This is a genomic window from Sinobaca sp. TMA16-18, assembly GCF_059510535.1.
On sequence record NZ_JCAKFM010000003.1, the window covers coordinates 285425 to 343095 of the forward strand.

The window sequence follows — 57671 nt, forward strand, 5'->3', positions numbered from 1 at the left end:
CGGCTGACTTGGGGTCAACGTGCACGTGTTTTGGATTGGTCATATACTTTTTCAAAAATGGCTGCAGCGACTCTGGAATGGTAGCGGAAAAGACCATCATCTGCAGGCTGTCCGGCATTAATGCGGCGACTGGATCGATGTCTTCAATAAATCCCATATCAAGCATTTGGTCCGCTTCATCAATAACGAGCATCTTTACGCGGTGAATATCGATGGACTGGGTTTTCACCATATCCCGTAACCGTCCCGGAGAAGCGACGATAATATGAGGAGTATTCTGGAGCTTTTCGATATCACGTTTACGATCGGACCCTCCAACGACACGCTGGGAAGTAATCATTCGGTCTTCCGGCTGTTCGGCAAGCAGTCCTTTTAGAACTTTATTAATCTGTTCCACCAGCTCTCTGGTTGGGGCAGTAATAACGGCCTGGACTTCTTTTACTTCCGGCTCTATTCTTGCTATGATGGGGAGCAGAAATGCCAGGGTTTTCCCGGATCCCGTCTGGGACTGCCCAATGACATCCTTACCATTTATAACAGCTGGAATCAGCCTTTCCTGAATGTCTGTAGGAGAATTTAATTTCTGTTTCTCCAGTGCCTCTATTAGAAAAGCAGGCAGTTTGTATTGCTCAAAAGCTTTCATATTCATGTTTGTTCCTCCGTCTTTGATTACCCTGTGGGTATCCTATTGAACCGACCCCTATTTTATCACAAACTGCGCTTCTTCACAGGGTTCCTGTCCATATTCTCCACTTCGTCCTGCTTTTCATTTTATAAGGAAGCTAGTATACTATAAGGGACATGCTAAATGCATGCAGAACCCGTCCCGGTATAACAGCCGGGACAGGATAACGGAAGTATGTTTCAGAGGAGGCAGTTATGGAAGTATTAAAAATTTCACCCCGCGGTTATTGCTACGGAGTGGTTGACGCGATGGTAATGGCACGACAGGCTGCAAGCAACCTGGACCTGCCGCGCCCCATCTATATCCTGGGAATGATCGTTCACAACAAGCACGTTACAGATGCATTTGAAGAAGATGGTATCATTTCACTCGACGGAGAAAACCGTGTGGACATTCTAAAGCAGGTAGATCACGGTACCGTCATTTTCACAGCTCACGGCGTCTCACCTGAAGTACGCCAAATTGCACAGGAAAGAGGGCTTACAACTGTCGATGCCACCTGCCCTGATGTTACAAGAACGCATGACTTAATTCGTGCCAAGCGCGATGAAGGCTTCGATATTATCTATGTAGGCAAAAAGGGGCACCCCGAGCCTGAAGGAGCCATCGGCGTGGCACCTGACGTCGTTCACCTTGTGGAGACGCTTGATGATGTAGAAAATCTCAACATCCAATCAGATAAAATCATTATTACCAATCAGACGACGATGAGTCAGTGGGACGTTTCCGACATTATGAATCGTGCGATGGAAAAGTATCCAAAAGCTTCGATTCACAATGAAATCTGCATGGCAACGCAGGTCCGTCAGGAAGCCGTTGCTGAACAGGCCAGCCAGACGGAACTTGTGCTCGTAGTCGGAGACCCGAAAAGTAACAACTCCAACCGTCTTGCCCAGGTTTCCGAACAGATTGCCAATACCCCGGCTCATCGTATTTCTGACATCAGCGAACTGCAGCTGAGCTGGCTTCACGGCATTAAAAAGATCGGTGTTACATCCGGTGCATCCACCCCTACACCTATTACGAAAGAAGTAATTACCTTCTTACAGCAGTACGACGAAAACGATCCAACTACTTGGAAAACAGAGAAAAAAGTAGAAGGATCAAAAATCCTTCCTAAAGTGAAAGCGAAAAAATAAAGAGGCCATGCCGGCCTCTTTTTTTATATGAATAAAAACGGCTCCGTCGATGCTTCGGAAGCTATCCATTCAACACCCTCTATACGATTATCGTCTAACTTCTCCATATAACGCTTTGTACCGGTTTTCATGATTTTTTCGACATTGTGTCCCGGATCTATCATACTGAGCCCGTCTAACATCGCGTCCTGGGCGGTATGATAATAAATATCCCCGGTTAAATAAATATCGGCGTTCTTAAGAAGAGCCTGCTTCCAGTACTTATTTCCGTCCCCGCCCAGAAGTGCCACTCTCCGGACTTTTTTATTCCGGTCTCCTACTACACGCACTGCCGGCACCTCAAACTGCTGCTTTACATAGTCAGCAAAAGTTCCTATGGTCATCTCTTCCTGCAGTAGACCTACTCTGCCCAGCCCCAGTTCCCTGCCTTTTACATCTAACGAATAAACGTCATAGGCCGGCTCTTCATAAGGGTGGGCATCAAGCATAGCCTGCTTGACCCGGCTTAATTTCCCTTCAGGTACGATCGTTTCGATCCGCATTTCTTTTACATATTCCTGACGGCCGGACTCTCCAATAAATGGATCTGCATCAGCTGCCGGCATGAACGTCCCTGTGCCTTCCACAAAAAAGCTGCAGTGGCTGTATTCTCCCAAACTGCCGGCTCCCGCATCGCCGATGGCTTTACGAACAACGTCCGTATGGGACTCAGGAGAAAACACGACAATTTTTTTCATTTTTTCCGTCTGGGTTGGCGCCAGCACTTCCACACTTTGGAGACCCAAAGCATCTGCCATCATATCGTTTACTCCTCCAGGCGCAATATCCAGATTCGTGTGTGCGGCGTATACAGCAATATTGTTCTTTATACATTTTTCAATCAGCGGTCCCTGACCATAATCCGTATCAATTTCTGTAAGGGGACGAAATATGAGGGGATGATGCGCAATAATCAGCTCTGCTCCTGCAGAGATAGCTTCTTCGATCACCTCATTTGTGACGTCCAATGCAACCAGCACCCTGCTTACCGGTTTATGAAGCGTACCGAGCATCAGCCCCACCCGATCTCCTTCGACCGCATAAGCACGCGGGGACCATTCTTCAAATACATCAATAATTGTGCGGCCATTTACTTCTTGTGTCATGAAAATACCTCCTTATACCAATCCTGTTTTTCCTGCAGGAGTTTCTTTTTACTTTGAACATGTTCTTTGCTTTCAGCTTTATCTATCTGCCTGCTGATAGATTCCCAATTTTCTTTTTCCCTTTTCCACTGGTTTATAAAAGCCGTTTCTTTTTTTTCAGCAAGAAATGGGCCGAACAACAACGCCGCTCCCCGGCTTATACCTGCCTGCCTGTATGGCTTTTCGGGGTCTCCCTTTTTAGCAGCAAGAATTTCATAGTACTGATTTTCTTCTTCAATCATGCATTCATCCGTAAGCTCCCAGTTGTTGGCCAAAAGCCACTTCCGGACTTCCACAGCTGCTACATTCGGCTGAAGCACAAGCTGGGAAGGCAGTTCATTTATCAGCTCTCTGCCCTCTTCGAGAATGGAAACAATTAACGGGCCTCCCATTCCGGCTATCATGATCGTATCGATGTTGTCCTCTTTTTCCAGCACGGAAACGCCGCTTCCCATGCGAAGTTCAATTTGGTCTTCCATCTCATACTTTTGAATATTTGTTCTGGCTGCTGCAAGCGGCCCTTCACGCAGATCAGCAGCAACGGCTTTTCTGGATTTGTTCTGCCGGCATAAATAAATCGGCAGGATACCGTGATCGGTTCCGATATCTGCTACGTCAGCGTCCTGTTCTACCAATGCCGCAATCGCAGCAAGCCTTTTAGAGATTGTTATATTTATCATATCGGCTTTCCTTTCTATGTATAGGTCCTTCGTTATCGTACCATATCCGCCTCTTTTCTCCGCACAAAAAAACAAAAAGAAGGCTTCCCCTCTTTTTGTTTTATTCTTCTAGCGACATTAAGTACTCTGCTATTGCATCGCCTTCTTCGGCATTGGCTGCAATTCCGCCGGGCATGCTTCCGATGCCTTCCTGGGCAATAGTAGAAAGCTCTTCAGCTGAAAAATTGGACCCTGCATCATTGATAGCCGGGTACTCTCCCTGGCCTTCCAAGTTCTCGCCATGGCAGGAGATACAGTTTTCAGCGACCAGCTCTTCACCGTAAGCTACTGGATCTTCATCAATGGAAGCTTCTCCCGTTTCTTCTGCTTCTCTTTCTGCCTGCTGGTTCAATCCAATAAAAGATAGACCCAGTGTTAAAAGGAGACCAACAACAGCGATTAATAAAAATGGAATAAGCGGTTTTCTTTTCACACACTCTCCCCCTCTTCACTATGTATCAAATCATGTATACGTATTCTTTTTTATTTTACTTTATATTGAACAATTAAAAAAGGCTAAAACCAATATTTATGAGAGCGAATACATAAAGAAGGGAGAGGCTGCTGAAAAAGCAGCCCCTCTTTCAAAAAAACCTCACTGTCCTATTTGACTTATTCTTCAGTTTCCAGCCATTCATCGACTGTATCACGGTTTTCATCAATCCATTTTTGGGAGGCTTCTTCGGCTTCCATATCATTTTGCGCCACATCGAGCATTACCTGGTTCATATCTTCGGCTGTCCAATAGAAGTTATCAAGAATTTGATAGGCTTCCGGATTGTCTTCTTCCAACCCTTCTCTGACCATCGTCCGTATTTCACCGTCTGCTTCAAATACGCCTTCAGGATCTTCCAGGAATTTCAAATCGTACGTATTAAATTTCCAATGCGGCTGCCAGGCTGTTACGATTACCGGCTCTTCGTTATTGATCTTACCACCCAGTTCAGATGTCATGGCTGCGTCCGTACTCGCTAACAGCTCAATATCGAGGTCGTATACTTCCAGTGCCTCTTCTGTTGCCAGCATAATGCCCGCGCCGGCATCAATTCCGGTAATATGTTCTGCTGTGTCTGCTGTTATGTCTTCAATACTATCAATGTCCATGTATTCAGGTACGGCAAGCCCTGTTTTGTTTCCTTCCAGATTTGGTCCAAGATCCACCATCTCATCTCCGTAACGCTCGTACTCTGCGTCCATATCCGTTGGAAGCCAGGCTGCTACAAAACCATCGGCATCTCCATTAGCAACACTGCTCCACATTGGCGATTGGTCTACCTGTGTTAACGTTACGTCCTGACCGGCTTCTTCCAACACAAGTTTAATTACATTGGATGAAGCAATCTCTGATTCCCATGCCACGTAGGTTAAATTGACTTCACCGCCGCCTTCTTCTGACCCCTCTGACTCTTCACTTCCTCCGCCGCAGGCGGCCAGGCCTATTGTTAATCCACCTGCTATTGATAACCCGGCTGTTTTTTTCCACATGCTGTTCATCTAAATCCCCCTTTATTAAATTCAATAAATTAAAAATAAATTTAATTTTTAATGCAAAAATAAAAGCAAGAACCGTTATGCTTTCCCCTTTTTTCTCTGCAATAAAGTAATTGTCTCTTTTATCATACGTGATTTAGTCGAAAAGTCAAAAAAATATATAAGTTTTCATTAAAAAAAGCCGCCGGATCGGCGGCTTTACAGATATTTATTTAATCAAGAAAATCTTTCAAACGCTTACTCCGACTTGGGTGGCGGAGCTTCCGAAGAGCTTTTGCTTCAATTTGGCGGATTCTTTCTCTCGTTACACCAAATACTTTACCCACTTCTTCAAGCGTTCTTGTACGCCCATCATCCAGTCCAAAACGTAGACGAAGAACGTTTTCTTCACGATCTGTCAGCGTATCAAGTACATCTTCAAGCTGTTCTTTGAGAAGTTCATATGCTGCAGCATCAGATGGAGCCAATGCTTCCTGATCTTCAATAAAGTCGCCGAGATGGGAATCGTCTTCTTCACCAATTGGTGTTTCAAGAGAAACCGGCTCCTGGGCAATCTTTAAAATTTCTCTTACCTTATCCGGTGTTAAGTCCATTTCTTTGGATACTTCCTCCGGAGAAGGCTCGCGTCCAAGGTCTTGTAGAAGCTGACGCTGGACACGGATCAGTTTATTGATCGTTTCCACCATATGCACAGGAATCCGAATCGTTCTCGCCTGGTCGGCAATCGCGCGTGTAATAGCCTGTCTGATCCACCATGTAGCATAGGTACTGAATTTATACCCTTTGTTGTAGTCAAACTTTTCAACGGCTTTGATCAGCCCCATATTGCCTTCCTGAATTAAATCGAGAAAGAGCATGCCGCGTCCAACATAACGCTTGGCAATAGAAACAACAAGACGGAGGTTTGCTTCTGCAAGTCTGCGCTTGGCTTCCTCGTCTCCTTCTTCAATAAGCTTCGCCAGGGACACTTCTTCTTTCGCAGAAAGCAGGTGCACGCGTCCTATTTCTTTTAAATACATACGAACGGGATCATTAATCTTAATGCCCGGAGGAACGCTCAGGTCATTGAGGTCGAGTTCTTCCTCTTTAGCTACACGATCCATGCTTGGAACAACTTCTTCCCCTTCGTTGAGAATATCTACTCCCTGCTCGCCGAGGTATTCAAAAAATTCATCCATTTGCTCTGAATCCTGCTCATAAGGGGCAAGCTTCTCAGAAATTTCCGCATAGGATAAATTTCCACGTTTTTTACCTGCTTCTAGTAATTGTTCTTTTACTTGATCGATGGACATATCGCCTTCCGCCAATGGGCGGATCGGTTTCTCAGCCATTCGATCCCCTCCTTCCGTTCATCTCATTAATTCCATTATTTATCTCTATTGTTCATTATTCTAATGCAGTTAGAATTTGATTCTAGCATATCTCTGCCAGTGGATTCCAATAAACTGCCTGCAAAAAAATAGGGCTATTTTCCTTTATGGAGAGAGAGGAATAGCCTGGAAGAACCGCTGTTATAATCCTGATGATTTACGAAGCTCCAACAGCTCCATAGCAAGCCTGAGGGCAGTTTCATAATCTTTTCTTTGTTCTGCTTCTTTGATCTTTCGTTCTTTCTCTTTAACCAATACCCTTTCCGGGTATCTCTTAATCTGATAGACATAGTCAGACATTTCATTTTCCGATAAATCAGCCTGAATGTCAAGCAATGATATCTCCGATACAATATTTCTAAGTTCCCCGTCTTCTAAATAGGATAAAAATTCACCGGCATCCGGGTCATTTCCTTCAGCATAATAAGCATAGAGGTGGGCCGCTATTGCCATATGAGCATCAAAGTTAAATTCTCCCCCAAGTACTTCCTGCACCCGAAACGCGGTGTTCTGATCCTGCAGCATATGGGCGATTAACTGCTTTTCTGCGTTCATATAGGCCGGAAGCAGCTGATTCTTCTTATAAGAGTTGGGTTCCGGCATCGGCGCCGGCGGCGGTTCTTCCATATACGAAGATGGAGGCCGGTTTGGTTCCCGGCGAACCTTGGTGAGCCGGTCTTTTTCTTCATTCAGTGCATCGAGAGATAAAGAAAATTCTTCTGCCAGCTGCCTCAAATAAATATCCTGCTCTACAGCACCAGGCAGTTTTACTATTTCCTTAATTACGGTTTCGACGTAAGCCAGTTTATCTCCTTCATTATTAAGGTTTTTATTTTTACGCAGGTATTTCATCTTAAAAGAAGTAATCGATACAGAAGAAGATAAGATATCCTTTTTAAATTTTTCGCTTCCGTGTTGTCTAATATAATCATCCGGGTCTACTTTATCAGGCAGCAGAGCTACCTGTACATTCACTTTTTCTTTTTCAAACAAAGCCGCTGCTTTCCAGGCCGCTTTCTGTCCGGCTTCATCTCCGTCATAGCATAAAAGAACCTGGTCTGTATTTCTTCTGATCCACTGTACCTGTCTTTCAGATAAAGAAGTCCCCAGTGCGGCCACGCCGTTGGTTATTCCTGCACCCGCTGCTGCAATAACATCTGCATAGCCTTCAAAAAGAACAGCCTGGTTTTTTTTACGTATTGGACCACGGGCCAAATGAATACCATAGAGTGATTCATGTTTTAAAAAGATGGAGGTTTCCGGTGAATTTAAATATTTCGGTTCCTGTTCGCCAAGGGACCTGCCCCCGAACGCCTTCACTTTTCCTTTGGCGTTATGAATAGGAAACATAATCCGGTGCCGGAAACGATCATATACATCCCAGCTTGCTTCTCTTCTGAATAGAAGTCCCCCGTTCACCATTTCCTCTATATCAAACTCTCTTTTTTCAAGGAGCTCCTTGAGCATTCTCGGTTGATTGGGAGAATAGCCCAGCCGGAAGGTTTCCATCTGTTCCACCGTAACGCCTCTGTTCAGCAGGTATTCATATGCTTCTTTTCCCTGTTCGGTATTCATTAAAAGATGATGGTAATACCTTGCGGCAAGTTCATGCGCTTCCCACAGCGGACTGGCCTCTTCTTCTTTCTGATAAGCCGTCCCCGCCTGTTCCGGAAGCGGAATATTTGCTTTTCCGGCCAGTTTTTCAACTGCTTCTACAAAAGGGAGGTTTTCTTTTTCCATTACAAACGTAATGGCATTTCCTCCGGCCCCACAGCCAAAGCAGTGGTACAGTTGTTTATCTGATGATACCGTAAATGATGGGGTTTTCTCATTATGAAAAGGGCACAGCCCTGAATAGTGCTTACCTTGTTTTTTCAGGGAGACATAGTCACTGACTACATCAACTATATCCAGGGAGTCCCGGATTTCATTAATTGTTTGTTCAGGGATACGTTGTGCCATTTTCTATCCTCTTCCTTTACAAGCAGCCTATTGGGACATACCGCTGTGCCTTGCCTCCAGAAATGAGGCAAGTGACTCTTTAAACTGTTTTTTATCCGCTGCTTTTAACGGCGGCGGGCCCTTTTTCTTAAGCTTTCCCTGCTTAATCAGAAGGCCTTCATATCTTCCGGCAAGAAGCGTATCTATTTCTTCCTTTCGGAATACTCGTCCTTTCGGGGAAAGAACGGCCGCTCCTTTTTGCAGAAGCAGCGCAGCGAGGCCGTGATCCTGCGTGATCGCAATATCTTCTTTTTTCATATGGTTCATTATATACATGTCGACCGCTTCCGGGCCGCTGTCCACCATAACTGCTTTGGAATAATACGGTTTGGAGGAAACATGGTCGTAGCTGTGCACGAATAATGAAGGGATCTGCCGGGCTTGTGCAAGTGCATCAATTTCTTCTTTGACAGGGCAGGCATCTGCATCCGTATAAATTATAATAGGTACCGCCTCCGCTGTGAATGTGAAACAACTGCCGGCGTCTGATAGTACGGCAGCAGTTGTTTATTATTTTTGAAACATATTGGAAATTAAATTAGCAGTTTCTTCTACTGCTTTATTGGATACGTCGATCACTGTACAGCCGATTTTGTCCATTATTTTCTCTGAGTAAACAAGTTCCTGATTAATACGGTCCAGGCTTGCATAGCTTGCTTCCGGTCGAAGACCAAGTGCTTTCAATCGTTCGGCCCGGATATTGTTAAGCTTTTCCGGACTGATTCGCAGGCCGATACATTTTTCCGCCGGAATCTTATAAAGCTCTTCCGGAGGCTCAACTTCAGGGACTAAAGGCACATTTGCCACCTTAAGCCTTTTGTGGGCCAGATACTGCGACAGTGGGGTTTTTGAAGTTCGGGATACACCTACAAGCACAATATCGGCTTTCATGATGCCGCGTGGATCTCTTCCATCATCATATTTCACTGCAAATTCGATCGCTTCCACTTTGCGGAAATAATCTTCATCCAGGCGGTAAACCAGCCCCGGTTCATACTTTGGCTGCGTATTTGTCATGTTCACCATTTTATCGAGCATCGGGCCGATAATATCCACTGTCTCTACTCCGGCTTCTGCAGCGCGCTCCAGTAAGTATTGATTTTTATCGGGAATCACTAAAGTGAACGCAATCATCGCATGTGCTTCTCTTGCCAGTTCAATTACTTCATCAATAGTGCCCTCATCTTCTACGTAGGGAATCCGGCGTATTTCCATTCCTTTTTCCCCAAATTGGCTGGCTGCAGCCTTTACTACAAGCTCAGCCGTTTCTCCAACGGAATCAGACACTACATAAACGATTGGTCTTGGTTTTGTTTTTACCATAGTTCCTCCCTTTCCAGATGCCTCCGTACGTTCGTCACATGTCGTCATGGGCCAGATCAACAAGAAGTTTTGTAATGTTTGTTTTTGTTACTCTTCCTGTCACTTCCATTTCCCCATTTTTCTGGTCCTTTACAACAGGAAGTGCATCAATTTGTTTTTCGATCAGCTTGCTGGCTACTTCTATAATTAAATCATCTTTGCTGCAGACCGTTATATTAGGCATTCTTGTCATAATAATGCTTACCGGCATTGCTTCGAGCTCCTGCTTGCCGATACTGGCACGCAGCAGATCTTTTCTGGAGAGCACCCCGACTAAAGAGGACTTCCCATTAACAACAAAGAGCGTTCCCACATCTTCAAGAAACATGGTTACGATCGCATCATACACAGAGCTTGCATCGTTTACGACAACGGGTATGGATTGATATTCGTTTACCGTAATCTGCCTGATTTTTTCATTAAGCAGCTGCGTGCCTGTTTTCCCTGTATAAAAATAGCCGACTCTCGGCCTAGCATCGAGATACCCGGACATTGTAAGAATCGCCAGATCGGGCCGGAGAGTTGCTCTCGTAAGAGAGAGCTTGTCTGCAATATGCTCTCCGGTAATGGGCCCTTCTGCTTTTACAATATCTACTATAAATTCTTGTCTTTTTGTTAATTGAATGGTCAACACCGCCTTCATAACATACGACATGCTATGTTAGTCTATCTTTTATTATATCTTATCGGACCGGCGCTGACTATGCAGACTTCTTAGCGTGCCGCCTCGGTAAACACAAGAAATCTGAAATCTGCAAAGGTCTGGATGAGCCCGGCAATCTGCACCATCTGTGCAAGACGGTTCTGTTTAACTGCCTCGTCTTCGCTCATTACCATAACGTGCTCAAAATAATCATTTATGGCAGGGGAAAGCTTTTCCAGCTCCTGCAGTGCGGCTTCCATTTGGTTTTCCTGCAGCAGGGACGGAAGAGTAGACGCCAGTTCTTCATGGGCTTTCATCAGCTGTTTTTCCTGGTCGTTTTCCATTAAGTCTCTTTGCACCGAAACCGCTTCTGTAGACGCCTTTTTTGAAATGTTCGTTATACGGCTTAATGCTTCCACCGTTTCTTTAAAGGACGCTTTATTTTTCTGCGCCTGCAGGAACTCCGCTTTGTTTACTAAAATATACATATAGCCTATGTCTCCCTGTAGAAGAGCATCGCAGACATCATGGCTGATCGAACGATCCAGCAGAAGGTTACGGATCCGCTGTTTGAAGAACTCCTGAAGTTCCACAGCAAGCTCCTCTTCCGGACGCTTCAGTACGCCTGCTTTTGCAGCCAGTTCCATCGTCTGCTGAATCATCCCCTCTATCGTAACCGGAAGCTCCTGAGCCAGCATAATCGCAACGGCTCCTGCCGCCTGTCTTCTAATACCATTGGGATCCTGCGACCCTGAAGGGACCGCTCCAATACCAAACGCTGTGACGACCGTATCCATTTTATCAGCGAGTCCAATCACCGCCGCCTCTTTTGAGGAAGGTGTCATATCTCCTGCAAAACGCGGCAGATAGTGCTCTCTTATCGCGCCTGCCACGGTTTCATTCTCTCCAGCAAGCAGCGCATACTTTTCGCCGACAATACCTTGAAGCTCTGTAAACTCATCCACCATAAGGGTGACCAGATCAAACTTGGATAACAACGCTCCACGTTTAATGTTTTCCTGTGCTTCATCCGACAGGCTGATCTTTTTTGCCACAGCCAGGCTCAGTCCTTGAATGCGTCGTACTTTATCCCCTATCGTACCAAGATTTTCCTGATATACAATATTGTCGAGCTTTGCCGCTGCCTGCTCGGGAGGAAGTTTCTGATCTTCTTCGTAGAAGAATCTGCCGTCGGCAAGCCGGGCCCGCAGCACTTTCTCATTTCCTTTTCGAACGTTTTCAATATGCTCTGTATTTCCATTACGTACGGTTACAAAATTAGGAAGCAGCTGGGCATTTTCGTCCTCTACCGGAAAGTAGCGCTGGTGCTCTCTCATAGAAGTAATCAGTACTTCCTGGGGAAGCTCCAGGTAGGAGGCATCAAATGCGCCCGACAAAGCGGTCGGATACTCCACCAGGTTGTTTATTTCTTCAAGCAGGTCTTCGTTTATAGGTACAAGCCAGTTTTCTTTTTCTTCAATCTCGGCAATCTGCTTACGGATCATTTCTTTTCGTTCGGACGGTTCTGCGACGACCCATTCTTTTTCAAGGACAGCTTCATACGCAGCCGGGCTTTCAATCACTGCATTAGCTCCAAGAAAACGATGGCCTCTCGTTTCACGGCCTGCCTGAACTCCTGCCATCTCCACAGGAATCACATCTGTACCGTACAAAGAAACAATCCACTGTACCGGCCGTACGTAGCGCATGGAGTGGCTTCCCCACTTCATGCTTTTTGGAAATGTCATCTTGGATGCTTCTGTCCCGAGTTCCGGAAGAAGTTCAGCCGTTGGTCGTCCCCTTTCTTCTTTTTTAGCAAATACATACTCTACATCTTTAACGGATTCGATATACAAATCATCTTCAGACAGGCCCTGGCCTCTCGCAAAACCGACAGCCGCCTTCGTCCAGGATCCATCCTCTGCCTGGGCAATCCGGCGTGCGGGCCCTTTTTTCGTTTCTACAATATCTTCCTGTGAATCTGCTGCCCCTTCAATACGGACCGCAAGCCTTCTTGGGGTGGAAAATACGGCAATAGCTTGATAGGCAATTCTTTTTTCCTTCAGCCATGCCGCTGTTCTGCTTTCCAGCTGCAGCATAGCATCTGTTACAAAGCGGGCCGGCATTTCTTCGAGGCCGATTTCCAGTAAATAGTCTTTATTCGCCATGGGAAGACTCCTCCTTTTCGTTAAGCAGCGGAAACTGCAGACGCTCTCTTTCCTGATAATAAGATGTGGCACATTTTCTGGCCAGACGCCTGACCCGACCGATATAGCCGGCTCTTTCCGTTACGCTGATGGCGCCTCCTGCATCGAGCAGGTTAAAGGTATGGGAGCACTTGAGCACGTAATCATATGCGGGAAAGACAAGCGCCTCTTCAAGGGCTCTTGCTGCTTCTTTTTCGTACGTATCAAATTCTTTAAAAAGCATTGCTGCATCTGCTACTTCAAACGCATATTTGGAATGCTCGTATTCCGGCTGTTTGAAAATATCTCCGTATAAAAAGCCGTCCACCCATGTAAGATCAAAGACGTTTTCCTTGTCCTGGATATAGGAAGCCAGTCTTTCGATGCCGTACGTAATTTCGACAGCTACCGGACTTGCTTCCATCCCGCCAACCTGCTGAAAATAAGTAAACTGGGTAATTTCCATACCATCGAGCCAGACTTCCCAGCCCAGGCCCCAGGCGCTCAGCGTAGGCGCTTCCCAGTTATCCTCCACAAAGCGGATGTCATGCTCTTTCGGATCAATTCCGAGCTTTTCCAGACTTTCTAAGTACAGTTCCTGTATATTCGGTGGAGACGGCTTCATAATGACCTGAAACTGGTGGTGCTGGTACAAACGGTTGGGGTTCTCTCCGTAACGCCCATCAGCCGGACGTCTTGAAGGCTCCACGTATGCCACATTCCACGGCTCCGGGCCGATGCTTCTTAAAAAAGTCATTGGGTTCATCGTTCCCGCACCCTTTTCTACATCATAGGCCTGCATCAGAATGCAGTTTTGATCGGACCAAAATTTCTGAAGCGTTAAAATCATATCTTGAACGTTCATCTAATCCCTCCATTGAATAACTACTTTTTTTAAGCACATAAAAAACCGTCCCTATACCACATCTATGGTATAGGGACGGTTGTATGCTCCGCGGTTCCACCCTACTTGCTTTCTGCCGGACAGCAGAAAGCCGCTCTTCGTTTTATATGCTCCAGGATGCCTTCGTCTTCATAAACAGCGCAGCTTCCACTATCCTGCGCTCGCTGATTGTTTAGAGAAAGAGTACTATTTCCCTTCAATGCACTATTAAATGTAGTTGAATCATACTTAAATCCATACTTTCTGTCAAGTATCCTCCACAGGATTCCATTTTTCCATCTGCTCCATAAACCGCTTGGAGCGAAGGTAAAGGCCGGAATACTCTTCGTAGTAGGTATCCATGACCTGACGGAGTTCTTTTTTGGTTTCCGGTTTCAGCGTAATGCTGCCGAGACGCTTTAAATCCAGATAGTAAAAGGTACGCAGCAGCTGGATCGCTTTTGGGCTGATATCCATCCGGTATTCATCGCGGTGACTGCAGCGGTGGCAGAGAAACCCCGCTCCCCTGATGGAAAAGCTGAACGTCCCTTCTTTGTTTCCACAATTGATACATTGATCCAGCTGCGGCTTGATACCCGCTGCATCTGTCATTTTCAGTTCAAAAATCCGTATAAGCGTTTCGGCATCGTCGCCTTCTTCCACATGCTCGAGAATCTGCCAGAACAGTTCAAACAAAAAGGGATTCGTTTCCCGGTCGTTGGTCAGCTTATCAAGAAGCTCGGCTGCATATGCGATATAAGACGCTTTCCACAAATCTTCCCGAATGTGGCGGTAGGACTTAATAATATCTGCCTGATTGAGCGAACTCATGCCGGAGCTGCTGTAATAGAGAAAAATGCCGTAAACAAAAGGCTGGGCTGCCCCGGCGAGCCGGTTTTTTGGCTTTTTGGCTCCCTTTGCCATAACGGCCACTTTCCCGGCCTCTCTGGTGTACAATGTCAGCACTACATCCGCTTCTCCGTATGGAACGGTTCGAATCACTATTCCTTCAGCTTTTTTCAGCATGACATCGATCCTTTTTTACGTAACGTTAATAATCGTTCTGGTCATATCCATGTTCTTTAAGCTGGTAGGAGCTGTTTCTCCAATCTTTCTCTACTTTGGCATAGAGCTCCAGGTACACGTTGGAACCTAGCAGTTTCTGAATATCCTGCCTGGCCAGCTCGCCGATTTTTTTCAAAAGGGCACCCTGCTTTCCGATAATAATGCCTTTCTGTGAAGAGCGTTCGACGGCAATAACAGCCGATATATACACAGCCCCGCCTTTTCGTTCTTTCATTTCTTCTATAATAACGGCGACCGAATGAGGAATTTCATCGCGGGTTAACTGCAGCACCTTTTCCCGGATTAATTCGCTTACGATAAAACGCTCGGGATGATCTGTAATTTCATCTTCCGGATAGTAAGCAGGACCTTCTTCCATGTACTCGAGAATCTGCTCCATCATTGTCTCTACGTTATTGCCTTTTAAAGCAGATACCGGCACTATCTCGGCAAAATCATATAAATGACGGTACTTTTCGATTACCTGCATAACCTGTTCCGGTGTCATTTCATCAATTTTATTTACAATAAGAAATACCGGCGTTGATGTTTCTTTTAATTTATTAATAATGTATTCTTCACCGGGACCGTACTTCTCTGTAGCATCAATCAAATAAAGAATAATATCTACTTCTCTAAGTGTTTCTGTTGCCATCCGCACCATGTAATCTCCAAGCTTGTGCTTAGGCTTATGAATGCCTGGGGTATCAATAAAAATAATCTGGGAATGTTCGTCCGTGTAAAACCCCTGAATTTTGTTTCTTGTTGTCTGCGGCTTATCGCTCATGATCGCAATTTTTTGGCCGATCACATGATTTAACAGAGTGGACTTGCCGGCGTTCGGCCGGCCGATTAATGCAGCAAACCCTGATTTAAATACGTTGTCTGTCATCTCATATCTCCTGCCTGAAAAGCTCCCGGCAGAAGCTCCTGCATCGTAGTTTTCACTATATTTCCTTTTAAATTGCTTAAAATAATGACAGCTTCCGGTGCCATAAATTCGGAGAGAACCTGTCTGCATGCACCGCACGGGGCAACAGCAGCCTCTGTATCAGCTACAATGGCAATCTCTTCAATATCCTTGTCTCCACTGCTGACTGCTTTGAAAACCGCTGTACGTTCAGCACAGTTGGTTAACCCGTAAGATGCATTTTCTACATTGCATCCCGTATATACTGAGCCGCTTTTTGTTTTTAGGGCGGCTCCGACCTTAAATTGCGAATAAGGCACATGAGCGAATTCTCTTACCTGTTTTGCCTGTTCAATTAACGTTTCCATAAAATTCTCCTCTTACAGCCATGCGCTCAAAGGCTCTGCAAACAGCAGGACGCCAATAAGGACAGCTATTATTGTAAATATAAACACTCCGGCAGCCGCAGCATCTTTCGCTTTTTCAGCGAGGGGGTGATACTGCTCCGTAACCAGGTCAACCGTTTTCTCTATTGCTGTATTCAGCAGTTCAAGCGAAAGCACAATACCGATTGTAAGAAGCAGGACACTCCATTTCCATAATGGAAATGGAACGAGCAGGGCAAGCACGAATACTGCTGCGGCAGCTGCTAGATGATACTGCATGTTTGCCTCATTTTTTGCAGTTTCCTTCATTCCTCTGGCTGCGTACCGAAAAGATAACAGCAGCCGTTTCGTCCTGCGCTGCTTATTGCCGTTTAAGCCCATATTCCTGCAGTATCTCTTCCTGACGGGCAAACATTTCTTTTTCCTCCGAGTCACTGTCGTGCAGATAGCCAAGCAGATGAAGCAGGCCGTGTACTCCCAGGAAAGCAATCTCCCTCTCAAAAGAATGGCCGTACTCTTCTGCCTGCTCTACGGCACGTGGAAGGCTGATGACAATGTCACCCAGCAGATGCGGCACATCTTCGCCCTCCATAAAAGGTTCTTCATCGTCAAGTGCAAAGGAGATTACATCAGTAGGCTTATCTATTCCACGGTATTCTTTATTAATTTCCTGAATTGCTTCATTGGTCACAATCGTAACAGAAAGTTCTGCTTCCCCTTTGATTGCTTCCATCCCGGCTGCCAGTTGAAGTACTTCCTCTAGCAGCGTCAAGGACTGTTCGGATACTTCTGTTGTTTCGTCGTTAATATCGATTGTTACTGCCATAGCCTGCCTCCATTGTGTTTATAGTGTTTTCTTTGTTTCCACAGCATTCAGCTGCTTTTGCGGATCGGCTTCATCATATGCTTCTAAAATCTGCTGCACGAGCGTATGCCTTACTACATCGGTCGGCTTCAGGTAAATAAAGCCTATCGAATCGACGTTTTTTAAAATATTAATCGCCACCCGGAGACCGGACTGCTGGCCTTTAGGAAGATCAACTTGAGTCAGATCTCCATTCACCACCATTTTTGATCCAAAGCCCAGTCTCGTAATAAACATTTTAATTTGTTCTTTTGTTGTGTTCTGTGCTTCATCGAGAATGACAAAAGCATCTTCCAGCGTTCGGCCTCTCATATAGGCAAGGGGGGCCACTTCAATCGTTCCGCGCTCCAGTAAGCGGTTTGTATGCTCCAGGCCGAATACATCATGCAGGGCATCATACAGCGGCCTCAAGTACGGATCCACCTTTTCTTTTAAATCGCCCGGTAGAAATCCCAGGCTTTCTCCAGCTTCCACCGCAGGCCTTGTCAGTACAATGCGTTTTACACTGCCATCTTTAAGTGCATTCACTGCCATGACCACAGCAAGGTACGTTTTCCCTGTACCGGCAGGACCGATTCCAAAAACCATGTCGCGTCTGCGGATAGCATACACATATTCCTGCTGCCCTAATGTTTTAACAACAATAGGCTTCCCTTTTGTATTCACTGCAATTTTTTCCTGGTGAAGCGTGTTCAGCTGATCTATTTTATCTTCTTTGGATAATTGTATAGCATAGATTACATCTCTTTCTGTAATCTCTACGTTTTTTCTTAGAAGGTCAATTAACGAACCCATTACTTCCGATATCGTATCTGCATCTTTTTTTTCTCCGGAAATAATTAAGCTCTCTCCCCGTGTCACAATCGATACATTCAGCTTTTCTTCCAGCCGTTTTAAATGAATATCGTTGGGACCGAACAGCAGCTGTGCTTCGTTTGCATCTTTCACTTCTAAGGATAGTACATGCTTTTCTGCCAATATACTCATTCTCCTCGGATTTGTCGGCTGCACCGATTTAGTCTAGTTGCTTTCGTCTCTTCCCTACTTTACCATCCCTATCCCGCCCTTGCAAAGGGATGCACTGCTCTCTTCCACTTTTTTATAAAGGGCCGGCCGATCATAAAAAACGCAGCAAACAAAAAGAAACTGAGCCGCTGAGGGCTCAGTTTCCTATTTTCTTTTGGAATATATAGATGTTTGATGAGGTCTTTGAGAACGGGGTTTTCCCAAAATCTCCGCCCATATAATTCCGTTTTTTGCATCTTCATGTGATGGAGAAGAAAAAGAGGTCTTTAGTGAAGAACTTCCTGGCCTCTGTGAACTTCTCGTGCTATCCAATGCCTGGTTAAAAATAGGAGAGTTATCGTCAATAGGATTTTTCTCTGCCTCTGACCTCCGCTTTTTAGCCTGTTCCATTTTTTCATAATACTGAGCCGTCCGGCCGGCAGCAGGATCTGTTGTGCTCTCTCCCCGCACAAACTCCCCTTCTGCTTCTGGGACTGGTTTTGTAGGGCGTTCACCTGATGAAGATTGGCTGCCTCCCGGTTTTTCCTGCTGAAAGATTGACTCCCAGTCTATCTTACCGGGACCAGTCCGCTTCTGCTGGCCGCCACCGGGTCTGTTTTGTGAATTATCTCCTTCGGATCGCTGCTTGCTTCGATTCACAAGGGAAAAGATAGCCGCTCCCGCAATGAAGAGGAAAAACAAGTTACCAAGCAAAAACTCTATGAAAGCATCCATTGGCTGCCTCCTCTTTGTCTAATTCTAGCGGATTGGGCCAGAATCGTTATTGTCATCATTTAGATCTTTCTTTGTGCCTTTGCTGATAGAATCTCTCATGTCCGTATCTGCTTCTACGTTCTGGATATTCATGTAATCCATTACGCCGAGATTACCGGAACGAAGCGCTTCGGCCATAGCCATTGGTACTTCTGCCTCTGACTCAACCACTTTCGCGCGCATTTCTTCAACACGTGCACGCATTTCCTGTTCGTGTGCAACAGCCATTGCGCGGCGCTCTTCGGCTTTTGCCTGAGCGATCTTCTTGTCGGCTTCTGCCTGGTCTGTCTGAAGACCGGCACCGATGTTTTTACCAATATCAATATCTGCAATATCAATAGATAAAATTTCAAATGCAGTACCAGAGTCAAGTCCCTTACTAAGAACAGTCTGGGAAATGCTGTCCGGGTTTTCTAAAACGCCTTTATGGTCTTTGGAAGAACCGATAGTAGAAACAATACCTTCACCAACACGGGCAATGATCGTCTCTTCACCAGCACCACCAACAAGGCGGTCTATGTTTGCACGAACAGTGATACGTGCTTTTGCTTTCACTTCGATACCATCCATAGCAACACCGGCAATAAATGGCGTTTCAATTACTTTAGGGTTTACACTCATCTGTACAGCTTCGAGTACGTCACGTCCAGCGAGGTCAATTGCTGCACTCCGCTCAAATGTAAGCTCGATGTTCGCACGCTGAGCTGCGATTAAAGCGTTAACTACACGGTCTACGTTACCACCGGCAAGATAGTGGCCTTCTAATTTGTTTAAAGAAAGCTCCAGTCCTGCTTTGTCAGCTTTAATCATTGGGTTTACGATACGTGCAGGAATAACACGTCTTAATCTCATACCTACCAGTTGGAAAATGCCCACCTTTACTCCTGCTGCAAGTGCTGAAATCCAAAGCGCTACTGGTACGAATGTAAATAGAATGGCCAATGCAATTAATACAAGAGCCAATACAATAATAAGAGTCAAATCTACTGTCATGTGCCGCTTCCTCCTTTGAATGTGAACCTTAAATTTTTCTTACAATGATTCTTGTACCCTCTACTTTCACGATTCTGAGAGCCGATCCTTTTTCGATAAAGCCTCCCTCAGTCACCACATCAATGCGTTCCTCGTCTACTACCGCGGAGCCTGATGGATGAAGCGGGGTTAATGCCACTGCTTCCTTTTGGAGCAGATCATTTCTGTCACGATTGGAATAATATCCTTCTTCCTTTTTCATTGTATCTTTTAATACCAGCTTTTGCATAGGTCCTTTTTTTCCAAACATGACTATCATAATAATGCCGAGTACAACAGCCAGACCAATAGCTACTGCAAGGGATATGACAACATACGTGGTAGAAAAAGAAGCCAATATTAATCCGCCTGACATAGCGGCGATTCCAAGAAATCCAAAAATCCCAAATCCCGGAACGAACAATTCAATTAAAAGAAGTATCAAGCCGACGAGAAACAAAATGATAGATTCCATTCCCGCAAAGCCTGCGATAGAATGTCCAAAAAAGAACAATAACAGGGAACCAATACCCAAAATGCCCGGAATTCCAAAACCCGGTGTCAGCACAGCCATGATAAGGCCAATGCTTCCTACACTTAATAATATAGGAATAACGACTGGATTTGTGACAAATCGTGCAATCTGTTCTGCAAAGCTAACGCTGAGTTCTTCTACCTGGGCGCCTTCGAGCCCAAGCTGATTCAGAAGCTGCTCACGATCATCGCTTAAATAGTCGGCATATCCCACTTCCTCTGCTTCGGAGGGGGTTAAAGTAAGCAGAGACCCTTCTCCAGCTCTGTAATCCGGAAGGTCTACGGACGGATCAGCCATCGCTTCTGCATAAATGGGGTCTCTGTCCTGAGACTCTGCTGCATTCGTCATATTGGCAGTCCAGGCCGATTGGGCTTTATCTTCTGCTGCATTGCCCGCTCCATCAATAACCTGAGCTGCGCCCATTTCTGTTCCCGGCGCCATTGCAATCGTCTCCGCATTTAATGCGATAAAAGCACCGGCTGACATGGCCTCTTCTGTAACAAAAGCCGTAACCGGCATTGGGGCGTCGCTTACAATGCCTGCTATGTTACCTGCGGCATCAACAGCACCACCCGGTGTGTCTATTTCTAAAATCACATGAGTAGCTCCGGCCTCTTCTGCTTCCTCAAATGATCTTTCCAAAAATGATTCAAGCCCTCGTTCTACCGCCTGTTCTACAGGAATTACGTATACAAGATCACCCTCATCTGCCTGCGCGGCGAAAGGAAAGATTAAAAAGACAGCAGCACTTATGAAAAACATAAGAGAACGTATGAGAATAGCCCCCACCCCTCTTTCTTTTCTTTTACATATATACTCGCATTATTATGTACGCATACCAGCAGGTTACGTTTCAATTTCTTTAAACAAAATATAAACAAAGCCGGAGAATCATACAGAAAAAGCATGCCTCCTTCAATGGAAGACATGCTTTTAACTGCTGAAGAAACTTACGTGGAGAGAATCCTTTAGAAACAAAGCCTTTAGGCTAACGGTTCCCGCATCTCTTGCCCTATATTTTTAACAGAAAATGCCAGGGCATTTCTTCTAACACTTGTATTGCTTATTTTTGCCAGATTGGAACGCAAATTAGAATTTACGGCTTCTTGCCGCTTCACTCTTCTTCTTACGCTTAATGCTAGGCTTTTCATAATGCTTTCTCTTACGCACTTCAGCCAATGTTCCTTCTTTTGAAAGCGAACGCTTAAAACGGCGAAGAGCGACATCAATGGACTCATTCTTACGAACTCGTGTTTCAGCCATAATGATTCCCTCCCTCCGGACAACCAATATAACCAATTAAATAATTGATCATTTTATAAAATTATAATGCATATGGAATAAAAAAGCAATACAGCTCTTGTCATTATTTAAATCTTTTGGATTAGTAGCTTCCTTCTTCTGCCTGGTCTCCTGATACGAGCGCTACACCTGAGCTTGTACCAAGTCTCGATGCTCCTGCATTTATCATCGCTTCGGCTGTTTTCAGATCCCTGATGCCGCCGCTTGCTTTGACTTGCGCCTTTTCTCCTACGATGCTTTTCATTAATGTTACATCTTCTACGGTTGCACCGCCGCCGGCAAATCCGGTGGAAGTTTTAACAAAGTCAGCTCCGGCTTCGAGCGCCAGTTCACAGGCTTTTCTTTTTTCATCATCGGTGAGAAGAGATGTTTCAATAATCACCTTAACGAGAGCCAGTTTGTCTGCTGCCCCCACTACTGATTGAATATCCCGGAGTACTACTTCATCCCGCCCTGATTTTAAAGCACCTATATTAATAACCATATCCAGTTCTGCTGCACCCTGCTTCATTGCCTGTTCTGCTTCCGCAGCTTTTGCTTCCGGTGTAGAGGCGCCAAGCGGGAATCCAATAACGGTACAGACCTTTACTGACGTTTCTCTCAATATAGAGAAGGCTTCTTCCACCATCGCCGGATTCACACATACAGAAGCAAATTCATTTTCTTTCGCTTCGCGGGCCAGTTTCTGAATCTGTTCAAATGTTGCTTCCGGCTTTAAAAGCGTGTGGTCTATCATTGCTGCCATATTCTTCATCGTATCTCTCCTTTATTGCGATTGCAGGAGCTCTTCCTCTTCAACGATTCGTACTACTTCTCCTTCGTTGTAAGGGTACCCTGCCTTGTTTATTTTCACTCTAACAATTTTTCCGATAACAGATGCATCCGCCTCAAACTTTACTTTCATGTAGTTTGTGGAATAACCGACTAAACGTCCGCTCTCCGGATCTTCTTTTTCCTGTTCTTCCGGAATCACTTCCAATACTTCTCCTTCGTGACGCGCTGCATACTGCTTGGCAAGCTGGTTGGATAAAGCAATTAAACGATGCACTCTTTCATTTTTTATTTCCTCATCCACCTGCTCTTCCATTCTCGCTGCAGGAGTACCTGTCCGTTTGGAATAGGGGAACACATGCAGTTCTGAGAATTCCAGCCTGGAAATAAAATCAAAGGTTTCCTGGAATTCTTCTTTTGTTTCTCCCGGGAAGCCGACGATCACGTCAGATGTTACCGCAAGTCCGGGGAGTGCTTCTTTTAGACGCTCCACTCGCTCCGCGTAAAAAGCATTCGTATATTTACGGCGCATTCTTTTCAATACCGTGTCTGATCCGGATTGAAGAGGAATATGAAGGTGATTTACTACTTTTTGGGAAGCTTTAATCACATCAATAACTTCGTCAGTAATCTGACTTGCTTCAATCGATGAAATTCGGATACGCTTAAGTCCGTCTACTTTTTCCAGTTCAAGAAGCAGATCCGATAAATGATAATCTTTCATATCTTCTCCGTACCCGCCCGTGTGAATACCGGTCAGGACAATCTCTTTATACCCCGCCTCTACAAGCTGGTGCGCCTGCTTTAAGACTTCTTTGGGATCCCTTGAACGAAGAAGGCCTCTCGCCCAGGGAATGATGCAGAATGTACAAAAGTTATTACAGCCTTCCTGAATTTTCAGCGAGGCACGGGTACGGTCGGTAAACGATGGTACATCCAGCTCTTCATACACTCTTGTTTTCATAATATTGCCGACACCGTTTATTGGTTCTCTTTCTTTTTTAAATTGTTCAATGTATGGGAGCATTTTTTTACGATCCTGCGTGCCTACAACGATATCCACTCCGGGAATCGCCATAATTTCCGCCGGGGACGTCTGGGCGTAACAGCCCGTTACACAGATAACCGCTTCAGGATTTTTCCTGACTGCCCGGCGGATAACCTGCCGGCTTTTTTTATCTCCTGTGTTTGTCACGGTACAAGTATTAATGACATACACGTCCGCTCGTTTATCAAAATCTGTTTTTTCATATCCTTCGTCTTTAAACAGCTGCCAAATAGCCTCTGTTTCGTAATGGTTTACTTTACACCCCAGGGTGTGGAAAGCCACATTGCTCATTGCGTTCACCTCATTAATTCAAAATGGTAGGACAGTACGGCCAGGAAATACGATGATGCCGTTTCACTTCTGAGAATGCGGGGACCCAGGCTGACAGAATAAAACGCATGGTTCAACATTTCACTTTTTTCTTTCCCACTGATGCCGCCTTCCGGACCAATACAGGCAAAAAAAGAGGCATCCTTCCGGGAACGGCTTAAGGCTTCCGCCAGTGCGCTGTGGGCTTTGGATCGTGCCTGCTCCTCATCTATGACGAGACGCTCTTTATAAAGCGCGGCCTGTTCCATCAGTTGATCTGTATTTTCACAATATACAACCTGTGGAATAATAAGCCTTTCAGACTGCTCTGCCGCCTCTTTTGCTATTTTCTGAAGGCGATCTATCTTTTTAGACGCCTTCGCCTGATCCCATTTTACAACAGAACGTTCTGCCTGATAAATATAAATAACAGAAGCACCCAGCTCGGTGCTTTTCTGTACAATATAATCGAGCTTATCCCCTTTTACAAGTGCCTGGGCAATCGCTGCTTTAACAGGCAGTTCACTGCTGCTCTGTTCTTCCTGCTCCAGATCAAGGCACACTTCACCGCTGTCGTTAAATGAGCGGATCACACCAACCGCAGCACGGCCTTCGTTGTCTAATACGACTACCCTGCTGCCGGTCTCCATTCTCATTACTTTTATGATGTGTTTGGCATCATCCCCTCGAATGACTGCCGTGCTTTTCTCCATTTGGGGTGAGGGAATAAAATATCTCTGCATCCGTTCGCATCCTTTACTCGGGCTTAACTGCTTTAAAAAGGACCCAGTCCTCCATTGTATGCACTTCCAGCTCTTTAAAGCCTGTATCAAGAAGCGCCTGCTCCACCTGGCTGCGCTTGCTCTCTATGATACCGGAAGCAATAAAGATGCCTCCTGCTTTCAACTGGCTGTAGGCACCGTCCATCAGCCTTATAATAATATCCGCTAATATATTGGCAACAATCAGGTCTGCCTGCACGGAAGAGCCTGCAAGCAGATCATTCTTGGTTACTTTCACAATCGATGTGCATTTATTGTATTCTACATTTTCCAGTGCACTTTGTACGGCAATATCATCCAGGTCAAATGCTTTCACGTCAGCGGCTCCCAATTTTGCAGCTGCTATCGCAAGAATTCCTGATCCGGTGCCGACATCGAGTACCGTTTCGCCGCCTTTAAGCTCTCTTTCAAGAGCCTGGATGCACAGCATCGTGGTCGGATGGGTTCCTGTTCCAAAAGCCATGCCGGGATCCAGTTCAATCACTTTTTCCAATGATGACTCCGGTACATACACTTCCCAGCTTGGTGCCACCGTCAAAGTATCCGACATTCTTACCGGTTTATAATACTGTTTCCAGGAGTTTGCCCAGTCTTCTTCGTATACTTCAGCAAGCACAACTTCAACCGATCCCGGATCAATACCATAAAGAGGAAGATCCTTGAGAGCCGCTTTAATTTTCTTGACCGTCTCACCCACGTATTCATTGGCCGGAAAATAAGCTTTTACAATTGCCCCTTCCTCCGGGTAATCCTCTGCTGAAAGTTTATACATTTCGTCTTCCGCTTCATCCCATAGTCTCGTCAAGTCTGCAGAGTCTTCAATTACAACCCCGCTTGCTCCGGCCTGATGTAAAATATACGAAACAGGCTCAATCGCCTGTTCCGTAGTGTGAATGCTGCATTCCGTCCATTTACTCATTTTTTTCTCCCATACGCTTTATTAGTCTCCGCGAAACGCGCGCTTTACTTTATCAAAAAAATTCTGGTGCTGTTCGTCCACATTGGAATCTCCGCTTACTTTGGCAAATTCCCGTATCAGATCTTTTTGATCATCGGAAAGTTTTTTCGGAACAATAACTTTCACTTTAATATGCTGATCTCCGTGCCCGCGGCCGTGAACGTTAGGGATACCTTTCCCTCTCATGCGGAAGCTCGTTCCGGACTGAGTGCCTGCTGGAATTTTCAATTTAACCTTACCGCTTAAAGCCGGTACTTCAATTTCATCGCCGAGTGCTGCCTGAGCGAAAGTAAGAGGCATTTCACAGAACACATCGTCGCCTTCGCGTTCAAAGAATTCATGGGACTGTACATCAAACACGACGTATAGATCTCCGGGAGGTCCACCGTTCACGCCTGCTTCACCCTGGCCGGATACGCGAATCTGCTGGCCATAGTCGACGCCTGCCGGAACTTTAATGCTGATTTTTTTGTTTTTCGTAATTCTTCCTCTGCCGCCGCACGTTTTACACTTTTCAGGAATGATTTTTCCGGTACCCTGACAGTTATCACATACACGACGGTTCACGACACGTCCGAACGGTGTATTCTGCTCTACGTTAAGCTGGCCGGCTCCTCCACATTTGCTGCAGGTTTTCGGGCTCGTACCAGGCTTTGCACCATCTCCGTCACACGTACCGCATGTTTCTTCTTTTGGAATTTCAATTTCAGTCGTTTTTCCAAATACCGCCTCTTTAAAAGCGAGCGTCATTGTATACTGCAGGTCTGCGCCTTGACGGGGAGCGTTTGGGTCACGGCGTCTGCCGCCGCCCCCGCCTCCGCCGAAGAACATGTCGAAAATGTCGCCAAACCCGCCGCCGAAGTCGCCGGCTCCGCCGCCTCCGAAACCCTGGTTCGGTTCTGCACTTCCGAATTGGTCGTAGTTGGACTTTTTCTGCGGATCGCTTAATACGTCATACGCATCTTTTACTTCTTTAAATTTCTCTTCTGCGTTTGCTTCTTTATTTACGTCCGGGTGGTACTTTCTGGCTAATTTTCTATATGCCTTTTTTACTTCATCTACTGATGCATCTTTATCTACGCCAAGCGTTTCATAATAATCTTTTTTACTCAATCTATTCACTCCCGTTCATCGCTCATTACACAAAGGTAATCATACCATTATCGTATTTATTGATTCAACCAGAAACCATGACAAATAGGCGTCCCATTTACATAAAAGAAGAGGCCGCCCCCTAAAGAAGCTTGGCTTCGTTAGTAATGGGACAGCCCCTTTGCTTTTGCATTATTACTTATTTATCTTTGTTGTCGTCTTCATTTACTTCTTCATAATCGGCATCAACGACGTTGTCGTCATCTTTCTGGCCGTCTGCTGCGCCGGCATCGCCGCCTTCAGCCTGCTGAGCCTGCTGAGCTGCCTGCTCATAAAGCTTAGTCGAAAGCTGCTGTACGACTTCCTGAAGCTCATCTTTTGCACTTCTGATCGCTTCAATGTCATCGCCTTCCAAAGCTGTTTTTACTTTTTCTTTGGCAGCTTCTGCACTATCTTTATCTGCCTGTTCTACACTGTCGCCAAGATCTTTAAGCGTTTTGTCAGTAGTAAATACAAGCTGGTCTGCTTCATTGCGTACTTCTACAGACTCTTTGCGTTTTTTATCTTCTTCTGCATTTTCTTCTGCGTCTTTTACCATTTTTTCAACATCCTCATCGCTCAATCCGGATGAAGACGTAATCGTAATCGACTGCTCTTTGTTTGTGCCGAGATCTTTCGCACGAACGTTTACAATACCATTTGCATCAATATCAAACGTTACTTCAATCTGTGGTACACCACGTGGTGCAGGTGGAATATCTGTAAGCTGAAAACGGCCAAGCGTCTTGTTGTCTGCTGCCATTTCGCGCTCACCCTGCAGCACATGAATATCAACAGAAGGCTGATTGTCTGAGGCAGTAGAGAACGTCTGGGATTTGCTTGTTGGGATCGTTGTATTGCGATCGATCAAACGAGTTGATACTCCACCCATCGTTTCAATTCCAAGAGAAAGCGGCGTTACGTCAAGTAGTACAACGTCTTTCACATCACCGGAAAGTACGCCGGCTTGAACAGCTGCACCAAGAGCAACAACTTCATCCGGGTTTACGCCTTTGTGTGGATCTTTGCCGGTAAGCTTTTTAATTTCTTCCTGAACAGCAGGAATTCTTGTAGATCCGCCGACAAGGATAACTTTATCGATTTCAGAAGCACTCAAGCCGGAGTCTTTCAACGCCTGGCGTGTAGGTCCCATTGTTTTTTCCACAAGAGAAGAAGTAAGGTCATCGAACTTCGCACGGCTTAATGTAAGCTCAAGGTGCTTAGGTCCGCTTGCATCTGCTGTAATAAATGGAAGGGAAATCTGCGTCTGGGATACACCGGATAGATCTTTCTTCGCTTTTTCCGCAGCATCTTTTAAGCGCTGAACGGCCATTTTATCCTGCGAAAGGTCAATGCCGTTTTCTTTTTTGAACTCAGTTACAAGGTGGTCAATAATGATCTGGTCAAAATCGTCTCCGCCAAGCTTGTTGTCACCAAATGTTGATTTTACTTCGAAAAAGCCTTCACCAAGCTCAAGGATGGATACGTCAAACGTACCGCCGCCCAAGTCATACACAAGGATCGTCTGGTCTTCTTCTTTTTCAAGGCCGTAAGCTAATGCTGCCGCTGTAGGCTCGTTTACGATACGTTCTACTTCAAGTCCAGCGATTTTACCGGCATCTTTTGTAGCCTGGCGCTGGGAGTCATTGAAGTAAGCCGGAACGGTAATTACAGCTTTTGTTACTGTTTCGCCTAAATAAGCTTCTGCATCTGATTTAAGCTTCTGCAGAATGATGGCACTGATCTCCTGTGGAGTCTGCTGCTTGCCTTCTGCTTCTACTTTATAATCCGTACCCATATGACGCTTAATGGACTGGATCGTGTTTGGGTTTGTAATAGACTGGCGCTTGGCTACTTCCCCTACCTGGCGCTCGCCGTCTTTAAATGCAACAACAGATGGTGTCGTGCGGTTACCTTCCGGGTTGGGAATAACTACTGCTTCTCCGCCCTCCATCACTGCTACACATGAATTTGTTGTTCCTAAGTCAATACCAATTGTTCTACTCATTGTCAGTTCATCCTCCTACTATTAATTAACCATTTTTGTTTATGCGTTTACTTTAACCATTGCCGGGCGCAGTACTTTATCTTTTAACAGATAGCCCTTTTGGAGTTCTTCCACTATTTGGTTGGACTCAAACCCTTCTTCTTCAACCTGCATGACCGCTTGATGATAATGCGGATCAAACATTTCGCCGACAGTAGGCATTTCCTGCAGCCCTTCTGCTGCGGCTGCTTCTTTAAGCTGGTTAAACACCATTTCCACCCCTTTATAGATGGATCTGGCTTCCTCGCCTTCCGGCTCTGCTTTAAGCGCTCTTTCAAAGTTATCAAGAGCCGGCATCATACCAAGCAGAAGCTTTTCCGCGCGGTATTTTTCCAGCTTCACCTTTTCTTCTTTTGCGCGCTTTCTTACGTTATCAAGGTCTGCCTGCGTTCTAAGGGAACGGTTTTTCCATTCCAGCACTTCCGCTTCAAGCTCCTGAATGCGCTGCTCGTCTTCTGATACTACTTCATTAGAAGCGTCATTATCTATAATTTCGACCGTATCTTCTTCGGTCGTCTCTTCTTGTTTTTCATCATTTAACGTTTCTGTTTCTTCGTTAGATAGCGGTTCATCTTTTTTCATATCTTTCACCTCCACCAGTTTTCTTGCTTTTTACATAGAAAGAAGGAGAGATATTTCTCTCCACAGCCAATCATACATGATATCACTAAGCATCTGTTCTGTACAGGTTCTCCAGAATATCCTCCAGGTCATGGGAGATATGCTGGATCAAGCTGATGACTTTCGGGTATTCCATTCGCTTGGGGCCTACAATTCCAATGGTGCCTACTGCTCTGCCATTAAAAGAATAGGTGGCGGAGATAATACTGCAGTGTTCAAATGCGGCATTCTCATTTTCCTGCCCAATTCGTATAGAAAGGCCTGACTTATTTGGCTTTAAAAGGTCGTGCATCATATCTTCTTTTTCAAAAAGCTCATATAAAGATTTCACTTTCGCAATGTCTTTAAACTCAGGCTGGTTTAGGAGGTTCGTCTTGCCTCCGTAGTATACTCGTTCGCTTGAGCTCTTTTTCAGCGTGTCCTCTGCAAAAAGAAGTGCTTCTGCATAATTATCAATATGCTGTTTCATTAGAACGGAAATTTCATTTTCCATTTTCTGTTCCAGCATGTATAAAGGAACGCCGCTGAGCCTTTCATTGAGGATATTAACCATTTTTTCAAGATCTGAGCTGCTTAACCCTCTCGGAAGACTTACTGCTTTGTTTTCTACGTGGCCTGTATCTGTAACCAGGATAGCAACTGCAGCATCCTCGCGCAGCGGAATCACCTGTATACTTTTCAGCTTTGCATCAAACATTTTCGGACCGAGGACGATAGACACATAGCTCGTAAGCTCTGATAAAATGGTTGCGGAATGTTTAACCGCCTGATCTGCCTCCAGAATTTTCTGTTTGAACAACGACTTCATGTTCGTTACTTCATTTTTTGAAAAATGATGCGGCAGAAGCAGATGGTCTACATAATGCCGGTAGCCTTTTTCAGACGGCACGCGTCCGGAAGAGCTGTGCGTTTTTTCTAAAAAACCGAGCTCTTCCAAATCTGCCATTTCATTTCTTATCGTGGCCGGGCTGAATGAAATACTTTTTTCCTGCGATATGCTTCTGGATCCAACCGGTTCAGCTGATTTAATATAGCCATTTATAATGGCCTGCAAAATCAGCAGCTGTCTATTCGATAACATCCATTATCACCTCTTTTAGCACTCCGGTTGTTCGAGTGCTAAATCTATATGTTAAGTTATCAAAGACCTCTCTTTTTGTCAATTATATTCAACGGAATTAATTGAGAATTTTAAAAGGCATTGTCTTTTTCCAATAAAAACTTTTCAAATACTTCGTTTCCGAGCAGTCTGCCCCGCGGTGTAAGTCTTACTTTTTCTGCAGATTCTTCAATCAGCCCCTGCTGAAACAATTCCGGTACAGCTGTGGCAAACACCTCTTTATATTCCATTCCATACCGTTCTTTAAACCTGCTTTTGTCCACACCGTCATACATCCGCAGCCCTAAAAACATTTCTTCTTCCATTTTCTCTGCTCTGCTCACCCGGGTTTCTTCTTTAATTATCGGTTCTCCCTGCTCAACTGCTTTAATATAGTGAGTCAGCGGAGCGATATTGGCATAGCGGACTCCATTTACGTACCCGTGGGCCCCTGCACCAAATCCATAATATTCTTCGTTTTTCCAGTACACACAGTTATGAAAGCTTTCATGTCCTTTGGCTGCAAGGTTGCTTATTTCGTAAGGATAAAGCCCGTTGCGGCTCCCGTAGTCCAGCAGAAGCTCGTACATGTCCGCTTCCGTATCTTCCGGAAAAGGAGCAAGACGGCCTTGTTTGTACCAATTATGAAACATCGTTTTTTCTTCAATTTTCAACGAATAGGCGGAGATGTGAGGCACATTCAGCTGCACCGCCATATCCAATGAAGCTTGAAAATCAGCCATCGTCTGTCCCGGCAGGCCGAACATTAAATCAATCGAATAGTTATCAAACCCGGCTTTTTGGGCCAAGGTTACTGCCTCTACCGCGTCTTCCCTGCCATGCCCTCTGCCAATAGCCTCCAGCAGCCGCGTTTCAAAACTCTGCACGCCAATACTGAGACGGTTGACACCGCTCGTTTTCATGGCTGCCAGCTTCTCCATAGTAATTTCACCCGGATTCACTTCCACCGTATACTCTGCACCATCCGCGAGCGGAATGTGGCGGTCAACAATGTCCAGCATTCTGATAACCTGCTTCTCGTTCAGGGCGGTTGGGGTTCCGCCTCCGATATAAATCGAATTCAGCGGAACGCTGATACCGGCCTGTCTGATTTCCTCTTCCAATGCGTCAAGGTATTCATCCACCGGCTGGCGGTCAATGAGAAATTTATTAAAATCACAGTAAAAGCATATCTGCCTGCAAAAAGGGATATGAATATATGCTGAAGTTGCTGCCATTTTTTCTCCTCCTTCCCTGCATTCTGTTTTCCGTTGGAAAAGGACTGTCTGTTGGATAGACAGTCCTTCCCTTTTATTTGTCGTTATCCATTTTCAATACAGACATAAATGCTTCCTGCGGCACATCTACTTTGCCGACACTCTTCATTCGTTTTTTTCCTTCTTTCTGCTTGTCGAGAAGTTTTCTTTTTCTGGAAATATCCCCGCCGTAGCATTTAGAGAGAACGTTTTTACGCATTGCTTTAATCGTCTGTCTGGCAATGATTTTCTGGCCTATGCTTGCCTGAATCGGCACTTCAAACTGCTGTCTCGGGATAAGGTCTTTGAGCTTGTCGGTAATTGCCTTGCCTCTTTCGTAGGCAAAATCACGGTGAACAATGATCGATAAGGCATCGACAGTTTCCCCGTTTAGAAGAATGTCCATTTTCACAAGACTGGACTGCCTGAATCCAATCATTTCGTAATCAAATGAAGCATAGCCTTTTGTACTCGATTTCAGCTGATCAAAGAAATCATAAACAATTTCTGTCAGTGGGATATTGTACACAATATTTACACGGTTGGCATCCATATACTTCATATCGATAAACTCTCCACGTTTTTTCTGGCAGAGCTCCATTACCGATCCTACAAAATCGTTAGGTACCATTACGGTCGCTTTAACAAACGGCTCTTCTACATAATCCACTTTCTGCGGATTGGGAAAGTTAGCCGGGTTATCGATAGAAATCATTGTTTCATCGGTGAGGTACACGTTATAAATAACACTTGGCGCTGTCGTGATCAGATCAATGCCGTATTCCCGTTCAATACGTTCCTGTACAATCTCCATATGCAGCAATCCAAGAAACCCTGCCCGGAAACCAAATCCGAGGGCCTGGGACGTCTCTGCTTCATACTGCAGTGAGCTGTCGTTTAACTCCAGGCGCTCCAGCGCATCGCGGAGCGGGTTGTAGTCATTGGCATCCACCGGATACAGGCCGCAGAATACCATCGGATTCATCTTTTTGTACCCTTCCAGCTGAACTTCTGCCGGACGTTCGGCGTCTGTGATCGTATCACCTACGCGGGAGTCGCCGACATTTTTGACAGCAGCAGTTACAAATCCTACATCCCCTACCGTCAGTTCATCACATGCAATTGGCTTAGGGGTAAATACGCCTACTTCAGAAACTTCGAATTCTTTTCCGGTAGCCATCATTTTAATTTTCTGGCCGGGGCGTATAGTGCCTTCCATTACACGGATGTAGGAAATAACCCCGCGGTACGTGTCATACAGCGAGTCAAAAATAAGCGCCTGAAGCGGTTTTTCGGGATCTCCCTGGGGTGCCGGCACCTTTTCTACAATCTGGCTGAGTATTTCTTCGATGCCAATTCCACTTTTAGCTGATGCATGAACGGCCTCCGATGCGTCCAGGCCGATCACGTCTTCAATTTCCTGCTTTACCCGTTCAGGCTCCGCACTTGGAAGGTCTATCTTATTAATAACCGGAATAATTTCCAGGTCATTGTCCAGAGCCAGGTAAACGTTAGCCAGGGTCTGGGCTTCGATTCCCTGTGCAGCATCTACAATTAGAAGTGCGCCTTCACAGGCGGCAAGGCTTCTTGATACTTCATACGAAAAGTCTACATGTCCCGGAGTATCAATTAAGTGGAAAATGTATTCTTCTCCATCGGTATGCGTATGCTTAAGCTGTACCGAGTTCAATTTTATTGTAATTCCCCGCTCACGCTCAAGGTCCATCGCATCAAGCGTCTGCTCTTTCATTTCGCGCTTGGTCAACGCACTGGTGGATTCAAGAATCCTATCGGCTAATGTTGATTTACCGTGGTCAATATGGGCAATAATAGAAAAATTCCTGATTCGTTTTTGTCTTTCCAACCTGTCTTTGTTATTCATGAAGCTTCACTCCTGCCGGTTCAATCTTATTTGAATATGTAGTTCTGCATATAAAAGCAGCTCCCGATTCGTTTATTCGACCAGGAAGCTGTAGTAGGAAACAACCGTTATATTTTTATACGGGATAAAGACTACTCTTCATTATAGCAATCGTAGGTTGTTACTTCAAATATATATTCACTTTGCCTTGCGCCAAAGTTTAAATTTTGGTAAAATCCTTCTGTGTTCATAAAAGAACGGAACTTGAATCACTTTAAGGAGGTGGGTACCATGGCAAATATTAAATCAGCTAAAAAACGCGTTATAACAAACGAAACAAAGCGTGTGAAGCAGCAGGCTTTCAAATCTGCGACACGTTCTGCTGTTAAAGAATTCTACAAAAAAGTAGAAAACAATGACGAAGCAGGCGCTAAAGAACTTTTTCTGCTAGCTTCTAAAAAAGTAGATAAGGCAGCCGACAAAAATATCATTCATCATAATGCAGCTTCACGTGAAAAATCACGTATGCAGAAGCACCTAAATAAAATCGCTCAATAATGAGCGTTTCCGCCGCCTTCCTTTTTATAAGGAGGGCGGCTTTTTTATGCAGAAAAGTATTTATGCTTGGACAGCGTAATAATACTTAACTCCAAACGCATTTCTTTATCCATTTTTCCAGTTTTTATATCAAAATCCGCCGAAGCCAGTTCCTTTAAACTATTTTCCAGAACGGCCTCATTATAATTTCTCCCCTGTTCTTCTGCAATTTTTACTGCATAAGGATGCAGCTTCAGCTGGCCGGCCATTTTCTGCCGGGAATACCCCTGCTTTTTCAAATAAAGGACATGAATAATCATCCGCGTCTGCCTGGCGAGAAGCGCCAGAATTTTTATTGGTTCTTCTTTTTGTTTAAGGAGATCGTAATAGATGCGGAGCGCTTCATCTGTCCGCTGGCTTATTACCCGGTCCACGAGGGTGAATACATTGTCTTCCAGGGTAACTGGAGTCAGCGCCTCAATATCCTTCCGATTGACTGCTTCTCCCTGTGAAGCGTACAAAGCCAGTTTATCCGTTTCATTTGAAAGCATATTTAAATTAAATCCCGCTCGTTTAATCAGTTCTGTTTTTGCTTCCGGATCAATCGATTGCTTTTTCTGCTTAAACTGAGCGTCTACCCACTTTTCCATACTTCGTTGATCCGGTGCTCCGGCCTGAAGCACTTTCCCTTCTTTTTTCAGCGTCTTCACTACTTTTTTTCGTTCATCCAGCTTATCAGCGGGAACAGATAGAATTAATACGGTTTCTGCAGCCGGATTTTGGCAGTACGCCTCCAGCGCTTTAAGATTATGTTCTACCTTTTCTTTTTCCCGCACCCCGGTCAGAAAGTAGCAGTGCTGCAGCAGCACTACTTTATTTGATCCGAAAAAAGGAAGGGTTTCTGCTTCTTCGACCCCGGTTTCCACAGACGTTTCCCTCATATCATAAACAATAAATTGAAAATCCCTTTCTTCTTCCTGCAGCGTCTGTTTCACAATTAAATTAGTCATTTTTTCCATAAGAAAAGCTTCACTTCCATAAAATACATACAAAGGAGCTGTCTGTCCGGCTTTTATTTCTTTCTGCATGGTTAAATAATCGATTGTCCTCACCCTTTGCACTAATTTTCATCTTCTTTTATTCTACCTTACATGGGCTCTGTTTCAGAAGAAATAACTATAGATTTTCCGGCAGAATTTGTATGGATTTCTGACAGCGCTTCCTTTATAATGAGTGTAGAATGCAACGGAGAGGAGTTTCGCTGTGAATCCATTTGAAAAAGATGTACAGAGTAAACGGAATGATTTACTGGACTCCGCGGTAGCAGGAGTAGTCTCCTTCAGCTTTTTCTCTCTTATTTTTATTATCGCTACCGTTGTTCATTTTGTAGGAAACCTGTAAAAGAAGCCTCCCATTCAGGGGGCTTCTTTTTGTATTGTATGAATCAGCTTCCGCATTGATCGTTTAGAATGACTGTTCCTGCCTGGTGGATCGAAAGGATATCTTTGTAGTTAAAAGCAATTTCGATGGCCCCTTTTTCATCTGTGCGGAAAATAGCAGCTTCATGCGCTTCCAGTATATCCAGTACTTCCTGATGAGGATGACCAAATCGGCTGCAGCGTCCGGATGATAATAAAGCTGCTTTAGGGTCGAGCTGCTGGACCCAGGACGCAGATGTAGACGTTTTGCTGCCATGGTGGCCGGCTTTTAATATATCCGCTTTCAAACCGGGAAACGCCTCCATCACCTGCTTTTCTCCCTGTTCTTCCAAATCCCCGGCAAAAAGCCAGCTCCGCCCTCCCATCACGGCATACAAAACAATGGAGGCTTCATTTCCACTCGCTTTATTGTGCAATGGAGCTAATACTTGAAAATACTGTTCTCCTTCTTTCCAGGTCATTCCTTTTTCAGCAAACACAATGGGAATTCCGTGTTGATGGACCGTTTCCAGAAAATGTTGTTCCGATTCTTTCTCTTCGGCACTTCTTCCGTACAGGACCTGATGTACGTTTGTATGTTTTAGGACAGCATACAGCCCGCCGTAATGATCCATATCCCCATGTGTAACGATCAGTTTGTCAATCGTACGAATTCCCTTTGATTTTAAAACAGGAACAACGACACGATCTCCCGGGTCATAGGGCTCTTTCCGCTCCTGCCACTCCTCCCGGGGAAACGAAAGCGCTCCTCCACCGTCAATTAAGTAGACTCCTTTCCGGTACGGAAGCTCTATTAATATACTATCTCCCTGCCCTACATCAATTACCGTTACAGCTCCTTTCGAATCAAAATAAGGTGAAAAAAGCAGCCAGCCAAACACAACCGTAAGTGATCCCGCCGCGAGGAATGTACCTGTTCGATGTCCTTTTTCTATCTCAGCAAAAAGAAACAGAAGCGATACACTTAAAAAAAGCAGCTCCAGGAGATCCGGCTTCCCTGTTACTACCTGCAGCACACGGCTTTCTGCTGCCAACTGCAGATTATTATGCAAAAGACGAATACCCGCTTCTGCCGGCTTCATGAGTAAGCCAGCGGCCGAAGGCATACACAGAGATAGAAAGAATATAAAAAAACAAAAAGGCAGAAGAAAAAGAGAAACAAAAGGCACAAAGGCAATATTTAATACATAGCTGAGCAGAGAAAATTCATAAAAGTGATAGAAAATAATAGGAAGGGACGCGGTCTGAGCGACAGCAGATACACTAAACAACTGAAGAGGAAGCGAAGGCAGTCTCTGCAAAAGTGGAAAAGACAACAACAGGCTCAAACTAATAAAAAAAGAAAGCTGAAACCCTATATGCCAGATGTAATAAGGATCTGCCCAGAGCATAACAAGAGCTGCGGTTCCAAGCGCAGCAACAGGCGGAAGCGACTTTTTGGCGAAACGCTGGTAAAGAAGCACAAGCATCGCAATTAAAACCGCTCTCCACACCGAAGGCGCCCCACCGGCCAGCAGAGCATACAACGGAAGAAACCCAATGAGGATCCAGCTCATCCGCTCTCGTGTTATGCCTGAGCGGAGTCCCCCGTAATACAGGACGCCGCTTATAATACCAACATGAAGCCCGGAGACCGCCAGCAGATGAATCAGCCCCAGCTGCTGATAAGCTTTCTCCACCCCGGGGTCGAGTTCATTACGGTTTCCAAAAATAAGAGCGCTGCTGATCCCCTGCAGCTCCTCCGGAAACTGCTGTTGAATATGTTTAATGCCAAAATCACGCCATTGGTGAGCTGTGAACAAAAAAGAACCCTGTTTCTGATGGCTGCACAGAACATTATCTACGCCGGAGACCTCGATTGTCCAGTGAACCTGCTGCTTGTACATATAGCTTTTATAATCAAAAGCGGCAAAGTTAGAGGCGGGTGCCGGCTTTTTCCATGTTCCCTCCACCCGGCATATCGAACCCGGCGTCAGTGCTTCTATCTGTTCCCGTTCGTTTTCTTCAGTCAGGTACAGCGTCACGAAGAGTTTCTCCTGATGATGCACGTCCCGCATCATCCACTGTACTTGATCCCCGTCCACTGCCGCAGTAGTTAGAATGACTGCCTCCAGGTGCGCGGGTGGTTCATTAAAAACAGAATCATTATTCTTTTCCGCCACTTCCATCCGCACCAAAAAAAGAAGGAAAACCATGCCACAATAAAACAATGACCGTTTTTGTCCAGTTTTCCACCAGGCATACAGAAATAAGATCGGAAGCAGACAAAGAAGGAAAAGTGGATAAGCATAATAAACGGCAGCAATGCTGAGCAGTGCAGCTGATACAGCAATTAATAAGTTCATTAGACAGAATCTTTCTGTTGGATTTTTATTCTACGGTAATACTATCCTGCAGCTGTTCGTAGGTTTTGTCTCCTATCCCTGAGACTTCTTTTACTTCTTCTGTCGATGCAAACAGACCGTTTTCCTCACGGTATGCCAGTATCGCAGCAGCTTTTGCAGGACCAATACCAGGAAGTGTCTCCAAATCAGCAGCTTCCGCTGTATTGAGACTGATTTTACTTTCCTGGTCCCCGTCTGTTTCATACACGGAGCTTTCCATTAATAAATGATCCGCTTCTTCTCCTTCAGCTGGAACATAAATTACCATCTCATCCTGAAGCCGGGCTGCAAAATTCACCTGTGCAGCATCAGCATATTCCGCCAGGCCGCCTGCCATGTCTACAGCGTCTACAATGCGTTTGTTCTGCTGCAGTTCATAGACACCTGGAGAAGCTACCATTCCTTTAACATCCACCATAATAAATGCCGGTTCGGATACAGAGGCTTCCAGTTCAGCTTCGTTTGTTTCAATGTCCGGCTGACTATCCAAAAAATAGTCATCTGCCATAGTTTCTCCCCCCTACGTGCTTTCCGTAGACGGAGAAACTATTAGAAATACAAAAATGCCCATAATAAAAACTGCGGCGGCAGCCGCTCCAACCATATGGACTTTTTTCAATCGTTTTTCACCTCCCTTCAAGAGAAATGAGTACTTAGAGTAATGGATGTAAAGCGGGAAGGGGTAATCGGGGTAAAAAAATAGAGAGATCCTCGGCATGAACCGGGATTCTCTCTTATTTTAGACGGTTATCCTAATATTGTAAATCTTTTTCTGCGATAAAAAACAGCCGCTCGCTTTCCGGCCCTGGTCGGTTAAAGGAAAAATCCGCATATACCTGCACGGAAGAAAAGCCCGCCTCTGAAAGCCACTGACTGTACTGCTCCAGCGTAAAGGCTTTTTGCACATGTTCTTCATCCGAACGTTCGTACAAACCTTCTGCATTTTCTATAAATAAAGTAAGCTCATGAATGATCTCATTCCGGTTTTCTGTTTCAAAGCAGTTCCAAATATATGCGAGGTTTTCCCTTACTTCAGAAAAAGCAAAGTTATTTAGTATGGTCTGCATATAAAAAACCGAATGAACATCAAACAGAAATCTCCCTTTTGTTTCCAGGTTGGCATATACTGCCTTGAACGCACGCTTAACAGTATCTTCGTCTGTCAAATAATTGATCGTATCACAAAATGCCGTCACTACAGCATAAGGACTTGGCGCCTCCAGCTCGGATAAATCCTGCTGAAACAAGAGCGGACGATAGCCGGCAGCGTTAAGCTTGCCTCTGGCTACCGTCAGCATATCAACAGAAAGATCCATCCCCTGTGCATCAAAGCCGTTATCAAGCATATGGCGCAGCATCGTTCCTGTACCACAGCCGGCGTCCAGCAGCTTTGTCTGGCGGGGGTTAGTATCGGACGGCAGAGCCTCCAACAGCCAATTGTTCCATTTGGCATAAGGGGCATCCCCCATTAATTCATCGTACACCTTCGAAAAATCACCATATACGTTCACCGGCTGATTAAGAAAGCACCTTTTTAATTTCTACTTCCGGTGCATCTCCCCATAGTTTTTCGAGATTATAGTACATCCGTTCTTCCTCATGGAAAACATGGACAATAACATCGCCGATGTCTATTAAGATCCATTTCCCTTCGTCAAAACCTTCCATTTTCTTTACATCATATTCATTTTCCAATGCATTTTTCCGGACTTCTCTTGCAATAGACTGAACCTGTTTATAAGATTGGCCGCTTACAATAACAAAGTAGTCCGCCATTGTTGAAATTCCCTGCATATTTAGAGCTACAATATTCTCCGCTTTTTTTTCATCTACAGAACGAAGGGCATTTTCCAAAATTTCATTACTTTTCATTTACATTCCCCTTTCGGAATTTAAAAACTAGTTGATTATACGTGGCAAGTGTTCCCGGATAAACCGGCTGTCTCTTTTTCATCAGAAAGTGAATCGTATTTGCCAGGGCTTTTATGATGGCTTCATCGAGGCTGGAAGCGGAAAGGTCCCTTACTTCTTCCACGCCAGGAAAGGTGCGGTTGGGCTCAATATAATCGGCAAGAAACAAAATCTTTTCCATCATTGTCATGTCCGGCTTTCCGGTCGTATGCCAGGTAATCGCTGAAAGTATGTCGGGGTCTTGTATCCCTATCTCTTTTTTCACTAAATACGATCCCGCCGGAGCATGCAGCAGTTCATCCCCATAGAAAAGAAAGTCCGGATCGAAATCCTCCTGCTCAATAATTGCCCGCATTTCCTGCTTATCCCTGAATTTAGCGTAGTCATGAAATATCGCAGCCAGTTCGAGTCTGGTTTTGTCTACATTTGTATTGGCGGCAAGTTTCAGCGCGGTATCCGCTACTCCTATCGTATGAATATAGCGGTGCTCTGTTAAATGTGGCTCTACCAGAGCCAGTGCGTCTGCTCTATTCATACAATCCCTGCTTTTCAATAAAGTGTCGTACGTCCTCTGTTACATAATAACGAATGCTTTTGCCAAGCTTTATTCTTTCTCTTATATCGGTTGAAGAAATATCCAATAAAGGTGCCTCTATATATTGTATACCATCTTCATTCATTTTTTCAGCAAAATAGCCTGGCCGGTCTGCTACAGCGAAAGTAACCATTTCTTTCAAACGCGCAATATCTTTCCACGTATGGAGCTGCGCCTTCATGTCTCCGCCTATAATAAAATAAAAAGAAGCGTCCGTGTATTTTTCTTTTAATGTCCGGATGGTATCAATTGAATAAGAGGGACCCTGCCGCTCGTATTCGATAGTGGATACACGAAAACCCGGATGGTCTTTCACTGCCGCTTTAATAAGTTCCAGCCGCTGTTCAGGCGTACTGTCTGATTTCATGTTTTTGTGAGGCGGAGTATACACCGGAATAAACCAGACCTCATCTAAATGAAGAGAATGAAGTGCTTCTTCAGCAAGCATTAAATGAGCTATATGGGGAGGATCAAATGTCCCTCCTACTATACCGATTCTTTCCGACATGTTTCAGCCACCTTATTTGGGAAGTTCGATCTTTTTGCTGTTTTTTGATTCTTTGTATAAAACCATCGTACTTCCAATAGTCTGGACGATTTCTGCGTTCACTGCAGATGCAATCGCTTCTGCTGCTTCATTCACTTCTTCATCTGAATTCTGTAGAATGTTAATTTTGATCAGTTCTCTTGCTTCTAAAGCATCTTCGGTCTGTTTGACCAGGTTCTCGCTCAGCCCCTGCTTTCCTATTTGAAAAACCGGGCTTTGTTTATGGGAGAGCTTTCGTAGATATTTTTTCTGGCTGTTGGATAATGACATTTATTTTCCTCCTAAGTTCTGCAGAACCGTCTCTTTCATTCGATGAACATCAGGATACGTGCCTGTCCATTTTTCAAAAGAGGCCGCTCCCTGCCTGACAAACATGCCAAGCCCATTTAACGTTTCGTTTCCTTTTGCATCCATTTCCTGCAGCCAGGCTGTTTTTAATGGATTATAAATTAGATCACAGCAAATACAGCCGGGCTTAATCCGATCGGACGGCCACGGTTTTGTTTCCGTATTTGGACTCATTCCAAGAGATGTCGTATTAATGATAATATCATATTCATTATTTTTGGACACAGCCTCTTCTTTGGACCATACGTTTAAAGCAAGCTTGCCCTGGAATTTCTCCGCCAGATGTTCTGCTTTTTCCATACTGCGGTTCGTCAGGCAGACATCCGCTGCCCCACTGCTCCACAGCCCCGTTAGGACGGCCCTGGCAGCTCCTCCTGCTCCGATAACAAGAATTCTGCTCCCTTTAATATCAGCCGTCGTTTCTTCCTTTAAAGAATCCATAAATCCTTTTGAGTCTGTATTATATCCGGTGAGGTACCCGTTTTCGTTAACAATCGTGTTGACTGCACCGATCATTTTGGCATGTTCTTCCACGTCGTCCAGGTACTGCATAACGTCTACTTTATGGGGAATGGTTACATTGACTCCCCGGATCCCCAGCGCCCGGATACCGGATACGGCTTCTTTTAAATTAGCCGGCGCTACATCAAATGATTGGTAATAATAAGGAAGATTCAGGGCACTGAATTCTTTATTATGCATGGCCGGAGATAATGAATGATGAACCGGGTGGCCGAAAAGCCCAAGAAGCTTTATGCTGTCTGTCACACAATCGCCTCCCTTAACGAAACACCGGTTCCTTCCGGCACGTGTATGCTGATTTTTGCTCCTTTTTTAGGAACAGAAAACCAGCCCAGTCCTGCAATAACAATGTCGGTTTTATCTTTTTTTATAACAAACTCATACCGTTTCCACTTGCCAAGCTTTTCTACGGATTTAGGAGATGGGGGCGAAAGCATACCTCCCAAATGGTTGGCCATTAAATCATCCGCATTTTCAAGCTTGGTACGGTGAATTTTCAGCTCATTTGCAAAATAAGCCACAAAGGAGTTCCGTTCTCCTTCTTCAAAATCAAGCCGTGCAAATCCACCTACAAACAAAGTTTGTCCGGGTTGAAGCTGATAAATAATAGGCTTGATTTCTTTTTTGGGCATCATTTTTTTCCAGTCACTGCTGTGCATCTGATGAATAAGCTGACGGTTGTTAATAATTCCAGGTGTATCAATTAAGTGTTTACCGTCTTCGAGCATTACTTCTATAATATCAAGCGTCGTTCCCGGAAAATGGGAGGTGGTAATAGGAACATCATCTTCTCCGCTGAACAATCGAATGATCTGATTCAGGAAGGTAGACTTTCCTACATTGGTACAGCCGGTTATAAACACATCGCTGCCCTGTCTGTATTTCTCAATCAGCTGCGCGGCTTCCTCCACGCCCTGGTTTTTAGAAGCACTGATTAATACCACATCTTTTGCGGTCAGGCCCTGATCTTTAGCCTGTTTTTTCAGCCACTGCACGACTTTGTTCTGATTGACTGACTTAGGAAGCAGATCGGCCTTGTTGGCAATAAGCACAACATCGTTATTGCCTGTATACCGGTGAAAGCCTGAAATCCAGCTTCCTTCTAAATCAAAGATATCCACCACTTTTACAATCAACGCTTTCTGGCTGCCAATTTCATGAAGCTTGTTGGAAAAATCCTGATGCGTTAATTCCACATCCTGTACTTCATTGTAGTGGCGCAGACGAAAACAGCGCTGGCATATAATAATGTCTTTTTCCAGCGCTGATTCCGGAGTATACCCCGCTTTATTCTGCTCTTCGGTCTGAATGGCTGCTCCGCAGCCCGAACATACTAGTTCCTCTGTCAATTATGATTCCTCCCACTGAACATGACCTTTGTCTTTCAGTCGTTTCAGTACTCTTCTTTCAATGTTGCGGTTGATTTTAGTAAGCATTCCATCTGTTTTTGCAATAGGAACGACAAGCACAGTGTAAAAACCGGAGCGGTTTCCGCCAAATACATCTGTCAGCACCTGATCTCCAATAACAACGACTTCGTTTGTGTGCAGTCCCATGTCTTTTTTCGCTTTTCTAAATGCCCGTCCGAGAGGCTTTTTTGCTGAATGAATGAAGGTAATGCCGCTCGGTTCTGAAAATGCGCTTACTCTTTTTTTATTATTATTGGACACAATGGTAACCTGGAACCCTTTATTTTTTACAAGCTTTACCCAGCTCAGCAGTTCTGGTGTCGCCTCAGGTCTGTCCCATTCTACCAGAGTATTATCCAGATCCGTTATGATGCCTTTAATATTTCTTTCATGAAGCTGATCCAGATCTAAATCATATACGGAAGGAATATATTCATTTGGTATAAAACGCTTAAGCACGCGGCCACATCCTTTTATTTATTCAACGGCTTTTATTGTTCGTTAAAAGCACGCTATACGTCGGCTTTCTAAGGAAATAGTATAACCTCTGCATTGATTTTTTTCAAATGGAATCCGCCTGCGGCAGCTGACATCCTTCTCCTTTATCGTGTTCAATAAAATGTAATACATTTTATTTTCAGCGTGTTTCTTCATATTTAAGAAAATTGGTATTTTAACTCTTCTATACAGCTGTGAAGCGGTGCTCTTGGATGCACGCTTTACTTTTTTACGTTATAATTTTCATTGTCTGTGTGTTTATAAACCAGCTTACACCTTTTTTGTGCCAAAGGATGCTTTGCAGGCTGATTTATAAAGTATACAGTTAACGAAAATACAAAATACTTGCATGCGGTACTGTGAATACATTACATTTTATATTCGCTTTCCTATGGATGCCCTCAGCTGTGCATCTTTTTTTAGGCACAGCCTTCTGACAAATGGATTATTGTCAGAACATTTACATCATTTCATGCTTTTTATTATACAAGGAGGACAGACATTATGACGTTTTTACATTGGGCCATTATTTCTCCATTTTTATTGGCCATCCTTACCCCTTTCTTTTACCGCTACATCCCCAAAATACATACTGGGTGGTTCGTCTTTATTCTTCCACTTGCTTTGTTTGGGTATTTTCTGCAGCAGATGGTACAAACTACTTCCCAGGGAGGTGTCGTGGAAGCCTCTGCATCCTGGGTGCCTTCGCTTCAAATTTTCTATACCGTTTATCTGGACGGGCTGAGTATTTTATTTGCCCTCCTTATTACTGGAATAGGCGCTTTGGTTGTACTTTATTCTATCTATTACTTAGATAAGAAAAAAGAAGCGTTAAACAACTTTTATGTTTACCTTCTTATGTTCATGGGCGCTATGCTCGGTGTTGTTATTTCCGATAACATGATTGTGCTTTACGTCTTCTGGGAATTAACAAGCCTTTCTTCTGCCCTGTTGATCAGCTACTGGTTTCAGCGTGATAAATCCATTTACGGCGCGCAGAAATCGATGCTTATCACTGTATTCGGCGGCTTTGCCATGCTCGGCGGCTTTGCCATGCTCTACAGCATCACCGGCACATTCAGTATTCAGGAAACAATCGCCAGTGCTGATCTTGTTATGGCAAGTAATTTGTTTATTCCGGCAATGATCCTTGTACTTCTGGGTGCCTTTACTAAATCCGCCCAGTTTCCATTCCATATCTGGCTGCCGGATGCCATGGAAGCTCCAACACCGGTCAGTGCTTACCTGCACTCCGCTACGATGGTTAAAGCCGGTCTGTATCTCGTCGCGCGTTTCACTCCTGTTTTTGCAGGCGTGCCCGAGTGGTTCTGGATTGTATCCGGCGTTGGTTTATTCACCTTATTCTGGGGCTCGCTGTCTGCGGTCCGCCAGAAAGACTTAAAAGGGATTCTCGCTTTCTCCACTATCAGTCAGCTCGGCCTGATTATGTCGCTTCTCGGGGTCGGGTCTGCCTCGCTCTATTTTAATGACGGTGTAGAAACTGCCCTTTACCATGCAGCTATTATGACGGCTATCTTTCACCTGATAAACCATGCAACTTTCAAAGGAAGTTTGTTTATGGCTGTCGGTATTATTGATCATGAAACCGGTACGAGGGATATTAACCGCCTCGGCGGCCTGATGGCTATTATGCCGGTTACGTTTACCATCACCATGGTTGGTGCCGCCTCAATGGCCGGTATTCCACCATTTAACGGATTTATCAGTAAAGAGATGTTTTTTACGAGTATGCTGGAAGCGACTGAGATTACGGCCTGGAACATGCAGACATTTGGCATGCTGTTTCCGATTATTGCCTGGGTCGCCAGCATCTTCACCTTTTTATACTGCTTGATTCTATTCTTTAAAACGTTCACCGGAAAATTCAAGCCGGAAAACTTCGATAAGCATGTTCATGAAGCACCGATCGGCATGTTAATAAGCCCGATTATTCTGGTTATTCTTGTTATTGTTTTCGGTTTGTTTCCAAACCTGCTGGCTTACTCGTTAATTGAGCCGGCTATGCAGAGCATACTGCCCGGTGTTATGACAGGCGGCGAACGTTTTTATGTTGATATTTACCTCTGGCACGGTTTTGAGCTGGAGTTGTTTATGACAATGGGAGTTATTGCCCTTGGAACACTATTGTTTATTCTTATGAAGAAATGGTCTTCACTTGCCATTTATAAAAAAGAAAGCGACATTCTTAATCCGCTTTACGATGGATCACTGAGCGGGCTTGTAACGGGATCACAGAAAATAACGCGGGCACAGATTACAGGAAGACTTCGTGATTACCTGGCCTATATGTCCATATTTATTGTTCTGCTGCTTGCTTATACGATGCTCCATTACGATGCTTTCACTATGCCTACAGAGAACCTTTCTTCTATTCCAGGGTTTATGTGGGTGCTCGTACCGCTCTTTATTCTGACTACACTTGCCGTGCCGTTTGTGAATGATAGAATGGCCGTCATTATTATTGTAGGCGCCTTAGGATTTCTCGTTGCGATCTTCTTTGTCGCATTCAGCGCGCCCGACCTTGCTTTAACCCAGTTTCTTATTGAAACAGTAGTTGTTGTATTATTGCTGCTGGTATTCAAGCACCTTCCTAAGCTGACAAAAGAACGCACAAAACCGAGAATTCAGGTAACGAATGCGATTATTTCAGTTGGTGTCGGTGTGATGGTTACCATGATTGGGTTAAGCACGTATGCTTTCCGCCAGGAAAACGGTCTTGAATCCATTTCCCAGTACTTTATAGACAATTCCTACGATCTTGCTGCCGGAGAAAATATGGTTAACGTTATTCTCGTCGACTTTCGTGGACTTGATACTATTCTCGAAGTTCTGGTGCTAGCGATCGCCGCATTAGGTGTTATTACTCTAATTAAACTGCGCATGACAGGGAGGGAGGATGTATGAAGACAAATAATCTGCTTCTCCAATCCGTTACGCGGGTAGTAACGTTTTTAATATTTGCCTTCTCTATTTATTTATTCTTTGCCGGGCACAACAACCCCGGCGGTGGATTTATCGGGGGCTTAATGACCGCTTCTGCCCTGCTGCTTTTGTACTTGGCATTTGATATTCAGTCCATCAGAAAAGCTCTTGCTTTTAACTACGTCAATATTATTGCCATCGGGTTAATTATCTCGCTCGTTACCGGAATGGTAAGCATGTTTTTAGGAAGTGCCTTTCTTAATCAATATGATCGGTACGTACAGCTTCCTTTGTTTGGCGAGGTTCACCTGACTACAGCTGTTCCGTTTGACCTGGGGATCTATTTAGCCGTTGTAGCTGTAGCACTAGTTATTATATTAGCGATTGGAGAGGATGCGTAATGGAAATACTAATGTCGATCACAGCCGGCGTCCTCTTTATGGTAGCAACTTATTTGATGCTTTCCCGAAGCATTTTCCGCGTCGTCATTGGGGTTGTTATCATTTCCCATGGGGCTCATCTTCTTCTTTTAACGATGGCAGGCCTGCAGCGTGGTTTTCCTCCTCTACTTGGAGAGGAAGCCGCCAGCTACGCCGACCCGCTGCCCCAGGCGCTTATTTTGACAGCCATTGTAATCAGCTTCGGCTTAACTGCTTTTCTGCTGGTACTGGCTTATAGAACGTATGACGCACACAAAACAGATGATCTTGATCAGTTGAGAGGTACTTCCGATGAATAGTCTAATAATATTACCCGTACTCCTGCCCTTTTTAATTGGCTCGATACTCATACTGCTTGCAAAAAAGCATCAGGCTCAGAGAGTTATTACTTCTCTAACCGCTCTGGCCATGCTGGCAGTCTCTGTTGTCCTTGCCATTGACGTTTATCAAAATGGCATTGCTACAATGGAAATGGGAGAATGGCCGGCACCATTTGGCATTGTTTTCGTCGCAGATATGTTCGCGACCATGATGGTGATTTTATCCAGTATTGTCGGTGTTGTCTGTTTGTTCTTTGCTTTCAGCACTATTTCAACCGAACGGGAAAAGTTTTATTTTTATCCCTTCTATCTATTTCTACTCGCCGGTGTAAACGGTGCGTTTTTAACCGGTGACTTGTTTAATATGTTTGTATTTTTTGAAGTAATGCTGCTGGCCTCCTATATTCTTATAGTGATGGGAGGAACCAAATACCAGCTGCGCGAATCTTTTAAGTATGTTGTTATTAATGTATTTGCCTCAATGCTTTTCCTAATAGGTGTTGCTTATATTTACGGAGCACTTGGCACGCTGAATTTCGCAGACATGGCAGTGCGCGTGGAAGAAACCGGGCAGGACGGCATTATGAATGTTATCGCCATTCTGCTTCTTATCGTATTTGCATCCAAAGGTGCTTTATTTCCTTTATACTTCTGGCTGCCTAAATCATATTACGGTCCCCCTTCTGCTGTTGCAGCCCTGTTTGGCGGACTATTAACAAAAGTCGGGATTTATGCGATTATCCGCTTGTTCACGTTAGTATTTAATCACGATATTGGATTTACGCATAACATTATTCTTGCACTGGCCGGCTTTACGATGTTCTTTGGAGTTCTTGGAGCGGTATCACAGTTTGACTTCAAACGAATTCTTTCGTATCACATCATCAGCCAGGTCGGCTATATGGTAATGGGGCTTGGGATATTCACCCCGCTTGCCCTGGCAGGTGCCATCTACTATATTGCCCACCACATTATCGTTAAATCCGCTTTATTCTTATTCAGCGGTGCAACAGAATCCATTACCGGCACGACGGACCTGAAGAAAATGGGCGGAATTTTAAAAACACATCCCCTGTTAGCCTGGATGTTCTTTATTACCGCCGTTTCTCTTGCCGGTATACCACCGCTCAGCGGATTCTTCAGTAAGTTTCCGCTGATTCTCTCCGGTATGGAGGAAGGACGCTACATTATTACCGGCGTAGCCCTTTTAGTCGGGCTGCTCACCTTGTTCTCCATGCTGAAGATATTCATTTATGCATTCTGGGGGGAGCAGAAACACACGGACGAACAGGCAGCTAAAAAAATCGGCCCTATCCTTCTTCCTATTGTTCCGCTGGTTCTCTTAACTATTGTTCTGGGCTTTGCCGCTGAACCTATTTTCAGCTACTCGTATGGAATTGCCGAGGAACTGCTTGAACCATCTATTTATATTAATTCGGTGTTAGGGGAGTAGATCGCATGGCCTTTCAGATTGTATTAAATGTATTCATTGCATTTATATGGGTGCTTCTGCAGAACAGCTTCACCATCGGAGATTTTATCATCGGCTACGTTATCGGCTTTGGTGTTCTGTACATCCTTCAGAAAATCCTGCCGTTTGAGTTTTATTTCCGGCGTGTCAAAGCAGTTTTTGCACTGCTTTGGCTCTTTATAAAAGAACTTTTCATTGCCAATATCGATATGGTGAAGATTGTGCTGAGCCCGACTTTTAAACACAAGCCCGGTATTGTCGCTGTTCCTACCAATTTAACAAAGAAGTGGGAAATCAGCCTGCTGTCCTGCCTTGTCTCCTTAACGCCCGGTACTCTTGTTATGGACTACTCGCTGGACAGTAAGTATATTTATATTCACAACATCGACATCGAGAGCCGTAAGGCCATGATTGAAGATGTCCAAAATAAATTCGAAAAAGCTATTCTGGAGGTGAGAAAGTAATGCTGGATATTGTAGTAAATATCGCTCTAATAGCAATGGCTGTCTCGCTGGTATTGTGCACATACCGGGTTGTCATAGGACCGACTGTCCCCGACCGTATTGTAGCTCTTGATGCATTCGGGCTTAACATGGTAGGCTTTGTTGGACTTATGATGATGTCTTTAGAAACAGCTGCTTTCTCAGAAGTTGTATTGTTGATTGCCATTCTTGCCTTTATAGGCTCCGTTGCACTGGCAAAATATTGGGAGAGGGGCTTAGTCATTGATAGAAATCCTGATTAGTATTTTAATTATCATCGGCATTTTCTTTAGTCTTTTAGGCTCAATCGGCCTGGTAAGGCTTCCTGATATTTACGCAAGAATCCATGCAGCGACGAAAAGCGCCACTCTAGGCATCGCATTTTTAGTTTTTGCTACCTTTTTATACTTTTGGGTGATTGAAGCGGAGTTTATTGGCAAAATTTTACTGGCTATTTTATTCGTGTTTTTAACGGCACCCGTTGGGGCACAGATCATGAGCCGCTCTGCCCATCGTACTGGAGTTCCATTATGGAACAAGAGCACACATGACGATTTAACGGAGTCATACGATAAAAAAAAGGCAGAATAAGGGGCTAATTTTGACGAATTACCGCTGAACACTTGACATAGCAAGGATTCATGAGTAAATTTGTAAGTGAAGTTATACATTACTAGGAATGAAAGGGAGTTTTTTGATGAATAAGACAGATTTGATTAACGCCGTAGCAGAACAAGCAGATATCTCAAAAAAGGATGCTTCTAAAGCAGTAGACGCTGTATTTGAAAGCATCACAGACACTCTTAAAAAGGGTGACAAAATTCAGCTTGTAGGCTTCGGCAGCTTTGAAGTACGCGAGCGTGCAGCCCGTAAAGGCCGCAACCCGCAAACAGGTGAAGAAATCAAAATTCCTGCAACTAAAAACCCAGCATTCCGCCCAGGTAAGCAGTTAAAAGACGCTGTTAACTAATTTACAAATATTAATGAATCAAAGAAGGATCTGACGCTGTCAGATCCTTTTTTACATAGTTTTATGCACGCTTGGAAGGGAATAGTATGGTAAACACATAGGAGGTATAAATGATGAATATTACAATGACCCAGCCCGCATTTAAATGGTTTTTAGATGAAATGAACCTGAATAAAAATGATGCGGTCCGCTTTTACGTTCGTTACGGCGGAAGCCCCCAGCTTATTGCCGGATTTTCAATCGGTGTAGAAGTATCTGTTCCCTCTACCCCCGTTACTCAAATGGAAAAAGACGGCATTACTTTTTTTATTGAGCAAAAGGATGCCTGGTATTTCAAGGATCATTCTCTTCATATTAAATTCAGCAGAAAAATAAATGAAATCGAATTTGAATATGTACCGGATTAATTATTTTTGATCCGGGTATGCCCTGCAAATGAAAAAGGACCATTGCCGGTATCCGGCAATGGCTTCAAAGGGAGAGAGAGTGATGCCTAAAGGAGAGCCTGTTATTCACGGCTTACAGGAAACATTAATACTCTGGAGGGTGAGCCAGAAACCTTTTGAACGAAACCGATTTTCCTTCAAAAGGGATGAATGACTTCCTGTTATTTGTAATTATAGGGAGTTAATGCAGACAAATCATCAAATATGTAAGATAATCTTTCACTTTTTCTTACCAAACTATTTATCCTGAAGAGTGATTGTGTTTCCTACATTATTTTACTATACTTAATACATAAGACTTACATACTAATGAATTGCTATCAAAGGAGATGAGTATCTGTGTCTTTACAAAAACGACCGATTGCTGCAGAAGATCTTAAGCAGATTGCTGTAGTGAGTGAACCACATATATCAGAAGAAGGAACAAAATACGCTTTTGTTAAAAAACATGCCGGCGAAGAGGACCTTTATTATTCTCATATTTATATTCAGCATTTGACAGATGACAAGCCGGTGCAGTGGACATTTGGTGAAGTACGGGACCACAGCCCGCAATGGGCACCGGATGGCTCCGAGCTTTTATTTCTTTCTTCACGCTCCGGAAGTACCCAGATCTGGCTTATGTCCTCAGCCGGCGGAGAACCCCGCCGATATACGAATGTGAAAGGCGGCATTACGGAAGCCGCCTGGGCTCCGGACAGTCAGTCCATTGCTTTTATTGCAGCAGTTGATTCTACAGCGATTCTTGCAGATGACAAGCCGGTAGAAGACAAAAAATCCATGGAACCGCTTTTAGTGAACCGCCTGAAATATAAATCAGATGCAAAGGGCTTTCATGATGAGACAAGGCAGCATGCTGCTCTGCTCGATTTGAAATCCAATAAGACAAGACTGTTAACCAAAGGGCCTTTTGACCATTCCGGGCTAAGCTGGGCTCCTGACAGCAAACGTCTGGCACTCAGTGCAAATCGTAATGAAGACGAAGACAAATCGTCGGTGATGGATTTATTTGTACTTCATCTGGAAACGGAAGAACTGGAAAAAATGACGGAGTCAACCGGTGTTTTCACGATGGCGAACTGGTCCGGTGATGGAAAGTACATTTCTGCCATCGGCCATGAACTCGAATACGAAGGTGCGACCATTAATCAGGTATGGATTATCAATTCGCATACAAAAGAAAATACTTGTATGACGCTGAAATGGGATGTGCAGATTGGCGATGCCGCTATCGGGGATGTCCGCTCCTCCCATCCTAATCCAGGTCCGGTCTGGTCAAGGGATCAGAAACATATATATTTTCTCGCCAGTGAAAGAGGCAGTACCGGGCTTTATCAAATGGATATGCTGGGCGAGATCGAAGCCGTGCATGAAGAAGAAAATCATTTATTCGGCTTTTCCTATCATGCGGCAAAAGACTTTTTTATAGTCGGCATAAGCGATCCCTCCAACCCTGGCGACTTTTTTGAAATACAGCGCAAGGCAGAAGCACATGTGCGGCTGACAGATGTAAATAATGAATTTTTAAACAAAGTAGATATATCGATTCCGGAACCGCTCTCTTTTAAAGCAGAGGACGGCTGGGAAATTCAAGGATGGCTGATGCGCCCTGCCCAGTTTGAAGAGGGGCAGAAATATCCATTGGTACTTGAAATACACGGCGGCCCGCACGCAATGTACGCCAATACCTTCTTTCACGAAATGCAGTACCTGGCAGCACAGGGATACGCTGTCTTATACATGAACCCCCGTGGAAGCCACGGATACGGCCAATCTTTTGTTGATGCCGTCCGCGGCGATTACGGCGGAAAAGACTATACCGATTTAATGAGTGCTGTTGATTACGTGCTTAAGACGTACTCTTTCCTTGATGAAAGCCGCCTGGGCGTCACAGGAGGCAGCTACGGCGGTTTTATGACGAATTGGATAGTAGGACACACAAACCGCTTTAAAGCCGCTGTCACGCAGCGTTCTATCTCCAACTGGCTTAGTTTTCAAGGCGTAAGTGATATTGGCTTCTTTTTCACAGAGTGGGAATTAAAGAAAAGCCTCCCCGAGAGTCCGGAAGAACTTTGGAATTTCTCCCCGCTTAAGTATATTAATCATGTTTCCACCCCTCTTCTTATCATGCATGGAGAACAGGATTACCGCTGCCCGATTGAACAGGGAGAACAGCTCTTTATCGGTTTAAAAAAGCTTGATAAAACGGTGGAATTTTTAAGGTTTCCGCACTCCAATCACGAGCTGAGCCGCGGCGGCCCTCCCGCGCTTCGTATTCACCGCCTGAAATACATGGCAGAATGGTTTAATCGTTATCTGTAATATAAAGCTCCGGCCTGCATTATCTGCAGGCCGGAGCTTTTTTTATTATTTGTTTCCTTTTAGCTTATCTTTTAATTTATCTTTCACTTGGCTGGAAGAAGAATCTTTTGATTTATGCTTCTTTTTTGTGTCACGTTCTTCCTGTTTGATATCTTCTAAAGGCATCGGATCCTCAAAAGCAGTTGGCGGTTGTTCCTGATTTACGTCTTTTTTGATGTCTTTCTCTTTATCTTGATCACTCATTGGTAACAGCCTCCTTTCTCTTCTATACCACCCGCACCCTGAATGAAAACATTCTCCTTTCCCGTTATAGTTTGGTATCATAGAAAGGAGAAAGGAGAATGTCTCTTGAATCAATTAGATCAAATGTTTGAGCAGATAAAAAAGAGACCTTCCCGCATACTCGGGGAAGATCACTTTCATAAATCAGCTGTAATGATACCAATTATTGAAAAAGAAGGGGCGCCTCATGTGCTGTTTGAAGTACGTGCTGCGCATATGAACAGCCAGCCCGGCGAAATATGCTTTCCCGGCGGCAGAGTAGATGCAGAGGATGCCAACGAGGAAGAAGCATGCATCCGTGAAGTAATGGAAGAAATAGGGGTTAAACGGAATGATATTACGCTCGCAGGTTCATTGGATAAACTCGTGACCCCGTATAATCATATTATTTATGCGTTTGCCGGCCATATCTCCCAATCTGCGGTGCTTTCGCCAAACCCGGCTGAAGTTGGTGAGTTGTTCACTGTGCCGCTTGCTTATTTTCACGAAAATCCTCCGGTTAAACATAATATATATTTACAAGTACAGCCGGAAGACTCGTTTCCCTTCTCTCTCATTCCGGGAGGAGAGAACTATTCCTGGCGTACTGCCACCGTTCCCGAATATTTTTACGAATACAATGACTATATTATTTGGGGACTGACGGCCAGGCTTCTCCGTCATTTTCTTCAGGTTACAAACGGTTGATTATTTTCTGCCAGCTGTCCTACCATATGAATAACAAGTTCTGCTGAATGCTTGGAGGCGGTCACGAGAAACTGATCGTAGGAAAGCTTTGCTTCGGATCCGGCAATATCACTTAAAGAACGTGTTATCACGAATGGCACCTGGAAGCGGTGGCAGACCTGAGCAATCGCTCCTGCTTCCATTTCTGAGCAGAGCGGCTTTTCGAACATTTCTTTTAGTTCGTTCACTCTGACCTCGCTGCTCATGAAAGAGTCTCCTGATAATACCAGCCCGGAGGCTGCCTGGAGACCGCCTGCTGCAGCTCCATTTTCAGCCATTGTGATTAATCTCTCATCTGCAGGATAAGCAGCCGGCATTTGAGGAACCTGGCCAAACTCATAACCAAATACGGTGGCATCTACATCGTTATAGCGTACTTCTGTAGAAATGACCAGATCTCCCACTTTTAAAGCAGGATCGAATCCACCTGCAGAGCCTGTATTAATAACTACATCCGGTGCATAGGTATCAATTAATAAAGTAGTGCCTATTGCTGCATTTACTTTACCTATCCCTGATTCCAGCAGCACGATCTCCTGGTCGTCTATCGTGCCTTCAAAAAAGATACATCCGCCTTTCGTACTCTTATGTAAGGAAGACAGCGAGTGTTGAAGAATCTCTACCTCTTCTTTCATGGCTCCTATAATTCCTATTTTCATTCTACCCAGCTCCTTTTATTTGCTTTCGGTTCACTGCAACTTATCCATTATACTATTAGACGGCAATTGTTTTCTACAATTAGACAAAGAGAGGGTTCATTCTATTGAATATCAGCGTAGGTCCATTAAAAGATAAAGTTGAGTTTTTTGAAGCAGATCACATAAAAAAATTAGAAGATGCCATTCAGCAGAAAATCGAAGTCAACGAAGCGATTATGCTTGAAGTGCACCACGTCCAGCATCACGTCTACTATCATCCCGAGTACGGCCGTCCGGTATTTACTGCCTCTGTTCATTTTAAGGCTGCCCCTTCCCGGTAAGCCTGCCTGAAAATGACAGCTGCCGCACAGAACCCCCCTCACTATCGGTGAGGGGGGTTTGCTGGATCAACTACATTTTAATAAGGGTTGCTGCTTAATACTTCTACGTTTGTCGGCTGCCAGCCCTGGCCTTCGACAAATTCCATTTCTACCTGGTACGGAGTGCTGCGGTTTTCACTCGTGGATACGGTTCCGACTGCCGTCGTCGGACTTCCTCCGTTTTCCAGTCTGTAGATCGTCATTTCATCTTCAGACAAGCCGGTCGCTGCGCTTAGTGCAGTCACCATTTCGGCCCAATTCTGGCCGTCCCTATCAAAGCTTGGGCTGAAAGATCCGCTTTGCTCTGTGCCAACCGGCTCCCATTCCCCCTGCTCTGCAGCATCTGAAGAAGGCTCTTCCTGCCCCTGCTCCGCTGTCTCTTCGTCTTCTTCTGTACTGGCAGGCTCGTCTGTAACCTGCTCTTCTTGTGTACTGCTTTCTGTTTCTTCTGTCGTATTCGTTTCTTCTTCCTGGGCAGGCTCCGCTTCTTCTGATGATTCCGGAGCCTCTTCAGATTCAGAAGTTTCCGGCTCTTCCTCCGGAGCCGTCATCTCTTCTTCTGTCTGTTCTGTATCCTCTGTCTCCGTTTGTTCTGTTGTCTGGTCCTGATTTTCTTCTTCGTCAGAAGCCTCGTCATTCCCTGTAAAAAGAAGCGTAATAGAGAAAAACAAAATCAGGACTGCTACTATAGCTATCGCTGCATTTAAAAGACGGTTCATTCTTTTTTTGCGACGCATGCCGTATCTTTTTTCTTCACCAAATCCACGGTTATTTCTATCCATTTCATTATTCACCTGCCACTTTCCTTATGTATCCTAATAAAAAAACTACACTACTTTTTCCTATTATACAATGTTATCTAAAAGAATTTATCATTTTTAAACTTTTCACACACAATTGTAAAATATGTAACCAGCCGGAAACCGGGAAATATGTCCTATTTGGTTCCAAATAAAAAAACTGCCGCTTTTTCAGCGGCAGTGATTGCTTGTATGGTTTAGCTCACTTCAATAATTTCTACTTCTATCTCGCCGCCGGGAGTGTTAACCATAACAGCTTCTCCGACTTTTCTGCCAAGCAGGCTTTGAGCCATAGGAGAATCATTTGATATTTTGCCTTCCAGCGGATCGGATTCAGCACTGCCGACAATAGTGTACATTTCTTTTTCGCCATTCGGAAGCTCTTTAAAAGTGACAGATTTACCGAGAGCTACTTCGGAATTGTTGCTTTTGTCTTCCTCAATCATGATAGCCGTTTTTAGCATGTTTTCAATTTGTCCGATACGTCCTTCTACAAAAGCCTGTTCGTCCTTTGCAGCATCGTACTCCGAGTTCTCGGATAAGTCACCGAAACTTCTCGCTACCTTAATGCGTTCTACAATTTCTGTGCGGCGGTCCGTTTTAAGGAAATTCAATTCTTCCTCTAATTTATTTTTACCTTCTTCAGTCATATAATTTTGCTTTTCTTCTGCCATTGCCATGGTCACTCCTCTTTCTCAGCTTAAAAGCTCTAAAGTTGTTCGTGCGTAAATTCCCATTAAAAATGTAAGCGATGTCTCTATTTCCATTGTTATTATCATACTCATTTTTTTACCATATTTCAATTAAAATTGATGAAATTTGGAAATAGATTTCTCCTACTATTATACTTTCCCTTCATAGAAGGATTTTAATCAATCTCTTCCTCCTGCTGCCTTCCATCTTCCCATTCACTGCGGTACTGCTCCTGGGTTTGCTGATGCGCTTCAAAGGATTCATTATAAATCACTTCTCCACCAGGACGGGCGTAGAAGAAAATATAGTCCGTGCTTTCCGGCTCCAGCACCGCCTGAATGGATGCCAGCCCCGGGCTTGCAATCGGGCCTGGTGGAAGGCCGGCGTTCCGATACGTATTATAAGGGGATTCCGTGTCCAGATCGTCATATGACGTCATATAACGGTGTTCCCTTATAGCGTAAGCAACAGTAGGGTCTACTTCCAGACGCATATCCGCGTCCAGCCTGTTTTCAATCACCCCTGCAATCAGCGGCCGGTCCACGTCATACTGGGCCTCTCTTTCTACAATAGAGGCGATCGTTAAAAGTTGGTGAACGGTGTAGCCGCTCTCCTCTATTTGTGAAGCGTATTCTACCATACTTTCTTCTGTACGTTCAATCATTTCATGCAATATGACCTTAAGCTCTGTTTCTTCATCAAAAAATTCATACCTGGAAGGAAACAAATATCCTTCCAGCGGGTAAAGTATTTCTTCATTATCTACTTCTTCTGTTACAATATCATACTGCTCTACAGCCTCCGTTATAAATTCAGGGCTGTCTAATTCGGCAGCTACTTCTTCTTCCGAATAAGGTGTATTCTCGGAAATAACAGCCGCAATATCTTCGAGCCAGACTCCTTCCGGCACCGTAAAGGCAATACCGGGTTCTGCATTTGGCCCTTCTTCGAGCTGCCCGGCGATCTCTCTCATCGTCATATCCTGTGAAAACATGTAGTGACCGGCCTGAATAGTGGAATCTGCTGTGACTCTTAAGTAATATCGAAAGACTGCGTCGCTATGTATTAAGTTATTCTCTTCGAGCATAGCTGCTGTATCAGCGGCCGAATCTCCCTGTGCTATTTCCATGTCTACTTCTTCCGGCCCACTGCTGTCTACTGGACTCATA

Annotated in this window: 63 protein-coding genes (2 of these 63 running past the window's edge); 15 read left to right on the forward strand and 48 right to left on the reverse strand. The window is 44.6% G+C overall.

Going from position 1 to position 57671, the window contains the following annotated elements; all coding sequences use genetic code 11:
• Nucleotides 1-649: the start of a DEAD/DEAH box helicase gene (locus AC5W14_RS07705; protein ID WP_496194060.1), read on the reverse strand. Its footprint begins 665 nt before the window's first position; the window shows 649 of its 1314 coding nt (coding positions 1-649); the start codon lies at nt 647-649; its stop codon lies beyond the left edge, outside the window.
• Nucleotides 650-879: 230 nt separating this feature from the next.
• Here AC5W14_RS07705 and AC5W14_RS07710 point away from each other — a divergent pair, with 230 nt between their 5' ends.
• Entirely contained in the window at nt 880-1824 is a 945-nt protein-coding gene (locus tag AC5W14_RS07710) for a 4-hydroxy-3-methylbut-2-enyl diphosphate reductase (protein ID WP_496058751.1), read from the forward strand.
• A gap of 23 nt (nt 1825-1847) precedes the next feature.
• On the opposite strand, the gene AC5W14_RS07715 is transcribed toward AC5W14_RS07710, so the two are convergent.
• The 31 genes from AC5W14_RS07715 to lepA form a co-directional block, all read right to left on the reverse strand.
• The gene (locus AC5W14_RS07715) at nt 1848-2969 is read right to left on the reverse strand and encodes a Nif3-like dinuclear metal center hexameric protein (RefSeq protein WP_496194061.1); all 1122 of its coding nucleotides are present in this window, start codon (nt 2967-2969) and stop codon (nt 1848-1850) included.
• Nucleotides 2966-3688, reverse strand: coding sequence for a tRNA (adenine(22)-N(1))-methyltransferase (locus AC5W14_RS07720; protein WP_496194062.1), 723 nt, complete (start codon nt 3686-3688; stop codon nt 2966-2968). Before AC5W14_RS07720 ends, AC5W14_RS07715 begins: the two co-directional genes overlap by 4 nt.
• A 100-nt stretch (nt 3689-3788) precedes the next feature.
• A complete protein-coding gene (locus AC5W14_RS07725; RefSeq protein WP_496058754.1) occupies nt 3789-4160 on the reverse strand; it encodes a c-type cytochrome in 372 nt (123 codons plus the stop codon).
• Nucleotides 4161-4339: 179 nt separating this feature from the next.
• Nucleotides 4340-5221, reverse strand: a complete 882-nt coding sequence (locus tag AC5W14_RS07730) for a glycine betaine ABC transporter substrate-binding protein (RefSeq protein WP_496058755.1) — start codon at nt 5219-5221, stop codon at nt 4340-4342.
• 209 nt (nt 5222-5430) lie between these two features.
• Nucleotides 5431-6549, reverse strand: a complete 1119-nt coding sequence (gene rpoD / locus AC5W14_RS07735; protein ID WP_496058756.1) for an RNA polymerase sigma factor RpoD — start codon at nt 6547-6549, stop codon at nt 5431-5433.
• Between the two features lie 180 nt (nt 6550-6729).
• Entirely contained in the window at nt 6730-8550 is a 1821-nt protein-coding gene (dnaG, locus tag AC5W14_RS07740) for a DNA primase (RefSeq protein WP_496058757.1), read from the reverse strand.
• 27 nt (nt 8551-8577) lie between these two features.
• On the reverse strand, nt 8578-9033 hold the full coding sequence (locus AC5W14_RS07745) for a YaiI/YqxD family protein (RefSeq protein ID WP_496058948.1): 456 nt from the start codon (nt 9031-9033) through the stop codon (nt 8578-8580).
• Nucleotides 9034-9099: 66 nt separating this feature from the next.
• Nucleotides 9100-9912 (reverse strand): pyruvate, water dikinase regulatory protein, encoded by an 813-nt coding sequence (locus AC5W14_RS07750; RefSeq protein ID WP_496058758.1) that lies wholly within the window; start codon nt 9910-9912, stop codon nt 9100-9102.
• 34 nt (nt 9913-9946) lie between these two features.
• Complete coding sequence (gene ccpN / locus AC5W14_RS07755; protein ID WP_496058949.1) at nt 9947-10594, reverse strand: transcriptional regulator CcpN; 648 nt, start codon at nt 10592-10594, stop codon at nt 9947-9949.
• 71 nt (nt 10595-10665) lie between these two features.
• Entirely contained in the window at nt 10666-12762 is a 2097-nt protein-coding gene (gene glyS, locus AC5W14_RS07760) for a glycine--tRNA ligase subunit beta (RefSeq protein WP_496058759.1), read from the reverse strand.
• On the reverse strand, nt 12752-13645 hold the full coding sequence (glyQ, locus tag AC5W14_RS07765) for a glycine--tRNA ligase subunit alpha (RefSeq protein ID WP_496058760.1): 894 nt from the start codon (nt 13643-13645) through the stop codon (nt 12752-12754). Before glyQ ends, glyS begins: the two co-directional genes overlap by 11 nt.
• A 285-nt stretch (nt 13646-13930) precedes the next feature.
• Nucleotides 13931-14689 carry a DNA repair protein RecO gene (recO, locus tag AC5W14_RS07770; RefSeq protein ID WP_496058761.1) on the reverse strand — a complete coding sequence of 253 codons (759 nt, stop codon included), beginning with the start codon at nt 14687-14689 and terminating at the stop codon, nt 13931-13933.
• Nucleotides 14690-14714: 25 nt separating this feature from the next.
• On the reverse strand, nt 14715-15620 hold the full coding sequence (era, locus tag AC5W14_RS07775; protein ID WP_496058762.1) for a GTPase Era: 906 nt from the start codon (nt 15618-15620) through the stop codon (nt 14715-14717).
• Nucleotides 15617-16006, reverse strand: a complete 390-nt coding sequence (locus AC5W14_RS07780) for a cytidine deaminase (RefSeq protein ID WP_496058763.1) — start codon at nt 16004-16006, stop codon at nt 15617-15619. Before AC5W14_RS07780 ends, era begins: the two co-directional genes overlap by 4 nt.
• Before the next feature lie 12 nt (nt 16007-16018).
• Nucleotides 16019-16405, reverse strand: a complete 387-nt coding sequence (locus AC5W14_RS07785; RefSeq protein WP_496194063.1) for a diacylglycerol kinase family protein — start codon at nt 16403-16405, stop codon at nt 16019-16021.
• Nucleotides 16386-16850 (reverse strand): rRNA maturation RNase YbeY, encoded by a 465-nt coding sequence (gene ybeY / locus AC5W14_RS07790; protein WP_496194064.1) that lies wholly within the window; start codon nt 16848-16850, stop codon nt 16386-16388. The genes AC5W14_RS07785 and ybeY overlap by 20 nt, the downstream gene beginning before the upstream one ends.
• Nucleotides 16851-16868: 18 nt before the next feature.
• Entirely contained in the window at nt 16869-17867 is a 999-nt protein-coding gene (locus AC5W14_RS07795; protein WP_496058766.1) for a PhoH family protein, read from the reverse strand.
• Nucleotides 17868-18059: 192 nt separating this feature from the next.
• Nucleotides 18060-18629: a YqfB family membrane protein gene (locus AC5W14_RS07800; protein WP_496194065.1), complete on the reverse strand. Its 570-nt coding sequence runs from the start codon at nt 18627-18629 to the stop codon at nt 18060-18062.
• Nucleotides 18630-18653: 24 nt separating this feature from the next.
• Nucleotides 18654-19661: a flotillin-like protein FloA gene (floA, locus tag AC5W14_RS07805; RefSeq protein WP_120193421.1), complete on the reverse strand. Its 1008-nt coding sequence runs from the start codon at nt 19659-19661 to the stop codon at nt 18654-18656.
• A gap of 28 nt (nt 19662-19689) precedes the next feature.
• Entirely contained in the window at nt 19690-20976 is a 1287-nt protein-coding gene (locus AC5W14_RS07810) for an NfeD family protein (RefSeq protein WP_496194066.1), read from the reverse strand.
• A 327-nt stretch (nt 20977-21303) separates the two neighbouring features.
• Nucleotides 21304-21477, reverse strand: a complete 174-nt coding sequence (gene rpsU / locus AC5W14_RS07815; protein ID WP_120193423.1) for a 30S ribosomal protein S21 — start codon at nt 21475-21477, stop codon at nt 21304-21306.
• Nucleotides 21478-21598: 121 nt separating this feature from the next.
• The gene (gene deoC / locus AC5W14_RS07820; protein WP_496058769.1) at nt 21599-22270 is read right to left on the reverse strand and encodes a deoxyribose-phosphate aldolase; all 672 of its coding nucleotides are present in this window, start codon (nt 22268-22270) and stop codon (nt 21599-21601) included.
• Nucleotides 22271-22282: 12 nt separating this feature from the next.
• The gene (gene mtaB, locus AC5W14_RS07825; protein ID WP_496058770.1) at nt 22283-23626 is read right to left on the reverse strand and encodes a tRNA (N(6)-L-threonylcarbamoyladenosine(37)-C(2))-methylthiotransferase MtaB; all 1344 of its coding nucleotides are present in this window, start codon (nt 23624-23626) and stop codon (nt 22283-22285) included.
• Nucleotides 23627-23631: 5 nt separating this feature from the next.
• On the reverse strand, nt 23632-24387 hold the full coding sequence (locus AC5W14_RS07830; protein ID WP_496194067.1) for an RsmE family RNA methyltransferase: 756 nt from the start codon (nt 24385-24387) through the stop codon (nt 23632-23634).
• A gap of 13 nt (nt 24388-24400) precedes the next feature.
• Nucleotides 24401-25345 carry a 50S ribosomal protein L11 methyltransferase gene (gene prmA, locus AC5W14_RS07835; RefSeq protein WP_496194068.1) on the reverse strand — a complete coding sequence of 315 codons (945 nt, stop codon included), beginning with the start codon at nt 25343-25345 and terminating at the stop codon, nt 24401-24403.
• A 21-nt stretch (nt 25346-25366) separates the two neighbouring features.
• Complete coding sequence (gene dnaJ, locus AC5W14_RS07840; RefSeq protein WP_496058773.1) at nt 25367-26497, reverse strand: molecular chaperone DnaJ; 1131 nt, start codon at nt 26495-26497, stop codon at nt 25367-25369.
• Between the two features lie 178 nt (nt 26498-26675).
• Nucleotides 26676-28523 (reverse strand): molecular chaperone DnaK, encoded by a 1848-nt coding sequence (gene dnaK / locus AC5W14_RS07845; RefSeq protein WP_496058774.1) that lies wholly within the window; start codon nt 28521-28523, stop codon nt 26676-26678.
• Between the two features lie 39 nt (nt 28524-28562).
• Nucleotides 28563-29144 carry a nucleotide exchange factor GrpE gene (gene grpE / locus AC5W14_RS07850; RefSeq protein ID WP_496058775.1) on the reverse strand — a complete coding sequence of 194 codons (582 nt, stop codon included), beginning with the start codon at nt 29142-29144 and terminating at the stop codon, nt 28563-28565.
• A gap of 85 nt (nt 29145-29229) precedes the next feature.
• Complete coding sequence (hrcA, locus tag AC5W14_RS07855) at nt 29230-30264, reverse strand: heat-inducible transcriptional repressor HrcA (RefSeq protein WP_496058776.1); 1035 nt, start codon at nt 30262-30264, stop codon at nt 29230-29232.
• A gap of 110 nt (nt 30265-30374) precedes the next feature.
• A complete protein-coding gene (hemW, locus tag AC5W14_RS07860; RefSeq protein WP_496194069.1) occupies nt 30375-31520 on the reverse strand; it encodes a radical SAM family heme chaperone HemW in 1146 nt (381 codons plus the stop codon).
• A 73-nt stretch (nt 31521-31593) separates the two neighbouring features.
• Nucleotides 31594-33420, reverse strand: a complete 1827-nt coding sequence (gene lepA, locus AC5W14_RS07865; RefSeq protein WP_496058778.1) for a translation elongation factor 4 — start codon at nt 33418-33420, stop codon at nt 31594-31596.
• 270 nt (nt 33421-33690) lie between these two features.
• On the opposite strand from lepA, the gene rpsT reads away from it, so the two are divergent.
• Nucleotides 33691-33957, forward strand: coding sequence for a 30S ribosomal protein S20 (gene rpsT / locus AC5W14_RS07870; RefSeq protein ID WP_496058779.1), 267 nt, complete (start codon nt 33691-33693; stop codon nt 33955-33957).
• 44 nt (nt 33958-34001) lie between these two features.
• Here rpsT and holA read toward each other — a convergent pair whose 3' ends face one another.
• Nucleotides 34002-35048, reverse strand: coding sequence for a DNA polymerase III subunit delta (gene holA / locus AC5W14_RS07875; RefSeq protein ID WP_496058780.1), 1047 nt, complete (start codon nt 35046-35048; stop codon nt 34002-34004).
• A gap of 151 nt (nt 35049-35199) precedes the next feature.
• On the opposite strand from holA, the gene AC5W14_RS07880 reads away from it, so the two are divergent.
• Nucleotides 35200-35337, forward strand: a complete 138-nt coding sequence (locus AC5W14_RS07880; protein WP_496058781.1) for a YqzM family protein — start codon at nt 35200-35202, stop codon at nt 35335-35337.
• 43 nt (nt 35338-35380) lie between these two features.
• Here the strand turns inward: AC5W14_RS07880 and AC5W14_RS07885 are convergent, their stop codons facing one another.
• The 10 genes from AC5W14_RS07885 to AC5W14_RS07930 form a co-directional block, all read right to left on the reverse strand.
• Complete coding sequence (locus AC5W14_RS07885; RefSeq protein WP_496194070.1) at nt 35381-37720, reverse strand: DNA internalization-related competence protein ComEC/Rec2; 2340 nt, start codon at nt 37718-37720, stop codon at nt 35381-35383.
• Between the two features lie 25 nt (nt 37721-37745).
• Entirely contained in the window at nt 37746-38267 is a 522-nt protein-coding gene (locus AC5W14_RS07890; RefSeq protein ID WP_496194071.1) for a helix-hairpin-helix domain-containing protein, read from the reverse strand.
• A 244-nt stretch (nt 38268-38511) separates the two neighbouring features.
• Complete coding sequence (locus tag AC5W14_RS07895; protein ID WP_496194072.1) at nt 38512-39270, reverse strand: class I SAM-dependent DNA methyltransferase; 759 nt, start codon at nt 39268-39270, stop codon at nt 38512-38514.
• Nucleotides 39271-39277: 7 nt separating this feature from the next.
• Entirely contained in the window at nt 39278-39631 is a 354-nt protein-coding gene (gene rsfS / locus AC5W14_RS07900; protein WP_496058785.1) for a ribosome silencing factor, read from the reverse strand.
• Nucleotides 39621-40205, reverse strand: a complete 585-nt coding sequence (gene yqeK / locus AC5W14_RS07905; RefSeq protein ID WP_496058786.1) for a bis(5'-nucleosyl)-tetraphosphatase (symmetrical) YqeK — start codon at nt 40203-40205, stop codon at nt 39621-39623. Before yqeK ends, rsfS begins: the two co-directional genes overlap by 11 nt.
• Complete coding sequence (gene nadD / locus AC5W14_RS07910; RefSeq protein ID WP_496058787.1) at nt 40198-40773, reverse strand: nicotinate-nucleotide adenylyltransferase; 576 nt, start codon at nt 40771-40773, stop codon at nt 40198-40200. Before nadD ends, yqeK begins: the two co-directional genes overlap by 8 nt.
• A gap of 12 nt (nt 40774-40785) precedes the next feature.
• Nucleotides 40786-41082 carry a ribosome assembly RNA-binding protein YhbY gene (gene yhbY / locus AC5W14_RS07915; RefSeq protein ID WP_496058788.1) on the reverse strand — a complete coding sequence of 99 codons (297 nt, stop codon included), beginning with the start codon at nt 41080-41082 and terminating at the stop codon, nt 40786-40788.
• Nucleotides 41083-41928, reverse strand: a complete 846-nt coding sequence (gene aroE, locus AC5W14_RS07920; RefSeq protein ID WP_496194073.1) for a shikimate dehydrogenase — start codon at nt 41926-41928, stop codon at nt 41083-41085.
• The gene (gene yqeH, locus AC5W14_RS07925; RefSeq protein WP_496194074.1) at nt 41925-43031 is read right to left on the reverse strand and encodes a ribosome biogenesis GTPase YqeH; all 1107 of its coding nucleotides are present in this window, start codon (nt 43029-43031) and stop codon (nt 41925-41927) included. Before yqeH ends, aroE begins: the two co-directional genes overlap by 4 nt.
• Nucleotides 43032-43550 carry a YqeG family HAD IIIA-type phosphatase gene (locus AC5W14_RS07930; protein ID WP_496058791.1) on the reverse strand — a complete coding sequence of 173 codons (519 nt, stop codon included), beginning with the start codon at nt 43548-43550 and terminating at the stop codon, nt 43032-43034.
• 543 nt (nt 43551-44093) lie between these two features.
• On the opposite strand from AC5W14_RS07930, the gene AC5W14_RS07935 reads away from it, so the two are divergent.
• From AC5W14_RS07935 to AC5W14_RS07980, 10 genes are all read left to right on the forward strand, one after another.
• Nucleotides 44094-46514: a Na+/H+ antiporter subunit A gene (locus tag AC5W14_RS07935; RefSeq protein WP_496194075.1), complete on the forward strand. Its 2421-nt coding sequence runs from the start codon at nt 44094-44096 to the stop codon at nt 46512-46514.
• Nucleotides 46511-46933 carry a Na(+)/H(+) antiporter subunit B gene (locus AC5W14_RS07940; RefSeq protein ID WP_496058793.1) on the forward strand — a complete coding sequence of 141 codons (423 nt, stop codon included), beginning with the start codon at nt 46511-46513 and terminating at the stop codon, nt 46931-46933. The genes AC5W14_RS07935 and AC5W14_RS07940 overlap by 4 nt, the downstream gene beginning before the upstream one ends.
• A complete protein-coding gene (locus AC5W14_RS07945) occupies nt 46933-47271 on the forward strand; it encodes a Na(+)/H(+) antiporter subunit C (protein ID WP_496058794.1) in 339 nt (112 codons plus the stop codon). The genes AC5W14_RS07940 and AC5W14_RS07945 overlap by 1 nt, the downstream gene beginning before the upstream one ends.
• Entirely contained in the window at nt 47264-48745 is a 1482-nt protein-coding gene (locus AC5W14_RS07950) for a Na+/H+ antiporter subunit D (protein ID WP_496058795.1), read from the forward strand. The genes AC5W14_RS07945 and AC5W14_RS07950 overlap by 8 nt, the downstream gene beginning before the upstream one ends.
• 5 nt (nt 48746-48750) lie before the next feature.
• Complete coding sequence (locus tag AC5W14_RS07955; protein WP_496058796.1) at nt 48751-49227, forward strand: Na+/H+ antiporter subunit E; 477 nt, start codon at nt 48751-48753, stop codon at nt 49225-49227.
• Nucleotides 49227-49508, forward strand: coding sequence for a Na(+)/H(+) antiporter subunit F1 (locus AC5W14_RS07960; protein WP_496058797.1), 282 nt, complete (start codon nt 49227-49229; stop codon nt 49506-49508). The genes AC5W14_RS07955 and AC5W14_RS07960 overlap by 1 nt, the downstream gene beginning before the upstream one ends.
• Complete coding sequence (gene mnhG / locus AC5W14_RS07965) at nt 49489-49836, forward strand: monovalent cation/H(+) antiporter subunit G (RefSeq protein WP_496058798.1); 348 nt, start codon at nt 49489-49491, stop codon at nt 49834-49836. Before AC5W14_RS07960 ends, mnhG begins: the two co-directional genes overlap by 20 nt.
• A 106-nt stretch (nt 49837-49942) precedes the next feature.
• Nucleotides 49943-50215 (forward strand): HU family DNA-binding protein, encoded by a 273-nt coding sequence (locus AC5W14_RS07970; RefSeq protein WP_120193451.1) that lies wholly within the window; start codon nt 49943-49945, stop codon nt 50213-50215.
• 110 nt (nt 50216-50325) lie between these two features.
• On the forward strand, nt 50326-50622 hold the full coding sequence (locus AC5W14_RS07975) for a HesB/YadR/YfhF family protein (protein ID WP_496194076.1): 297 nt from the start codon (nt 50326-50328) through the stop codon (nt 50620-50622).
• Nucleotides 50623-51000: 378 nt separating this feature from the next.
• Nucleotides 51001-52983, forward strand: coding sequence for a prolyl oligopeptidase family serine peptidase (locus AC5W14_RS07980; RefSeq protein WP_496058800.1), 1983 nt, complete (start codon nt 51001-51003; stop codon nt 52981-52983).
• Nucleotides 52984-53028: 45 nt separating this feature from the next.
• Here AC5W14_RS07980 and AC5W14_RS07985 read toward each other — a convergent pair whose 3' ends face one another.
• Nucleotides 53029-53226 carry a YczO family protein gene (locus AC5W14_RS07985; protein WP_496058801.1) on the reverse strand — a complete coding sequence of 66 codons (198 nt, stop codon included), beginning with the start codon at nt 53224-53226 and terminating at the stop codon, nt 53029-53031.
• 105 nt (nt 53227-53331) lie between these two features.
• On the opposite strand from AC5W14_RS07985, the gene AC5W14_RS07990 reads away from it, so the two are divergent.
• Entirely contained in the window at nt 53332-53952 is a 621-nt protein-coding gene (locus AC5W14_RS07990; RefSeq protein ID WP_496194077.1) for an NUDIX hydrolase, read from the forward strand.
• Here AC5W14_RS07990 and mtnN read toward each other — a convergent pair.
• A complete protein-coding gene (mtnN, locus tag AC5W14_RS07995; RefSeq protein ID WP_496058803.1) occupies nt 53934-54650 on the reverse strand; it encodes a 5'-methylthioadenosine/S-adenosylhomocysteine nucleosidase in 717 nt (238 codons plus the stop codon). The two genes, AC5W14_RS07990 and mtnN, sit on opposite strands and share 19 nt — an antisense overlap.
• Nucleotides 54651-54754: 104 nt before the next feature.
• On the opposite strand from mtnN, the gene AC5W14_RS08000 reads away from it, so the two are divergent.
• Nucleotides 54755-54970 (forward strand): DUF2536 family protein, encoded by a 216-nt coding sequence (locus AC5W14_RS08000; protein WP_496058804.1) that lies wholly within the window; start codon nt 54755-54757, stop codon nt 54968-54970.
• Between the two features lie 77 nt (nt 54971-55047).
• Here the strand turns inward: AC5W14_RS08000 and AC5W14_RS08005 are convergent, their stop codons facing one another.
• The 3 genes from AC5W14_RS08005 to mltG form a co-directional block, all read right to left on the reverse strand.
• Complete coding sequence (locus AC5W14_RS08005; RefSeq protein WP_496194078.1) at nt 55048-55803, reverse strand: YrrS family protein; 756 nt, start codon at nt 55801-55803, stop codon at nt 55048-55050.
• Nucleotides 55804-56006: 203 nt separating this feature from the next.
• Nucleotides 56007-56483 (reverse strand): transcription elongation factor GreA, encoded by a 477-nt coding sequence (gene greA / locus AC5W14_RS08010; protein ID WP_496058950.1) that lies wholly within the window; start codon nt 56481-56483, stop codon nt 56007-56009.
• Between the two features lie 194 nt (nt 56484-56677).
• Nucleotides 56678-57671, reverse strand: partial view of an endolytic transglycosylase MltG gene (gene mltG, locus AC5W14_RS08015; protein WP_496194079.1) — the 3' portion only. It continues 128 nt past the right edge of the window; only the last 994 of its 1122 coding nucleotides appear in the window; its start codon lies beyond the right edge, outside the window — the gene reads right to left on this strand; it ends in the stop codon at nt 56678-56680.

Excerpts from the sequence above, each read along its gene's own strand:
- mtnN (WP_496058803.1), bottom strand. The coding sequence starts at position 54,650 with ATGAAAATAGGAATTATAGGAGCCATGAAAGAAGAGGTAGAGATTCTT.
- AC5W14_RS07800 (WP_496194065.1), bottom strand. The coding sequence starts at position 18,629 with ATGGATGCTTTCATAGAGTTTTTGCTTGGTAACTTGTTTTTCCTCTTC.
- prmA (WP_496194068.1), bottom strand. The coding sequence starts at position 25,345 with ATGAGTAAATGGACGGAATGCAGCATTCACACTACGGAACAGGCGATT.
- hrcA (WP_496058776.1), bottom strand. The coding sequence starts at position 30,264 with ATGTTATCGAATAGACAGCTGCTGATTTTGCAGGCCATTATAAATGGC.
- grpE (WP_496058775.1), bottom strand. The coding sequence starts at position 29,144 with ATGAAAAAAGATGAACCGCTATCTAACGAAGAAACAGAAACGTTAAAT.
- nadD (WP_496058787.1), bottom strand. The coding sequence starts at position 40,773 with ATGTCGGAAAGAATCGGTATAGTAGGAGGGACATTTGATCCTCCCCAT.
- greA (WP_496058950.1), bottom strand. The coding sequence starts at position 56,483 with ATGGCAGAAGAAAAGCAAAATTATATGACTGAAGAAGGTAAAAATAAA.
- AC5W14_RS07985 (WP_496058801.1), bottom strand. The coding sequence starts at position 53,226 with ATGAGTGATCAAGATAAAGAGAAAGACATCAAAAAAGACGTAAATCAG.
- AC5W14_RS07710 (WP_496058751.1), top strand. The coding sequence starts at position 880 with ATGGAAGTATTAAAAATTTCACCCCGCGGTTATTGCTACGGAGTGGTT.
- AC5W14_RS07810 (WP_496194066.1), bottom strand. The coding sequence starts at position 20,976 with ATGTTTTTCATAAGTGCTGCTGTCTTTTTAATCTTTCCTTTCGCCGCG.
- rpoD (WP_496058756.1), bottom strand. The coding sequence starts at position 6,549 with ATGGCTGAGAAACCGATCCGCCCATTGGCGGAAGGCGATATGTCCATC.
- AC5W14_RS07960 (WP_496058797.1), top strand. The coding sequence starts at position 49,227 with ATGCTGGATATTGTAGTAAATATCGCTCTAATAGCAATGGCTGTCTCG.
- AC5W14_RS07715 (WP_496194061.1), bottom strand. The coding sequence starts at position 2,969 with ATGACACAAGAAGTAAATGGCCGCACAATTATTGATGTATTTGAAGAA.
- deoC (WP_496058769.1), bottom strand. The coding sequence starts at position 22,270 with ATGAAGAATATGGCAGCAATGATAGACCACACGCTTTTAAAGCCGGAA.
- AC5W14_RS07830 (WP_496194067.1), bottom strand. The coding sequence starts at position 24,387 with ATGCAGAGATATTTTATTCCCTCACCCCAAATGGAGAAAAGCACGGCA.
- AC5W14_RS07890 (WP_496194071.1), bottom strand. The coding sequence starts at position 38,267 with ATGGCAGATGACTATTTTTTGGATAGTCAGCCGGACATTGAAACAAAC.
- AC5W14_RS07780 (WP_496058763.1), bottom strand. The coding sequence starts at position 16,006 with ATGGAAACGTTAATTGAACAGGCAAAACAGGTAAGAGAATTCGCTCAT.
- AC5W14_RS07950 (WP_496058795.1), top strand. The coding sequence starts at position 47,264 with ATGAATAGTCTAATAATATTACCCGTACTCCTGCCCTTTTTAATTGGC.
- rsfS (WP_496058785.1), bottom strand. The coding sequence starts at position 39,631 with ATGAAAAGTAATGAAATTTTGGAAAATGCCCTTCGTTCTGTAGATGAA.
- ybeY (WP_496194064.1), bottom strand. The coding sequence starts at position 16,850 with ATGGCAGTAACAATCGATATTAACGACGAAACAACAGAAGTATCCGAA.
- mtaB (WP_496058770.1), bottom strand. The coding sequence starts at position 23,626 with ATGAGCAATGTGGCTTTCCACACCCTGGGGTGTAAAGTAAACCATTAC.
- AC5W14_RS07885 (WP_496194070.1), bottom strand. The coding sequence starts at position 37,720 with ATGAACTTATTAATTGCTGTATCAGCTGCACTGCTCAGCATTGCTGCC.
- yhbY (WP_496058788.1), bottom strand. The coding sequence starts at position 41,082 with ATGTCATTATCCAACAGCCAGAAAAAATATCTACGAAAGCTCTCCCAT.
- dnaG (WP_496058757.1), bottom strand. The coding sequence starts at position 8,550 with ATGGCACAACGTATCCCTGAACAAACAATTAATGAAATCCGGGACTCC.
- floA (WP_120193421.1), bottom strand. The coding sequence starts at position 19,661 with ATGACAGTAGATTTGACTCTTATTATTGTATTGGCTCTTGTATTAATT.
- era (WP_496058762.1), bottom strand. The coding sequence starts at position 15,620 with ATGACAGACAACGTATTTAAATCAGGGTTTGCTGCATTAATCGGCCGG.
- AC5W14_RS07720 (WP_496194062.1), bottom strand. The coding sequence starts at position 3,688 with ATGATAAATATAACAATCTCTAAAAGGCTTGCTGCGATTGCGGCATTG.
- recO (WP_496058761.1), bottom strand. The coding sequence starts at position 14,689 with ATGCTGAAAAAAGCTGAAGGAATAGTGATTCGAACCGTTCCATACGGA.
- AC5W14_RS07785 (WP_496194063.1), bottom strand. The coding sequence starts at position 16,405 with ATGGGCTTAAACGGCAATAAGCAGCGCAGGACGAAACGGCTGCTGTTA.
- AC5W14_RS07750 (WP_496058758.1), bottom strand. The coding sequence starts at position 9,912 with ATGGTAAAAACAAAACCAAGACCAATCGTTTATGTAGTGTCTGATTCC.
- AC5W14_RS07945 (WP_496058794.1), top strand. The coding sequence starts at position 46,933 with ATGGAAATACTAATGTCGATCACAGCCGGCGTCCTCTTTATGGTAGCA.
- rpsU (WP_120193423.1), bottom strand. The coding sequence starts at position 21,477 with ATGGCTGAAACACGAGTTCGTAAGAATGAGTCCATTGATGTCGCTCTT.
- AC5W14_RS07940 (WP_496058793.1), top strand. The coding sequence starts at position 46,511 with ATGAAGACAAATAATCTGCTTCTCCAATCCGTTACGCGGGTAGTAACG.
- glyQ (WP_496058760.1), bottom strand. The coding sequence starts at position 13,645 with ATGAACGTTCAAGATATGATTTTAACGCTTCAGAAATTTTGGTCCGAT.
- rpsT (WP_496058779.1), top strand. The coding sequence starts at position 33,691 with ATGGCAAATATTAAATCAGCTAAAAAACGCGTTATAACAAACGAAACA.
- glyS (WP_496058759.1), bottom strand. The coding sequence starts at position 12,762 with ATGGCGAATAAAGACTATTTACTGGAAATCGGCCTCGAAGAAATGCCG.
- AC5W14_RS07935 (WP_496194075.1), top strand. The coding sequence starts at position 44,094 with ATGACGTTTTTACATTGGGCCATTATTTCTCCATTTTTATTGGCCATC.
- hemW (WP_496194069.1), bottom strand. The coding sequence starts at position 31,520 with ATGGCAGCAACTTCAGCATATATTCATATCCCTTTTTGCAGGCAGATA.
- AC5W14_RS07975 (WP_496194076.1), top strand. The coding sequence starts at position 50,326 with ATGATGAATATTACAATGACCCAGCCCGCATTTAAATGGTTTTTAGAT.
- AC5W14_RS07970 (WP_120193451.1), top strand. The coding sequence starts at position 49,943 with ATGAATAAGACAGATTTGATTAACGCCGTAGCAGAACAAGCAGATATC.
- ccpN (WP_496058949.1), bottom strand. The coding sequence starts at position 10,594 with ATGAAGGCGGTGTTGACCATTCAATTAACAAAAAGACAAGAATTTATA.
- dnaK (WP_496058774.1), bottom strand. The coding sequence starts at position 28,523 with ATGAGTAGAACAATTGGTATTGACTTAGGAACAACAAATTCATGTGTA.
- yqeK (WP_496058786.1), bottom strand. The coding sequence starts at position 40,205 with ATGAATAGAGCAGACGCACTGGCTCTGGTAGAGCCACATTTAACAGAG.
- AC5W14_RS07730 (WP_496058755.1), bottom strand. The coding sequence starts at position 5,221 with ATGAACAGCATGTGGAAAAAAACAGCCGGGTTATCAATAGCAGGTGGA.
- AC5W14_RS07955 (WP_496058796.1), top strand. The coding sequence starts at position 48,751 with ATGGCCTTTCAGATTGTATTAAATGTATTCATTGCATTTATATGGGTG.
- lepA (WP_496058778.1), bottom strand. The coding sequence starts at position 33,420 with ATGAATAACAAAGACAGGTTGGAAAGACAAAAACGAATCAGGAATTTT.